Origin of the sequence: Streptomyces sp. NPDC048825 (genome assembly GCF_043198355.1) — a bacterium.
Classification (GTDB): Bacteria; Actinomycetota; Actinomycetes; order Streptomycetales; family Streptomycetaceae; genus Streptomyces; species Streptomyces xiangluensis.
On record NZ_JBICUR010000014.1, the window covers coordinates 93,774 to 149,852 of the forward strand.

At 69.8% G+C, this 56,079-nt stretch carries 51 protein-coding genes (2 of these 51 running past the window's edge); 22 read left to right on the forward strand and 29 right to left on the reverse strand.

The window, feature by feature from the left end:
- From ACGFNK_RS30400 to ACGFNK_RS30410, 3 genes are all read right to left on the reverse strand, one after another.
- A protein-coding gene (locus tag ACGFNK_RS30400; protein WP_344387801.1) for a glycosyltransferase family 2 protein crosses the window boundary here: on the reverse strand, positions 1-165 show its beginning. It extends 651 nt beyond the left edge of the window; 165 of the gene's 816 nt are visible here — the first part of the coding sequence; its start codon is at positions 163-165; its stop codon lies beyond the left edge, outside the window.
- Between the two features lie 356 nt (positions 166-521).
- Positions 522-1,643 (reverse strand): GNAT family N-acetyltransferase, encoded by a 1,122-nt coding sequence (locus ACGFNK_RS30405; RefSeq protein ID WP_393421006.1) that lies wholly within the window; start codon positions 1,641-1,643, stop codon positions 522-524.
- A 1-nt stretch (position 1,644) separates the two neighbouring features.
- Positions 1,645-1,995 (reverse strand): hypothetical protein, encoded by a 351-nt coding sequence (locus tag ACGFNK_RS30410; RefSeq protein ID WP_393421008.1) that lies wholly within the window; start codon positions 1,993-1,995, stop codon positions 1,645-1,647.
- A 379-nt stretch (positions 1,996-2,374) separates the two neighbouring features.
- Here ACGFNK_RS30410 and ACGFNK_RS30415 point away from each other — a divergent pair, with 379 nt between their 5' ends.
- The gene (locus ACGFNK_RS30415; RefSeq protein WP_386344267.1) at positions 2,375-3,184 is read left to right on the forward strand and encodes an SGNH/GDSL hydrolase family protein; all 810 of its coding nucleotides are present in this window, start codon (positions 2,375-2,377) and stop codon (positions 3,182-3,184) included.
- Positions 3,185-3,208: 24 nt separating this feature from the next.
- Here the strand turns inward: ACGFNK_RS30415 and ACGFNK_RS30420 are convergent, their stop codons facing one another.
- From ACGFNK_RS30420 to ACGFNK_RS30435, 4 genes are all read right to left on the reverse strand, one after another.
- The gene (locus tag ACGFNK_RS30420; RefSeq protein WP_393421010.1) at positions 3,209-4,849 is read right to left on the reverse strand and encodes a serine/threonine-protein kinase; all 1,641 of its coding nucleotides are present in this window, start codon (positions 4,847-4,849) and stop codon (positions 3,209-3,211) included.
- A 44-nt stretch (positions 4,850-4,893) separates the two neighbouring features.
- Positions 4,894-6,651, reverse strand: coding sequence for a sulfite exporter TauE/SafE family protein (locus ACGFNK_RS30425; RefSeq protein WP_393421264.1), 1,758 nt, complete (start codon positions 6,649-6,651; stop codon positions 4,894-4,896).
- Positions 6,652-6,734: 83 nt separating this feature from the next.
- Complete coding sequence (locus ACGFNK_RS30430) at positions 6,735-8,222, reverse strand: tetratricopeptide repeat protein (protein WP_393421012.1); 1,488 nt, start codon at positions 8,220-8,222, stop codon at positions 6,735-6,737.
- 115 nt (positions 8,223-8,337) lie between these two features.
- Positions 8,338-9,891: a DUF4331 domain-containing protein gene (locus ACGFNK_RS30435; RefSeq protein WP_393421014.1), complete on the reverse strand. Its 1,554-nt coding sequence runs from the start codon at positions 9,889-9,891 to the stop codon at positions 8,338-8,340.
- A gap of 262 nt (positions 9,892-10,153) precedes the next feature.
- Between ACGFNK_RS30435 and ACGFNK_RS30440 the strand changes: the two genes are divergently transcribed.
- The 3 genes from ACGFNK_RS30440 to ACGFNK_RS30450 all read left to right on the forward strand — a co-directional run bounded on the left by ACGFNK_RS30440 (position 10,154) and on the right by ACGFNK_RS30450 (position 11,878).
- Positions 10,154-10,696: a sigma-70 family RNA polymerase sigma factor gene (locus ACGFNK_RS30440; protein ID WP_386344277.1), complete on the forward strand. Its 543-nt coding sequence runs from the start codon at positions 10,154-10,156 to the stop codon at positions 10,694-10,696.
- Entirely contained in the window at positions 10,693-11,493 is an 801-nt protein-coding gene (locus ACGFNK_RS30445; RefSeq protein ID WP_393421016.1) for an anti-sigma factor domain-containing protein, read from the forward strand. The genes ACGFNK_RS30440 and ACGFNK_RS30445 overlap by 4 nt, the downstream gene beginning before the upstream one ends.
- Before the next feature lie 115 nt (positions 11,494-11,608).
- Positions 11,609-11,878, forward strand: coding sequence for a hypothetical protein (locus tag ACGFNK_RS30450; RefSeq protein WP_033324109.1), 270 nt, complete (start codon positions 11,609-11,611; stop codon positions 11,876-11,878).
- Positions 11,879-11,983: 105 nt separating this feature from the next.
- Here ACGFNK_RS30450 and ACGFNK_RS30455 read toward each other — a convergent pair whose 3' ends face one another.
- Positions 11,984-12,766: an ABC transporter permease gene (locus ACGFNK_RS30455; protein WP_393421018.1), complete on the reverse strand. Its 783-nt coding sequence runs from the start codon at positions 12,764-12,766 to the stop codon at positions 11,984-11,986.
- Entirely contained in the window at positions 12,763-13,719 is a 957-nt protein-coding gene (locus ACGFNK_RS30460; RefSeq protein WP_393421020.1) for an ATP-binding cassette domain-containing protein, read from the reverse strand. The genes ACGFNK_RS30455 and ACGFNK_RS30460 overlap by 4 nt, the downstream gene beginning before the upstream one ends.
- A 63-nt stretch (positions 13,720-13,782) precedes the next feature.
- Here ACGFNK_RS30460 and ACGFNK_RS30465 point away from each other — a divergent pair, with 63 nt between their 5' ends.
- On the forward strand, positions 13,783-14,496 hold the full coding sequence (locus tag ACGFNK_RS30465; RefSeq protein WP_393421022.1) for a TetR/AcrR family transcriptional regulator C-terminal domain-containing protein: 714 nt from the start codon (positions 13,783-13,785) through the stop codon (positions 14,494-14,496).
- Between the two features lie 15 nt (positions 14,497-14,511).
- Here ACGFNK_RS30465 and ACGFNK_RS30470 read toward each other — a convergent pair whose 3' ends face one another.
- The 3 genes from ACGFNK_RS30470 to hmgA all read right to left on the reverse strand — a co-directional run bounded on the left by ACGFNK_RS30470 (position 14,512) and on the right by hmgA (position 18,268).
- Positions 14,512-15,720: a type ISP restriction/modification enzyme gene (locus ACGFNK_RS30470; protein WP_393421024.1), complete on the reverse strand. Its 1,209-nt coding sequence runs from the start codon at positions 15,718-15,720 to the stop codon at positions 14,512-14,514.
- Between the two features lie 456 nt (positions 15,721-16,176).
- Entirely contained in the window at positions 16,177-16,923 is a 747-nt protein-coding gene (locus ACGFNK_RS30475; RefSeq protein ID WP_393421026.1) for a GntR family transcriptional regulator, read from the reverse strand.
- Positions 16,924-16,951: 28 nt separating this feature from the next.
- Positions 16,952-18,268, reverse strand: coding sequence for a homogentisate 1,2-dioxygenase (gene hmgA / locus ACGFNK_RS30480; protein WP_393421028.1), 1,317 nt, complete (start codon positions 18,266-18,268; stop codon positions 16,952-16,954).
- 215 nt (positions 18,269-18,483) lie between these two features.
- Here hmgA and ACGFNK_RS30485 point away from each other — a divergent pair, with 215 nt between their 5' ends.
- The 5 genes from ACGFNK_RS30485 (at position 18,484) to ACGFNK_RS30505 (ending at position 24,998) form a co-directional block, all read left to right on the forward strand.
- A complete protein-coding gene (locus ACGFNK_RS30485; RefSeq protein WP_393421030.1) occupies positions 18,484-19,095 on the forward strand; it encodes a hypothetical protein in 612 nt (203 codons plus the stop codon).
- Complete coding sequence (locus tag ACGFNK_RS30490) at positions 19,095-19,715, forward strand: TetR family transcriptional regulator (RefSeq protein WP_393421266.1); 621 nt, start codon at positions 19,095-19,097, stop codon at positions 19,713-19,715. Before ACGFNK_RS30485 ends, ACGFNK_RS30490 begins: the two co-directional genes overlap by 1 nt.
- Positions 19,716-19,844: 129 nt before the next feature.
- Entirely contained in the window at positions 19,845-22,100 is a 2,256-nt protein-coding gene (locus ACGFNK_RS30495; protein ID WP_393421032.1) for a molybdopterin oxidoreductase family protein, read from the forward strand.
- Positions 22,101-22,222: 122 nt separating this feature from the next.
- Positions 22,223-23,707, forward strand: coding sequence for a CitMHS family transporter (locus ACGFNK_RS30500; protein ID WP_393421034.1), 1,485 nt, complete (start codon positions 22,223-22,225; stop codon positions 23,705-23,707).
- 55 nt (positions 23,708-23,762) lie between these two features.
- Positions 23,763-24,998, forward strand: coding sequence for an MFS transporter (locus ACGFNK_RS30505; protein ID WP_393421036.1), 1,236 nt, complete (start codon positions 23,763-23,765; stop codon positions 24,996-24,998).
- Positions 24,999-25,034: 36 nt separating this feature from the next.
- Here ACGFNK_RS30505 and soxR read toward each other — a convergent pair whose 3' ends face one another.
- Positions 25,035-25,562, reverse strand: coding sequence for a redox-sensitive transcriptional activator SoxR (gene soxR, locus ACGFNK_RS30510; protein WP_393421038.1), 528 nt, complete (start codon positions 25,560-25,562; stop codon positions 25,035-25,037).
- A gap of 131 nt (positions 25,563-25,693) precedes the next feature.
- Here soxR and ACGFNK_RS30515 point away from each other — a divergent pair, with 131 nt between their 5' ends.
- On the forward strand, positions 25,694-26,155 hold the full coding sequence (locus ACGFNK_RS30515) for a MaoC family dehydratase (RefSeq protein ID WP_393421039.1): 462 nt from the start codon (positions 25,694-25,696) through the stop codon (positions 26,153-26,155).
- 35 nt (positions 26,156-26,190) lie between these two features.
- On the opposite strand, the gene ACGFNK_RS30520 is transcribed toward ACGFNK_RS30515, so the two are convergent.
- Both ACGFNK_RS30520 and ACGFNK_RS30525 read right to left on the reverse strand, forming a co-directional pair.
- Entirely contained in the window at positions 26,191-26,817 is a 627-nt protein-coding gene (locus ACGFNK_RS30520) for a TetR/AcrR family transcriptional regulator (RefSeq protein WP_393421041.1), read from the reverse strand.
- A gap of 139 nt (positions 26,818-26,956) precedes the next feature.
- The gene (locus tag ACGFNK_RS30525; protein WP_386344313.1) at positions 26,957-27,244 is read right to left on the reverse strand and encodes a YiaA/YiaB family inner membrane protein; all 288 of its coding nucleotides are present in this window, start codon (positions 27,242-27,244) and stop codon (positions 26,957-26,959) included.
- 178 nt (positions 27,245-27,422) lie between these two features.
- On the opposite strand from ACGFNK_RS30525, the gene ACGFNK_RS30530 reads away from it, so the two are divergent.
- The gene (locus tag ACGFNK_RS30530) at positions 27,423-28,763 is read left to right on the forward strand and encodes an MFS transporter (RefSeq protein WP_393421044.1); all 1,341 of its coding nucleotides are present in this window, start codon (positions 27,423-27,425) and stop codon (positions 28,761-28,763) included.
- Here the strand turns inward: ACGFNK_RS30530 and ACGFNK_RS30535 are convergent.
- From ACGFNK_RS30535 to ACGFNK_RS30545, 3 genes are all read right to left on the reverse strand, one after another.
- Positions 28,752-29,708, reverse strand: a complete 957-nt coding sequence (locus ACGFNK_RS30535; protein WP_386344610.1) for a DMT family transporter — start codon at positions 29,706-29,708, stop codon at positions 28,752-28,754. The two genes, ACGFNK_RS30530 and ACGFNK_RS30535, sit on opposite strands and share 12 nt — an antisense overlap.
- Before the next feature lie 108 nt (positions 29,709-29,816).
- Positions 29,817-30,536, reverse strand: coding sequence for an ArsR/SmtB family transcription factor (locus ACGFNK_RS30540; RefSeq protein ID WP_393421046.1), 720 nt, complete (start codon positions 30,534-30,536; stop codon positions 29,817-29,819).
- Positions 30,537-30,571: 35 nt separating this feature from the next.
- On the reverse strand, positions 30,572-31,213 hold the full coding sequence (locus ACGFNK_RS30545; protein WP_386344321.1) for a TetR/AcrR family transcriptional regulator: 642 nt from the start codon (positions 31,211-31,213) through the stop codon (positions 30,572-30,574).
- Between the two features lie 456 nt (positions 31,214-31,669).
- On the opposite strand from ACGFNK_RS30545, the gene ACGFNK_RS30550 reads away from it, so the two are divergent.
- Positions 31,670-32,188 carry a hypothetical protein gene (locus ACGFNK_RS30550; RefSeq protein WP_393421048.1) on the forward strand — a complete coding sequence of 173 codons (519 nt, stop codon included), beginning with the start codon at positions 31,670-31,672 and terminating at the stop codon, positions 32,186-32,188.
- Between the two features lie 114 nt (positions 32,189-32,302).
- On the opposite strand, the gene ACGFNK_RS30555 is transcribed toward ACGFNK_RS30550, so the two are convergent.
- Complete coding sequence (locus tag ACGFNK_RS30555; RefSeq protein WP_386344327.1) at positions 32,303-32,905, reverse strand: hypothetical protein; 603 nt, start codon at positions 32,903-32,905, stop codon at positions 32,303-32,305.
- Positions 32,906-33,189: 284 nt separating this feature from the next.
- On the opposite strand from ACGFNK_RS30555, the gene ACGFNK_RS30560 reads away from it, so the two are divergent.
- Positions 33,190-36,051, forward strand: a complete 2,862-nt coding sequence (locus ACGFNK_RS30560; RefSeq protein ID WP_393421050.1) for a penicillin acylase family protein — start codon at positions 33,190-33,192, stop codon at positions 36,049-36,051.
- Positions 36,052-36,153: 102 nt separating this feature from the next.
- On the opposite strand, the gene ACGFNK_RS30565 is transcribed toward ACGFNK_RS30560, so the two are convergent.
- A complete protein-coding gene (locus ACGFNK_RS30565; protein WP_393421052.1) occupies positions 36,154-37,392 on the reverse strand; it encodes an exo-beta-N-acetylmuramidase NamZ domain-containing protein in 1,239 nt (412 codons plus the stop codon).
- A gap of 245 nt (positions 37,393-37,637) precedes the next feature.
- Between ACGFNK_RS30565 and ACGFNK_RS30570 the strand changes: the two genes are divergently transcribed.
- Complete coding sequence (locus ACGFNK_RS30570) at positions 37,638-38,402, forward strand: SDR family oxidoreductase (protein ID WP_393421054.1); 765 nt, start codon at positions 37,638-37,640, stop codon at positions 38,400-38,402.
- A 217-nt stretch (positions 38,403-38,619) separates the two neighbouring features.
- Positions 38,620-39,213, forward strand: coding sequence for a TetR/AcrR family transcriptional regulator (locus ACGFNK_RS30575; RefSeq protein ID WP_393421056.1), 594 nt, complete (start codon positions 38,620-38,622; stop codon positions 39,211-39,213).
- Positions 39,214-39,218: 5 nt separating this feature from the next.
- Here ACGFNK_RS30575 and ACGFNK_RS30580 read toward each other — a convergent pair whose 3' ends face one another.
- The 4 genes from ACGFNK_RS30580 to ACGFNK_RS30595 all read right to left on the reverse strand — a co-directional run bounded on the left by ACGFNK_RS30580 (position 39,219) and on the right by ACGFNK_RS30595 (position 42,373).
- Positions 39,219-40,433, reverse strand: coding sequence for an acyl-CoA dehydrogenase family protein (locus tag ACGFNK_RS30580; RefSeq protein ID WP_393421058.1), 1,215 nt, complete (start codon positions 40,431-40,433; stop codon positions 39,219-39,221).
- Between the two features lie 6 nt (positions 40,434-40,439).
- Positions 40,440-41,462 (reverse strand): phosphotransferase family protein, encoded by a 1,023-nt coding sequence (locus tag ACGFNK_RS30585; protein WP_393421060.1) that lies wholly within the window; start codon positions 41,460-41,462, stop codon positions 40,440-40,442.
- A 172-nt stretch (positions 41,463-41,634) separates the two neighbouring features.
- Complete coding sequence (locus ACGFNK_RS30590; protein WP_386344343.1) at positions 41,635-41,973, reverse strand: DUF202 domain-containing protein; 339 nt, start codon at positions 41,971-41,973, stop codon at positions 41,635-41,637.
- Between the two features lie 7 nt (positions 41,974-41,980).
- Positions 41,981-42,373, reverse strand: a complete 393-nt coding sequence (locus ACGFNK_RS30595) for a DUF202 domain-containing protein (protein ID WP_344393427.1) — start codon at positions 42,371-42,373, stop codon at positions 41,981-41,983.
- A 317-nt stretch (positions 42,374-42,690) separates the two neighbouring features.
- Here ACGFNK_RS30595 and ACGFNK_RS30600 point away from each other — a divergent pair, with 317 nt between their 5' ends.
- From ACGFNK_RS30600 to ACGFNK_RS30620, 5 genes are all read left to right on the forward strand, one after another.
- Positions 42,691-44,346: an FAD-binding dehydrogenase gene (locus tag ACGFNK_RS30600; protein WP_393421062.1), complete on the forward strand. Its 1,656-nt coding sequence runs from the start codon at positions 42,691-42,693 to the stop codon at positions 44,344-44,346.
- 174 nt (positions 44,347-44,520) lie between these two features.
- A complete protein-coding gene (locus ACGFNK_RS30605) occupies positions 44,521-45,474 on the forward strand; it encodes a hypothetical protein (RefSeq protein WP_393421064.1) in 954 nt (317 codons plus the stop codon).
- Positions 45,475-45,561: 87 nt separating this feature from the next.
- Complete coding sequence (locus ACGFNK_RS30610) at positions 45,562-47,127, forward strand: APC family permease (protein WP_393421066.1); 1,566 nt, start codon at positions 45,562-45,564, stop codon at positions 47,125-47,127.
- A gap of 94 nt (positions 47,128-47,221) precedes the next feature.
- Positions 47,222-47,941: a molybdopterin-dependent oxidoreductase gene (locus ACGFNK_RS30615; RefSeq protein WP_393421068.1), complete on the forward strand. Its 720-nt coding sequence runs from the start codon at positions 47,222-47,224 to the stop codon at positions 47,939-47,941.
- On the forward strand, positions 47,928-48,590 hold the full coding sequence (locus ACGFNK_RS30620) for a cytochrome b/b6 domain-containing protein (RefSeq protein ID WP_393421070.1): 663 nt from the start codon (positions 47,928-47,930) through the stop codon (positions 48,588-48,590). Before ACGFNK_RS30615 ends, ACGFNK_RS30620 begins: the two co-directional genes overlap by 14 nt.
- A gap of 258 nt (positions 48,591-48,848) precedes the next feature.
- Here ACGFNK_RS30620 and ACGFNK_RS30625 read toward each other — a convergent pair whose 3' ends face one another.
- Positions 48,849-50,243: a GntP family permease gene (locus tag ACGFNK_RS30625; RefSeq protein WP_393421072.1), complete on the reverse strand. Its 1,395-nt coding sequence runs from the start codon at positions 50,241-50,243 to the stop codon at positions 48,849-48,851.
- A 79-nt stretch (positions 50,244-50,322) separates the two neighbouring features.
- Entirely contained in the window at positions 50,323-50,841 is a 519-nt protein-coding gene (locus tag ACGFNK_RS30630; RefSeq protein ID WP_393421074.1) for a gluconokinase, read from the reverse strand.
- A gap of 197 nt (positions 50,842-51,038) precedes the next feature.
- Between ACGFNK_RS30630 and ACGFNK_RS30635 the strand changes: the two genes are divergently transcribed.
- Entirely contained in the window at positions 51,039-51,740 is a 702-nt protein-coding gene (locus ACGFNK_RS30635) for a FadR/GntR family transcriptional regulator (RefSeq protein WP_393421076.1), read from the forward strand.
- Positions 51,741-51,746: 6 nt separating this feature from the next.
- Here the strand turns inward: ACGFNK_RS30635 and ACGFNK_RS30640 are convergent, their stop codons facing one another.
- From ACGFNK_RS30640 to ACGFNK_RS30650, 3 genes are all read right to left on the reverse strand, one after another.
- A complete protein-coding gene (locus ACGFNK_RS30640) occupies positions 51,747-52,163 on the reverse strand; it encodes a YchJ family protein (protein WP_393421078.1) in 417 nt (138 codons plus the stop codon).
- Between the two features lie 475 nt (positions 52,164-52,638).
- Positions 52,639-53,991: a M1 family metallopeptidase gene (locus ACGFNK_RS30645; protein WP_393421268.1), complete on the reverse strand. Its 1,353-nt coding sequence runs from the start codon at positions 53,989-53,991 to the stop codon at positions 52,639-52,641.
- A gap of 89 nt (positions 53,992-54,080) precedes the next feature.
- On the reverse strand, positions 54,081-56,079 hold the 3' portion of the coding sequence (locus ACGFNK_RS30650) for a Pls/PosA family non-ribosomal peptide synthetase (RefSeq protein WP_393421080.1). Its footprint extends 1,877 nt past the window's final position; 1,999 of the gene's 3,876 nt are visible here — the last part of the coding sequence; the start codon falls outside the window, past its right edge; it ends in the stop codon at positions 54,081-54,083.

Consider the following 56,079-nt stretch of genomic DNA (forward strand, 5'->3'; position numbering starts at 1 on the left):
CGCCGGCAGTGTCTTGAATACGTAGGGAAGATTCTCCGCCTCGTTCATGGCGGGAATCACCACACTCACCGGTGGCGTGATCGCCAGGTGAGAAGAGATGGGCCGGTACTGACCGGCCTTGGACGGTTCCTGTCCCGAAACCGCCGGCTGCACAAAAGAACTCATGAGTCTGATCCCTCTCGTCCGGTGGACCGCCCGCCCCTGGGCGGTCCGGCTCTTAAGTCCGGTTCGAAAGGGGGGTTCTCACTTACGGCATGCCGAAATGTATCTCCGTACATGCCGGGTGAGCTGGCAAAGCTGGCCGACTGGATAAGCCGGTCGCGCGGCACGCGCCCCGGAACCACTTGTGGACAGAGCCACTTGTGGACACCGGGCACGGCACCCCCCTACCGCGCCCCGCGCCGGAACCATCGCGGTCCTTGAGCCCTCCCCTAGAGCCGCTTGGTGATGGACCGATGCGGGATTAAGACGTATGACTTTATTGACGATTGTGACGTTGTGGCAAGACCTGCAACGAGACCTCACATTTTATTTGGTTTGGTCGTTACCCGGCTCCCCGAACGGATTTTGCCTATCCGTTTGAGGAGCTTGTCGGCCGGCTCGAACAACTCCGGCCGTGCCAGCACCGCATTCCGCAGCGCCCGGACCGGAGCGCGTCGCGCCCGGTGCCCGAGCGCCACCGGATGGCGGCGCGTCACCAGCCCTTCGGACACGGAGATTTCCCGTGTCTTCAGGGAGTCCTTGTATTCCTTCTGCCCCCGGCCCAGATCCAGATAGGCGATACCGTCGGCGGCTGCCGCCTCGGCCATCCGCAGATGCAGGACAAGCCCGGGGGAGTATTTGGAGAATTCCGGATCGTACGCAGGGAACCAGCACGCCAGTACGCGCTCGGAACGAAGCCCGAAGTGCGCGGCGATCGGCTTGCCGTCGACGTAGAGCACCGACAGGATCCCGGCGAACGACTCGGAGCGGCTGTGGAACAGCTGCGACACCAGCCGGGTGATCCAGTCATGCGCGAAGCGGTCACTGCGTCCGGTCCTGCGGTACTGCGCCGACTTCCACGCCATCAGCGTGCGCAGCGCCTTGGGATCGCGCTCGTCGTGCACATAGCGCACCTCGCCGTGGTCCCGGCCGAGCTTGCGCTCCTTGGCGAGCGTCGACTTCGTGAACTTCGGTGACTGGGCGCGCAGTTGGCTCAGATACGCCTCGTATCCCTGGTCGACGTCCATGACCGGGGACGGGAAGCTGCCGGTGGCCGCCGCCTCGAACGGCGTCTGGCCCTCGGCCAGATGATCGAACTCCCACACCGCGAGCCCGCACGCCCGCAGCAACTCCCGCGCGTCCCAGCTGAAGCCGGGCCGGTGGACCACGCCCTGGCAGTCCGAGACGCCGAGACCTATCGCCCGGCCGACGCCACTCGCGCCCCGCTGGAACGGGAAGAAGGCCGCGGGCTCCCCACCCTCCCGGACGACCGCTATCCGTACGCCCCGCCGGCATCGCCCCACCGCGAGCGCGAACTCCGGTGACAGGAACGGGTTCGCCAGCTCGGGCGAGCCGTTGAGGTGGGCCTTCGACTGCAGGGCCGACCACGCCACCCTGTCGGCGGCGCTCAGTTCGCCGGGGCGGTACACGCGTATGTCCACGTCAGGAAGCCTGTCTACTCACCGTACGGCCGCGCAGGCGCCGTACCAGGACCAGCAGGAGCATGAAGGAGCTGAGCGCGGCAACGACCACGATTCCACCCCGGACCGACCACCGGTGCACCGCCAGCATGCCCTGGGCGACCAGGATGTTGACCGCTACCGCTGCGGACAAAGACGCCACGATGCGGCCGAACGGTTCCAGTCCGCGCAAAGCGGCTGCGACCGCGGTACCCGGCGCGGCGAGCAGGAAGAACAGCGTGAACGGCGCACGCAAAGGTGAGTCCCCGTCGGTGAGTGCCAGCACCGCACCGACCCCCGCGATCGCCGCGGCGGCCCCCGCGAGCAGCGGCAACAGGTCCCTCCCCGGATCCTGCCGCAACAGCTCGTCTCTGCCTGTGGCAGATGCTTCTGATGAAGATGACTTGTTGCGCAAGGTCTGCATTGGCGTCTTTGCCCCCCGAAGCGCCGGATGCCGGGCTTCAATGTCGCTCAGCGGGCAGCCGGACGTCAAGATGCGGAAGCGCCAAGTGCGAGTTCCACAGACGGAAGCGCATCCTCCGTTAACTGCCGGTCATCCGGGGCGAGTTGGGGGCTGCCGAATGGAGTCTCTGCAGGTTGCCCGCATGGTGTGACTCCCAGTAAGTCCGGGAAAGTATTGGCATGGACACTTCCCGTCAACTGTGTGCGGTGGTACGCAAGTTATGGCAGAGATCCTGCTAAAGGGAGGTTCCATGCGACGTTCCCGACTTACGACATACGCGACCTCACTCCTCCTCGCCGCCGCTTTCGCCCTCACCGGGGCCACGGCGGCGCAGGCGTCGGAACAGGCCGTGGCGACCGGCTATGTGGCCCTCGGCGACTCCTACTCCTCCGGAGTCGGCGCGGGCAGCTACATCGGCTCCAGCGGCGACTGCAAGCGCAGCACGAAGGCGTACCCGCACCTCTGGGCCGCCGCCAATTCACCCTCGTCGTTCCACTTCACGGCTTGCTCGGGCGCTCGTACGGGTGATGTTGTGGCGGGCCAGCTGGGCCCGCTCGGCTCCGGTACCGGTCTCGTCTCGATCACCATCGGCGGCAACGACGCCGGTTTCGCCGATGTCATGACGACCTGTGTGCTCCAGTCCGAGAGCGCATGCATCGCCCGCATCAACACGGCGAAGGCGTACGTCGACTCGACGCTGCCCGGCAGACTCGACTCCGTCTACTCGGCGATCAGCGCGAAGGCTCCGGCGGCCCATGTGGTCGTCCTGGGCTACCCCCGCTTCTACAAACTCAGCGGCAGCTGCGTGGCCGGCATGACCGAAGGCGAACGGTCCGCCATCAACAACGCCGCCGACTATCTGAACAGCGCCATCGCCAAGCGTGCCGCCGACCACGGCTTCACCTTCGGCGACGTCCGGCCCACCTTCACCGGACACGAGATCTGCTCCGGCAGCTCCTGGCTGCACAGCGTCAACTGGCTGAACATCGGCGAGTCGTACCACCCGAACGCAGCCGGACAGGTCGGCGGTTATCTGCCCGTGCTCAAGAGCGTGGCCTGACCGCCCAGTAGTGAGACGCGCCGCTCACGGCGTAGGGGAGGCCCCGCCCGTTGTCGGGGTCTCCGTCTCACACGTCACCGAGAACGCCACCGGGTCGGATGTCTTGTGCACGGGGCTACGGACCTCGATGCTCATCTCGTTCTCGTACGTCCCGGCGTCGTTAGACGTCGTCTCGACATGGTTGACCTGCTGGGACTTGTCGCCGCCGGAGAACGACAGCGTCTTCCAGCCCGGATCCGAGGGTTGGCCGCTCCGCGTCACCCAGCGGTAGTCGACCTCTGCCGGGACGCGGCCCACCGTGATCGTGGCGGTGAACGTGGGCGCCTCGGCCTCCGGCGGCGGACAGGCGCCGCTGTACTGCGTGTTGGAGCCCGACACCGACACCTCGACGGTCTGGGGAGGCGGAGAGCTCGTCCGGCCGCCGTCCGTCGAGCCACCGTTCGTGCCGTTCGTGCCGTTCGTGCCCGAAGTCTCGCTGGTGGTCGTACCGCCGTCGTCGCCTCCTCCGCTCGTACCGCCGTTGTCACCGCCGCCGTTGGTGGAGCCGCCATCGCCGGTTCCGCCCGTGGTGCCACCGGTGCTGCTGCTCTCTTCGCCCCCTCCGTTGTCATTGAGCAGGGCGTACGTCAGTCCCGCGAAGGCGAGCGCGAGGGCGACCAGGCCCGCGATCAGGACGACCATGGCGCGCCGGGGGTGCCCGGGCTCCGCTGTGGTGGTCGTGGCGGTCGGGGCGCGGGGCGCGATGGGGGCGGCGGGCGGGGTGTGTGGTGCGGGAGAGGCCGGCTGAGGCAGGGCCGCGACCGTCGGCGTGTAGGCGGCGGCTGTCGTACGAGGCGTGCCGCCCGCGGCGATCAGGCGCAGGTCCTCTTCGGCCGCCGCCCCGGAGAGCCGCTCGGCCGGATCCTTGCGCAACAGGCCCTCGATGACCGGGGTCAGCGGGCCCGCACGGTGCGGCGGCGGCAGCTCCTCGTCGACGACCGCACGCAGAGTGCTGAGCGGGGTGTCCTGGCGGAACGGCGAGTTGCCCTCGACCGCGGCGTACAGCATCACGCCCAGCGACCACAGGTCGGACTCGGGACCCGGCGTGCGCCCCAGCGCCCGCTCCGGGGCCAGGAACTCCGGCGAGCCGATCACCTCGCCCGTCATGGTGAGCGCGGAGCTTCCCTCGACCATGGCGATGCCGAAGTCGGTGAGGACGACCCGGCCGTCGTTCGACATCAGTACGTTGCCGGGCTTCACGTCCCGGTGCAGAACCCCGGCCTCGTGCGCGGCGCGCAGGGCGGCCAGCACCTCGGCGCCGATGTGCGCGGTGCGCTGCGGCGTCAACGGGCCCTCAGCGTCCAGGAGATCGTAGAGAGAGATGCCGCGGACCAGTTCCATCACGATCCAGGGGCGGCCCTCCTCCATGGCCACGTCGTACACCGTCACCACGTTCCGGTTCGCGACCCGGGCCGCGGCCCAGGCCTCGCGTTCCAGGCGCGCGTACATCCGCTCCACCTCGGGAGCGGGCAGGCCGGCCGGGGCGCGTACCTCCTTGACGGCGACCTCGCGGTGCAGCACTTCGTCACGGGCGCGCCAGACGGTCCCCATCCCGCCCTCGCCGAGCGGGGACAGCAGACGGTAGCGCCCCGCGATCACCCGTTCACTGCGTGCGTCTTCCGACACGGACGCCCCCCATTCGCAACCGCACCTTTCTGAACAAAAGTAGCTCAACCGAGCGCGGTTGCCGCCCCCTGGAGCACCAATCCAGCCCCAAGGGCCACGACGACGAACGCAGATCCGAGGGCGATGTTCCTGCGCACCAGTGCGGCCACCGGACCGCCGGTCCAGCGGGGGCCGTTTTCCAGCAGACGGCTGACCCCGCTGCCCAGCTTGACCACGGCGACCCCGGCCGCCGTCAGCGTCAGGGCGAGCCCGACGCCGTACGCGAGGACGAGCAGGAATCCGAACCAGGCCTTGCCGAGCGCCGCGGCGCCCACCAGGACGACGACGGCAGAGGGGCTCGGCACCAGCCCGCCGGCGAAGCCGAGCAGGATCGTGCCGCGCACGGTGGGCGCGATCTCGTGGGTGTGGGTGAAGCCGCCGTGGGTGTGCGTGTGGGTGTGGTCGGCGTGGCTGTGCTCGTGTCCGTGTGCGTGTCCGTGCTTGTGCCCGTGGGTGTGGCCGTGGCTATGGGCCTGATCATGCTGATCGGCGTGCGAGTGCTGGTGTCCGGTCGGGTGGGGTTCGCTGGGGGCGGGGGCTTCCAGGAGCGCCGACGCTCGGCCGTGCGCAGAGGTGCGGGCTTCGGCGTCCGCGTGGGCATGTGCGAGCACGAGAGGGCGCTCGTGCTGCTCGGCGTGTTCGTGGGCGTGCCCGTGGTGGCCGGCCTCGCCGTGCTCGTGCTCGTGCGCGTCGTGGTCGTGAGTGTGGCCGTCCTCGTGCCCATGGCTGTGCTCATGGTCAGGCCCGGGAGGATGCTCGTGCCTGTGGGCCCGGGCACGCCAGGCCTTTCGTACGAGTGTCAGGCCCGCCGCCGTCACCAGGACACCGCTCGCTATGCCCAGCCACGTCACCACCGAGGGCGCCGCCGCCGAGCCGGCCGCGACCAGCAGGCCCAGCGCCACCACGCCCAGGGTGTGGGTGACCGTGACCGACGCGGCCAGGGGCAGGACGTCGCGCAGGCCGGCCCGGCCGCCGCGTGCCGCGGCTGTCGCGGCCATCAGTGTCTTGCCGTGACCGGGCGCGAGCGCGTGCATGGCGCCGAGGCCCACCGCGATGACCAGAGCCAGCGCCGCGAAGCCCGTGCTCAGGTCGTGGCGGGCCACCAGGTCGTCCAGGGCGCGGGTGAACCGGTCGGCGCCGCGGGGCAGCACGGAGGAGGCGGGGGCGTCAGCGTTCTCCTCGTTCGCCTCGTCGAGGGCGGGGCCGCCGGGGCGGGCCGTCAGGGACGCGGCCGCCGTGTTCTCCGGCGACTGGAGCAACTCCTCGGGGTAGCTGGTCAGTTCGCGGGACACGGACTTCGTGGGGACGTCCGAGGAGGCGAGGGTCATGCGGTCGCCTCGAGCGGTGATCTCGCGCCAGCCGGGTCCGCTGTCGACCGAGGCACGGAAGCCGAGGGAGAACTCCCCCTCCGGCAGCGGCGCCGTCCAGCGGCACTCCACCCGGAGCGTATCGAGCCCGGCCTGCCCGGGCCGCACGCGTACACGGCTCTCGCCCGCCTTCAGCGCGACCTCGCGCCCGTCCACGGTCACCCGGCTCTTCCCGGCCGCCGTCGCGCACCGCTCCCGGACCCAGCCCTCCTTGCCCGCCTCCTTGATCTGAGGCTTGGCCTGGGTCGCCGGGATCTCCGCGAGGTCCTCCACATGGTCGATCCGCAGCTTCTCGGGACCGATGACGAGTCCGTCGTACCGGTTGACGGTGAAGTTCCCGAGCGGGTGCGCGGCCGCGGTCCCCGTGGGGACGAGCAGCAGTGCGAGGGTGCCCATGAGAACGGCCACACAGGCGGCGAACCGGCGACGGGTAAGGGAGTTGTTCCGGTTCTTGAGACTCTTCAGGCCTGCGGCTGTGCTCACTTGGCACCGCCCAGCTCGTTCAGGGCCGTGCGGGCCGCTTTCGCTCCCACCGGGGAGAAGCCCGGGTTGAGTTCGAGTGCCGACGACAGGCTGTCGCGGGCCTCCTTCTCGTTGCCGTTGGCGTGTTCGATCATGCCGCGGTGGTAGAGGAAGGTGGCGTCGCGGTAGCCGGTGGCTGTGGCGCGGCGGGCGTAGGGGAGGGCTTCCTCGTCGCGGCCGTTGACGTGGAGGGCCCAGGCGAGGGCGTCCGCGGTGTGCACGGTCTCGCGGCGGTCCCACTCCGCCTTCGCGGCGCGCAGGGCGGACTTGCGGTCGCCGTGGTCCGCTGCCGCGAGGGCCGTGTCGAGGTCGGCGTTGACGCCGTTCGCGCGGGCCAGCGCGGTCCACGCGTCGACCAGGGCGTACTGGTCGCGGGCCTTCGCCTTGTCGCCCTCGGCGCCGCGGGCCTCGTACAACTCGCCCAACGCGACCAGCGGGCCGGGCAGCGGAAAGCCGGCCACGACCTCCTCCATGCCGCGGATCGCCGCCGCCCGGTCGCCGTTCGCGGCCTGGGCGCGGGCGCGGCCCTCCAGGGCGGGGAGGTAGGTGCGGTCTGCTTGCAGCGCCCGCGCGTAGTGCTTCAGCGCGGTCTCGTACTCGCCCTCGCGCCAGGCGAGTTGGCCGAGGGAGGTCGCCACGTATGCCACGTCTCCGGGTGCCGTGGCACTGCTGAGCGCCTGCTCCAGGACGCGTCGCGCGGTGGGCACGTCGCCGCGCAGCTCGCGTACGTAGGCGTACCGGGTGAAGACGGGGACCCCCGGGCGACGGGCGTCGGCCTCGTCGGAGGCCTTCAACGCCTCGTCGTAGCGGCCGAGTTCGACCAGGGCGTCGATCCGCGACGACAACGCCCGCTCGTTGTACGGGTTCTGCTCCAGTGCGTCTTGCGCGTACCGCAGCGCCCCAGGGAAGTCGTGCCGCGCGGCGGCCAGCGCGGCCCGGCCCGCGAGCGCCGGGTCGTTGTCGGGCCGCAGCTTCAGCGAACGGCCGAGCGCGCGCTGCGCCTGCGGATAACGCGACGGGTCGCCGTTGGTGCGCGCCTGCTCGACGTACGCGACGCCGAGCGTGGCCCACCCGTTGAAGTCCTTGGGCTGCGCCTTCAGATGCCCCTGGAGCGCGGAGATGCTGTCATTCAGATTGCCCCCCGCCAACAACTCGGGCGCGGTCCCGGGGACGGAGGCCACGGCCCCCACCCCACCGTCATCCCGGGACCCCATCACCACGGCCCCCGCGGTCATCGCAACGGCGAGGGCAACAGCACAAGCGGCCAGCCGCAACACCCGAGCCCGCCGCGACTCCGGCGCCGCCTCGGGGCGGCCCGGGGCGGACCCCGGTGTGGGCTCGGTTGCTCGGGGCGTGTCCTCGCCCTCGGTGGGCGCCGGGGCGTCCGTGTGGGCCGTCTGCTGCTCGGCCTCGGTGGCGCCGTCCTCGTTCTCGCGCGGGGACATGCCCTCTCCTCAATGTCCTGAAGGTGCGGTGGTGCAGGTGCGGTTGTGTGACGTGAAAGGCGCGGCCCGCGCCGTGGGGGATGGGTGGTTACGGGCCGCGCCAGTTGGGGGGCGGCTAGTAGTAGCCGCGGATCCGGCGGCGGCTGCGCCACCACATGAGGCCGGTGCCGATCAGCAGGAAGCCGGCCGCGCCCGACACCGCCGAGACGGCGATCAGCGTGGTGTCCTCCATGCCGGTGGTGCCGCTCGTGCCGGCGGGCGTCAGCGCGTCGCCGAGCTGGTTGCGAACGTCACCCTTGGTGCCGTCCGTGCCCTTGGCCAGCGGACCGCGCGAGCCCGCCGTCGGCTGGGCCACGTACGGGAACGCCTTCTCGAACTCCTGGTCGTTCTTGTCGACCGCGTCGCCCAAGTCGTTCTTGGCGCCGAGCAGTTCACCCTCGACGACCTGAAGCGAGGCGTCGATCACGTCGTCGGTGAGACGGCGCCCGTTCGGGAAGCCCGCGTTGTCGCCGTCCAGCACACCCAGCCGCTTCGGCTTGGCCGCCGGCTTGATGGAGGTGTTGAGCCGCAGCATCTCCGAAGCCCGTACGTGCGGCGGCTGGTTGAGGTCGGGTACGCCCTTCAGGAAGACGTCCACGAGATCGTTCCTGGGCTCGTCCGGCGCCGGGATCTTGTAGATCGCCTCGATGAGTTTCGGCAGCTCCGGTTCGGTCACGTTCTTCAGGAACTGGGCGTCGTCCCACGGCGCGGACGCGTTGAACGTGTCCTTGTCCTTGATCGGGTTGACGACCTCGTTCACCAGCGGGTTCCCGAGCCGCGAGACCTGCCTGAACTTCCCGTCCGCGCCCTTGCGGTTCGTCGTCGACCAGATCCCGACGACCGGCTGCTCGGCCGACTCCTGGATCAGCTCGTTCGGCAGCTGCAGGGCGATGGAGTTGACGTTGTATTCCTTGAGGGTGTCGTTGCCGACCTCCGACAGGTTCCCGCCGTACAGCAGGTCGAAGACCCGCAGGTCCGCGAAGAACGGATCGTCCGCCTGACCCGCGAACGTCTTGGCCTCGTAATTCCCGAGCTCCTTGACCGCCTGGTCGCGCAGCTTGGCGTAGTCCGGCATCGATGCCTTGCCGACGTTCGACGGCGCGACCGGCACGTCGTCCGCGACGTACGTCCGCTTCACGAGCTTCTGGTCCTTCAGCTGCAGCAGCTGAAGGTCGTAGGTCTGCGTGATGTTCAGGTCGGGGTCGTCCAGGCTCTCGACCGGCCCCGTGTTGTACAGGAAGCTCTTGTCGTTCTTGACGTGCGTGTCGAACGTGTACCGGAACAGCAGATCGCCCTGCGCGTCCCCGTCCTTGTCGATGTGGATGTCGTACTGGGCGTCCTCCGCGAACGTGTAGAAGTTCGGTCCGCCCGCCGGCTCCTCGAACGGGATCACGTTCGCCACGATCGTCGTCGTGTCCGGGGTGTCGGGGCTCGCGAACGCGTACAGGTCCGTGTTGTCGAACTGCGGCGTCCCCGAGATCAGTGGGGCCTCCCGGTGGCTGGAGGCGCTCGCCGCTCCCGGTTCGAGCGCGGTCACGCCGGCGGCTGCTAGCCCCCCGGCAGCCAGCGCACCACAGACGAGGGTCGTGAGGCTCCTGCGTCCCACGATCCTGCGGGTGTTAGGTGTCATGCCGTCCGTCCTCTGTTACAAGCTGCGTTCCCGCGGTTCTGGCGAGAGACGACGGACGGTGTGGTCCGCTCGGCCCTGGCGCTCGTTGCCGCGTGTTTTGTTGCCTGACACACGCCATTCGGCGCCGTCGGGCGGGCGGATTGGTTCGAGTTTTCCCCGCGTTTTTCGACGAGTTGATCCGTAACCCCATCCGAAGGGGCGCCGGCGCCGAATGCTTGACTGTCGGCACAGGCCGATACGCGGCCAGGAGAGGGGGTTACGGGTGCAGGCGGACGAACTTCTGGTGCTCGTGGCCAAAGGCGACCAGAAGGCTTTCGAGGATCTGTACGGACTGGTGTCCGGACCGGTCTTCGGTCTGGTGCGCCGCGTGGTGCGGGACCCGGCCCAGTCGGAGGAGGTGGCCCAGGAGGTGCTGCTCGAACTCTGGCGCTCCGCCGCCCGCTACGACCCCGGCCGAGGCAGCGCGCTGTCCTGGGTCCTCACCCTCGCGCACCGCCGCGCCGTCGACCGGGTGCGCAGCGCCCGCGCGGCCGGCGAACGCGAGATGCGCGAGGCCCAGCGCGCGAACGGACCCGCCTTCGACCAGGTCGCCGAGGAAGTCGAGGCCGGCCTGGAACGCGAATGGGTACGCCGCTGCCTGGACCGGCTCACCGCACTGCAACGCCAGTCCGTCACCCTCGCCTACTACGACGGCTACACGTACCGTGAAGTGGCCGAGCGGCTCTCATTGCCGCTCGGCACGGTCAAGACGCGCATGCGCGACGGACTCACGCGGTTGCGCGAATGCCTGGGAGGTGCCGTATGACCGTCCTCTTCAGGCGCAGCGAACTGCACTCGCTGGCCGCCCCGTACGCCCTCGACGCCCTGGAGCCGCGCGAACACCAGCGTTTCGAGAAGCACTTGAAGCGCTGCGACCGCTGCGCCGCCGAGGTGCGCCTCCTGCGCGAGGACGCGGTCCGCCTCGCCTGGAACACGGCCGCACCGCCACCGGCCGCGATGCGCAACCGGGTCCTCATGGCCGTACGGACAACACCCCAGGAGACCGCCCCGGGCCCACAGCCGCACCCGCGCGCGGCACAGCAGCCGCTGCCCGGGATGCGTGCCGTGCGGCCGCGCCCCTCGCGTCTGCACGGCCTGCTGTCCCCGCTCGCCGCCACCACCGCCGCGGCGGCACTCGTCGTCGCCGCGCTGTTCGGCGTCCAGGCGTCCCGCACCCAGGACCAGCTCGACCAGGAGCGGACCCAGGCACGTGAGATCGCCAACATTCTCGCGGCTCCGGATGCCGCCGCGAGCGCCGGACGCATCTCAGGCGGACAGAGCATCAACGTCGTCGCGTCCGCCTCGGAGCGCGCCGCCGTGGTCACTCCAGCGGGCCTCGGCGCACCCACGAACGGAAGGGTTCACCAACTGTGGCTCATGCGACCAGAGGTCCAACCGCGCCCCCTGGGCCTGTTCGAGGGCGACACGCCCTTGCTCGCCACCGACTTGAATCCCGACGCGACCTCACTCGCCGTCACCGTCGAGCCGCAGGGCGGCTCTCCACAGCCCACATCCGCGCCAGTTGTCCAACTTGCCCTGAAATCGGTTGGATTCGGAGAGTGATCGTCAACTGCCTTACGGAGAAGGTGAATCCTGCGCCCGGGATACACGAGTGTCATGAGGGAGCGATAGGGTTAACCTGCCCGGGCCGGGTGCCCTCGTATGGGTGGGGAGTGACATGGAACAGATAACAGTGCGTGGCAGGGCGCGAGTCCCTGCGATCACCTGCGGGAGCAGCGCGACCAGTTCGCGCCTCGACCGCCATCTCTCGGTGTTGGGTGGCCCCGCCATCCCGCAGGGAGAGACGACCGAGGCGACCTCGCTGATGCGTGAACTCACCGCACGTGACCACACGCAGGAGCGCAACAGCAGGCGCGCACGAGTGCGGCGGGTCTCGCTCTTCGCGCCCCTGCGCCGACTGCGCCGGTCCCTGTTCGGCGGCCGCTGACCGGCGACCCCGGTCGCTGAGCTGACCGGCAACCGCCCCGAACACGTTCGCATCCCGCCTTCCCACCCGCGGTGCGAACTCGTCCGCAGGCACAGGAGTTGACGCTCAGCGTCCGCCGGTCGTGTACCGGCGGACGGCGAGCGGCAAGAACACCGCGATCAGCACCGCGCACCAGGCCAGCGACCCCGCCACCGGATGCGCCACGGGCCAGGCGGCACCCTCCGGCACCGGCGCATTCCCGAACAGGTCCCGCACCGCCGTCGTCACCGCACTGATGGGATTCCACTCGGCCACCGTGCGCAGCCAGCCCGGCAGATTGTCCGTCGGGATGTACGCATTGGACAGCAGCGGCAGGATGAAGGTCGCCCCGCCCAACTGCCCTGCTGCCTCCTCGCTGCGGGACGCGAGCCCGAGCAGGATCCCTAGCCACGTCATCGCGAACCGGAAGAGCATCAGCAACGCGACGGCCGCCAGAGCCTCAACCGCTGACCCCTCGATCCGCCAGCCCACCGCGAGCCCGACCAGCAGCAGCGGCACCATCCCCGCGGCGGTCAGTACCAGATCGGACGCCGCCTGGCCGAGCGGCACCGCGGCCCGGCTCATCGGCAGCGTACGGAAGCGGTCCATCACACCCCGGTGCGAGTCCCCGGCCGCCTGGAACATCCCCGTCATGATCCCGTTGGCCGCGGTCGCCACCAGCAGCCCCGGCACCAGGAACGAGCGGTACTCGGCGCCCGGCATGGCGAGCGCGCTGCCGAAGACATAGCCGAAGAACAGCAGCATCGTGATCGGCATCGTCTGAGTGAGGATCAGCAACCCGGGATTGTGCCGGACCCGCTGAAGCTGCCGGCCGAGCATGGCCGTCGTGTCGTACGCGAGGGCACTCATGCCACCAAGTCCTTACGGTCGGTCGGGCTGTCGGTCAGGCGCAGGAACACGTCGTCGAGGCTCGGCGGACGCAGGCTCGCGTCGAGCAACGGCACGCCCGCGGCGTCGAGTTCGCGTACGAGACGGGGGAGCGTGAGTGTCGGATCGGTGGTGACGGCGCCGACGGTGTGCCGCTCGCGGTCGAAGTGTGGTTCGGTGCCGGTGAGTTGGTCGAGCACGACCGCCGCCTGGGGCATGGCGTCCGCGTGGGCGACGACAACTTCCGCGTACGAGCCGATGAGTGCTTTGAGCGTGGCGGGCGAGCCGCTGTGGGCGACCCTGCCCTCGTCCACCAGCGCGATGTCGTCGGCCAGTTGATCGGCCTCCTCCAGGTACTGAGTGGTCAGCAGCACCGTCGTTCCGTCCGCGGCGAGGTCACGTACCGCTTGCCAGATCTGGTTGCGGCTGGCGGGGTCGAGCCCGGTCGTCGGCTCGTCGAGGAAGAGCACGGCGGGCCGCGTGATCAGGCTTGCGGCCAGGTCGAGGCGGCGCCGCATGCCGCCCGAGTAGGTGGACGTGGGCCGGTCCGCGGCTTCGGTGAGCTCGAAGCGGTCGAGGAGGTCGTCGGCGCGGGCGTGCGCCTTCGGGGCGCGGCGCAGCTTCGCGAAGAGCCGCAGGTTCTCCCGCCCCGTGAGGTCGCCGTCGACCGAGGCGTACTGGCCCGTCACGCCGATGGCGCGGCGGACCGCGTCCGGCTCCCGTACGAGGTCGTGCCCCGCGATCCGCGCGGACCCCGCGTCGGGTCGCAGCAGCGTGGTCAGGACCCGTACGGCTGTGGTCTTGCCCGCGCCGTTCGGCCCGAGCATCCCGCAGACCGTGCCCTCGGCGACCGCCAGATCGAGCCCGCGCAGGGCCTGTACCTCACGGAAACGCTTTTCGAGACCTTCACTAAGTACGGTGTACGTAGAAGTCATGGGTCGACCATAGCGCATTACGTACGCTGTACGTAACTAGGATGGTCACGAGGTGATCGACTCATGGCAGGGCGCAAGGCCGTACCCGAAGTGATCTGGACCCGCCCCGAGCGCACGGGGCGCGGCCCGCGGCCCGCGTACACCCGCGCGGACATCGCGGCGGCAGCGGTGCGGATCGCGGACGCTCAGGGGCTGGAGGCGGTGTCGATGCGGCATGTGGCGGCCGAGCTGGGCTGCGGCACGATGTCGCTCTACAACTACGTGCCGCGCAAGGAGGACCTGTACGAGCTGATGCTCGACGCCGTCGGCGCCGAGCACAACTTCGAGGATCCCTCGGGCGACTGGCGCGCCGACATGCTCCGCAACGCCCATCAGACCCGCGTCATCATGCACCGCCACCCCTGGGTGCCGCGCCTGATGGCGGGGGTCTACGGCTTCAGCCCCAACACCCTGCGCTACCTGGAGCACTGCCTGGCCTGCCTCGAACCGCTCGACCTCCCGTACAGCACGAAGATGGAGATGGTCGCGTTGCTCAACGGCGTCGTGACGACGTACACCGCGAACGAGCTGGCCACCGCCGAGCGCACTCGCTCCATGCCCTGGTCCGAGGAGGAGGAGAACGCGGTCCGTATCGCCTACCTCGGCAGTCAGGTGGCCACCGGCGCGTATCCACGGCTGGCCGAGGCCTTCATGGAGGACTCCGGGCCGATCGACCTGGAGGCGGTGTTCGAGCGGGCGCTCGGCAGGGTCCTGGACGGGTTCGACCCGAAGCGCTGAGCGCCAAGTGCCCGGTCAAAGCAGGGCGAACTGTCCTTCAGGACCCTCTTCGTGGTGGTCGAGTACGGAGGCGGGCCTGCGTGCCGCGTCCGGCACCGGCAGTACGCCGGCCTTGCGCAGCTCGCCCGCGGTCACCGGGGCCTGCAGGGTCAACTCCTCCTGCTGAGGACCCAGTTCCGCCAGCAATGCCAACACCGTTATCAGCTCGAGCAGTTCGGATGTCCAGGTCTGGGGCCACGTGGCAGGGCGGATCGCCTCAAGCGTGCCGGGCTCCGGGGGAGTGGTCCGGGCAGTGAACCACTGCTCCAGGACCCGGGCGCCGCCCACCTCGAAGTCCCAGGCGGCGGGCGGTACGGGGGAGATGCGGCCCTCGTCGAGGTGGAGAGTCTCCTCGTCGCGGTCGTAGTGGAGTTCAAGAGGGCGCGCGGGGAGCGGGGCGCGTACGTACGGGCGTCGCCCGCCGGGGAGTTTGGGGCGGTCGCCGTCGCGGCGCATCAGCCAGAGCATGCGGTGGCCCAACTCGGTGCCGTACGCCCAGAGTTCGGGAGCAGCGGTGAGCGGGACGGCGCAACCGTCCGGACCCGGGCGCGCCACAGCCACCGCCCAGGCGAGGACGTCGAGAGGGGCGGGGGAGTGGCCCAGGCGTTTGGCCAGGTGGTCCACGAGGCCGGGCGCGAGGTTCGGTTCGAGGCCGTCGGGGCGGCGGTACAGGGGGCGGATGCGGCCGGGGCGGGCCGTGGGGGCGTTCTTCGTCTGCCGCGGCTGCGGCGGGAGAACGGGCAGCACGGACGCGACGAGCAGCGCGGGCCCGTCCGGAGCAGGCGCCTGCTCGACGGCGAACACCTGCCGCTCGTCCGCCACCCGCCACAACTCCGGGCGGGCCGCGTCGATCAACCGGTGGTCCGGGATCAGCCACTGCTCGTCGAACGGCCCATGCAGCACGCGTACGGGCTCCGTGCAGGGCCCCGACGCACGGGCCAGCCGCCCCGTTCCGCCGGCCTGGCCCGGCAGCGCGGCGACCGCCGAGTGCAGGTTCCGCGCACGCGTGACGCCGAACAAGGCCTCCCGGTCGGCCCCTTCGGCCTTCACAAAAGCGTCCCAGCGCGCTTTCAGGGACGCCGCGTCGGGCGCCGTCGGCCACCCCCGGCCCAGCCGAGGCGGTGCGACGGACCACGGCATAAGGTCCGCGAGCAGCGGAGCGTCGTCGTGCGTCACGCTCGGCATCGTACGACGACGCTCCGCTGCTTGCGGGGGGCGCCTACCGGGAGGGTGGGTTCGTTCGTTGGCGACTGCGGGTCCGTCGTGGCTGGTCGCGCAGTTCCCCGCGCCCCTAAAAAGCCTGCGACTGCCCGCGGCCCGAAAAAGCAGGCGACCCGGAAGAGCCCGCGCCCGGGAAAGCCCGCACCCCCAACTACCCGCACTTTCCCACCGGCGGGAGGGGACGTGGGCCGGTGCGTCGTATGCCCGTCGCTTAGGTTCTGTCTCAGGTCACCCGCACTGTGTACCGACACCGGGTCGTATGCCCGGCCTGCGACGGGCTGACGCACCGGCCCACGGCCCCGACCCATCACGCACCCCAGGGGCGCGGGGCTGTGACATCAGCGGCTCCGCCGCGGGGCGCGAGCAACCACAACGCACCCGCACCCAAAACGAACCCCACCGCCCAACCCAGCGGAGCGCCTACGCCTCGAGCGTGACCGTGAACGAAAACCGGTCCCCCCGGTACTGGATAACCGCCACATCCAGTACCTGACCCGAGTCACCGCAGGCAACACCCGTGTACCGCAGAATCGGACTCAGCAACGGCACCTCGAGCAGCCGAGCCGTCTCCGGATCGGCCAGCCGAGCCTCGACCGTGTCGGTGATACGGCTGATCCGCATGCCAACGACATCCCGCAGCACCTTCGTCATAGGCCAGCGGGCCAGGTCGTCCAGGGAGATGCGCTCGGCCAGTTCGGGCCGCACGTAGTTGCGGGCGTGGTTCGTCGGCTCACCGGTCTTCTCGTCGCTGCGCAGCCGGTGATACATCGTCACCTCGGTCAGCTCCGGGAAGTACTCGGCGAGTTCGGCCGACACAGGCACCGTGCCATGGTTGAGCAGCTCCGTCGTCATGCCCGACTGCTGAGCCACGATCGCGTCCACCGAGCCCAGCAGCCGCACCGGCGCGCCCCGTTGCGCACTCGGCTCGATGAACGTGCCGCGCCGGCGATGGCGGGTGATCAGCCCCTCGTCCTCCAGTTCCTTGAGCGCCTGTCGCATGGTCAGCACGCTCACCCCGTAGTGCCCGGCCAGCTGTTCCTCGGTGGGCAGGCGCAGTGAGTCCTCCGGCGAACGCCCGAGTATCGAGGCACGCAGGGACTGCGACACCTGATACCAGAGCGGCAGTTTGCGGTTCAGGACGATCGAGTCCGGAGCGAATGAGGTCACGAAGGTATCCGTACCGGTCAACGGGTGTTCAGTGCAACGGGCCGAAGTGACGTTCGAGGCCCTGCCACACATCGTCGTATGCCCGTTGCAGGTGTTCCGCCCGTGTCGCCTGCGCCGTGAGAGCCACCGGCCAGCGCGTCTCGAACATGAAGGCCAGGCCGTCGTCGACCTTCTGCGGACGCAGCTCGGCGGCGCTCGCCCGGTCGAAGGTCTCCCTGTCGGGCCCGTGCGCCGACATCATGTTGTGCAGCGAACCCCCGCCCGGAACAAAACCTTCCGCCTTCGCGTCGTACGCGCCCTCGATGAGCCCCATGTACTCGCTCATCACGTTCCGGTGGAAGTACGGCGGCCGGAACGTGTCCTCGCCCACGAGCCAGCGCGGCGCGAAGACGACGAAGTCGACGCCCGCGAGGCCCGGGGTGTCCGTCGGCGAGGTCAGGACGGTGAAGATCGACGGGTCCGGGTGGTCGTAGCTGATGGAGCCGAGCACGTTGAATCGGCGCAGGTCGTAGACGTACGGCAGATGGCTGCCGTGCCAGGCGACGACATCCAGCGGCGAGTGGTCGTACGTCGCGGTCCACAGGTTCCCGCAGAACTTGTTCACCACCTCCACGGGGCCCTCGACGTCCTCGTACGCGGCGCCCGGCGCCCGGAAGTCCCGTGCGTTGGCGAGGCCGTTGGCGCCGATCGGGCCGAGCTCGGGGAGCTGGAAGGGCGCTCCGTAGTTCTCGCAGACGTAGCCACGTACTGACTCATCGAGCAGCTCCACACGGAAGCGCACCCCACGAGGAATCAGCGCCACGTCCCCGGGCTCCGCGTGCAGCAGTCCGAACTCGGTGCGCAGCAGAAGCCCGCCGCGTTCCGGCACGATCAGCAGCTCGCCGTCGGCGTCGCTGAACACGCGCCGCATCGAGGAGTTGGCGTGATAGAGGTGCACGGCCGTGCCGGTGCGCTGCGTGGCGTCGCCGTTGCCCCCGAGGGTCCACAGGCCCCGCACGAAATCCGTGTCCGGTTCGGGCTCCGGCAGGGGGTTCCAGCGCAGCCGGTTCGGGTCGGGCGCCGTCTCCGTGAAGGGCGCCGTGCGGAGGGTGCCGTTGTCGGTGCGGGCGAAGGCCGGGTGGGCGGCGGACGGGCGGATCCGGTACAGCCACGAGCGTCGGTTGAGCGCCCTCGGCTCCGTGAACGCCGAACCGCTCAGCTGCTCCGCGTACAGCCCGAGCGGTGCGCGCTGCGGCGAGTTGCGGCCGATCGGCAGCGCGCCCGGCACCGCTTCCGAACTGTGCTGATTGCCGAATCCCGAGAGGTACGTCAATGCCTCAGCGGTCTTCCGCGCATCCCCGTTCATGATCGCTCCCTCGCCCGTGACTCAAGGTCTCTGAGTCCTGATTCTTATTCCTATGCAGCACCATAGGATTCGGGATTTCCGTTCGCAAGACATGGGAGAGGTACGCGAGACGTGGGTGAGGGGCGAACGGCGTGATCGCGCCAAGACCCGTGTAGTACCCAGAACCAGACTTCAGGGGGATTCGCCTGTCAGAGCGGTGCCCTAATCTCGCCCACATGTCGTGGACGCGCGGATTCCTCGTTGCGCTCGCGGTCTGTGCCCTCTTCGGTGCCTTGCTCGCCGGAATCACAGCCTGCGATGCGGGCGCCGGCGAGGGCGACGGGGCCGAGCCGTCGCCGGTGGGCAAGGTGCTGGACGACACGGACGAAGAGGGGCGGAACTATCGCGAGGTCGACAAGAAGCGCGCACCCGAGGTCGGGATAGAAGTGCTGCCCGATGCCCGCGACGGCTGGAACGTCCGACTGACCCTCGGCGACTTCCGCTTCTCACCGGCCGGTACGAAGAAGTCGGCCGTTCAGGGGCGCGGCTACGCCCTCCTGCGGCTGGACGGCCGCCCCCTCGCCGAACTCCGCGACCCCACCCACCACTTGAGCGGCAGCCTCGTCGCCCGGGGCACGCACAAGATCACCGTGCGCCTCCACGCCGACGACGACACCGTGTGGGCCGTCGACGGCGAACCCGTCGAGAGCACCGCGGACATCACCGTCTCCGACCCCGTGCCGTCAGCACCCACGACCGCCCCCACGTCGACCCCGCAGGTGAGCGGGCGGGATCCCGGCCGGAGGACTGGGGGGCGCGGTTCCCCGAACCCCGGCGGAAAGGCATGATGATGCCCGTGCCCCAAGCGACCTCGCTGCGCCGCGCGCCCGTCCAGCGCCGGAGCGCGGAACGACTGACCAGGATCCTCGACGCCTGCGCCGACCTCCTCGACGAAGTCGGCTACGACGCCCTCAGCACCCGAGCCGTCGCCGTGCGCGCCGGCGTCCCCATCGGCTCCGTGTACCGCTTCTTCGGCAACAAGCGCGCCATGGCCGACGCGCTCGCCCAGCGCAACCTCGACCGCTACGCCGAACGCGTCACCCGCAGTCTCGAAGCCGCGGACGGGGAGGGTGGCTGGCGCTCGGCCATGGACGCCGTCCTCGACGAGTACCTCGTCATGAAGCGCACCGCGCCCGGCTTCGCCCTCGTCGACTTCGGCAACCAGATCCCCGTAGGCACCCGCGACGCCGAACCCAACACCCGCGTCGCCGACCGCCTGACCGACATGCTCTCCGCCTACCTCGACCGAAAGCCCGACGACGACCTCCGCCGCACCTTCCTGGTCGCCGTCGAGGCCGCCGACACCCTCGTCCAACTCGCCTTCCGTCTCGACCCGTCGGGCGACGAACGGATCATCCAGGAGACGCGGGAGCTGCTGCGGTCGTACCTGGCGCGAGTGCTCGACTGAAGCGTGATCGGCGGCAGGGTGGTGCGGAAGTGTCCGACCTGACCCTCGCCAGGCCTCCCCACCGTGCATACCGGTCGGTATGCTCGGCGGTAGTTCGTGTGCCGACGTCGCCACCCTTCCGGAGGACCCGTGTCCACCACCACCGACTCCCGCACCGCCCTGCGCATCTGCCCCCTGTGCGAAGCGACCTGCGGTCTGACGCTCACCATCGAGGGCACCCGGGTGACCGGCGCCCGAGGCGACCGCGCCGATGTGTTCAGCCAGGGGTTCATCTGCCCGAAGGGTGCCTCCTTCGGAGCCGTGGACGCGGACCCGGACCGGCTGCGCACCCCACTGGTGCGCAAGGACGGTGAGCTGCGCGAGGCCACCTGGGAGGAGGCGTTCGACGCGGTGGCGGCAGGGCTGCGGCCGGTCGTCGAGACGTACGGACCGCATGCCGTCGGTGTCGTCCTCGGCAACCCGAACGTTCACACCATGGCCGGTGCCCTCTATCCGCCCGTACTGCTCGGCGCCCTCGGCACGCGCAGCCTCTTCACGGCCTCCACGGTCGACCAGATGCCCAAGCACGTCTCCAGCGGTCTGCTCTACGGCGACGCCCACACCATCCCCGTACCCGACCTCGACCGCACCGACCACTTGCTGCTGATCGGCGCCAACCCTCTGGAGTCCAACGGCAGCCTGTGCACGGCACCCGACTTCCCCGGCAAGCTCAGGGCCCTCAAGGCGCGCGGCGGCACCCTCACCGTGATCGACCCACGGCGCACCCGCACCGCCAAACTCGCCGACCGGCACGTCGCCATCCGACCCGGCACCGATGCCCTGCTGCTCGCGGCCATGGCATACGTCCTCTTCGAGGAGAAGCTGACCGACCTCGGTGAACTCGCCGAGCTGGTCCAGGGGCTCGACGAACTCTCCCATGCCGTACGGGACTTCACTCCCGAAGCCGCCGCCGAGGCGTGCGACGTGGACGCCGGTACCATCCGTACGCTCGCCCGCGAACTCGCCGCCGCGTCCACCGCAGCCGTCTACGGCCGCATCGGCAGCTGCACCGTTCCGCACGGCACCCTGGCCAGCTGGCTCGTCGACGTGCTCAACATCCTCACCGGGAACCTCGACCGGCCCGGCGGCGCACTCTTCCCGCTGGCCGCCACCGACAAGACGCCCCGGCCCGCCGGACCCGGCCGCGGCTTCGCCCTCGGACGCTGGCACAGCAGGGTCGGCCGCCACCCGGAAGCCAAGGGCGAACTGCCCATCGCCGCGCTCGCCGAGGAGATCGACACGGCCACCGCCGAGGGCGAACCCGTCCGCGCCCTCATCGCCGTCGCCGCGAACCCCGTCCTGTCCGCACCCGACGGCGACCGCCTCGACAAGGCCCTCGACTCGCTCGACTTCATGGTCAGCGTCGACCCGTACCTGAACGAGACCTCACGTCACGCCGACGTCGTGCTGCCGCCGCCCCCGCCCTCGCAGAGCCCGCACCACGACTTCGCCTTCAACACCCTCGCCGTACGCAACCAGGTCCGCTACACCCGCGCCGCCGTCCCCCTCGAACCCGGCCGCATGGCCGAGACCGAGATCCTCGCCCGGCTCGTCCTCGCGGCCACCGGCATGCACGGCGCCGACCCCTCCGCCGTCGACGCCATGGTCATCGACCAGACCCTCGGCAAAGCCGTCAAGGAACCGCACTCGCCGGTGCACGGTCGTGACCCTCGCGAGCTCGCCGCCGCTCTCACCGGCGACAACGGCCCCGAGCGACGGCTCGACATGATGCTGCGCCTCGGCCCGTACGGCGACGGTTTCGGCGCCCGACGGGAAGGGCTGAACCTGGACAAGCTGCTGGACCAGCCGCACGGCATCGACCTCGGACCCCTCCAGCCGCGCCTGCCGCAGCCCCTCAAGACCCGCAGCGGACGCGTGGAACTGCTGCCGCAGCCGATCGCCGACGACCTGCCACGCCTCAGGGACGCCCTGCGCCGCCGCCCTGACGGCCTCGTCCTCATCGGTCGCCGTCATCTGCGCTCCAACAACAGCTGGATGCACAACATCCCCGCCCTCACCGGCGGCACCAACCGCTGCACCCTGCACCTCCACCCCGACGACGCCGAACGCCTCGGGATCGCGGACGGGGATGCCGTACGGATCAAGGGCGCCGGGGGAGAGGTGACGGCTCCTGCCGAGGTCACCGACGGCATCCGGCGCGGAGTCGTGAGCCTCCCGCACGGCTGGGGCCATGACCGGCCGGGCACCCGTATGAGCCACGCCGCCACCGACCCCGGAGTCAACGTCAACCAGCTTCTCGACGGCTCGCTGCTCGACCCGCTGTCGGGCAATGCGGTCCTCAATGGCGTACCCGTCGAGGTCGCGCCAACAGGGACAACGCTGTGACCAGGAGTTTTGCGCTTATTGCTCGCGTGTCAACATCTTGTTAACCCTTGTGGGCCCGCCCTAACGTCACTCGAACCGCCGGCCCTGGTGGCTGTTCAAAGGCGAACGTTAGGTATCCACTCATGCTGACCATCCTCGGCTTCGCCATGATCGCGACCTTCCTGGTCCTGATCATGATGAAGAAGATGTCGCCGATCGCGGCGCTCGTGCTGATCCCGGCACTCTTCTGCGTATTCGTCGGAAAGGGAGCCAAGCTCGGCGACTACGTCATCGAGGGGGTGGGTCAACTCGCGCCCACCGCCGCGATGCTGATGTTCGCCATCGTCTACTTCGGCGTCATGATCGACGTCGGCCTCTTCGACCCGATCGTTCGGGGCATCCTCAAGTTCTGCAAGGCCGACCCGCTGCGGATCGTCGTCGGTACGGCCGTCCTCGCCGCGATCGTCTCGCTCGACGGCGACGGCTCGACCACCTTCATGATCACTGTCTCGGCGATGTACCCGCTGTACAAGCGCCTGAAGATGAGCCTCGTGGTGATGACCGGTGTCGCCGCCACAGCCAACGGCGTCATGAACACCCTCCCCTGGGGCGGCCCCACCGCCCGCGCCGCCACCGCGCTCAAGCTCGACGCCGGCGACATCTTCGTCCCGATGATCCCGGCCCTCGGCGTCGGCCTGCTCTTCGTCTTCGCGCTCTCGTACGTCCTCGGCCGCCGCGAGCGCAAGCGGCTCGGCGTGCTGAGCCTCGCCGAGGTGCTGGAGGAGGAGAAGAAGCAGGAGACCGAGAAGACCGAGACCGAGACCGAGACCGAGACGGTGACCGAGACGGTGCTGGTCGGCGCCGGCGCTGGTGCCTCCGGCGGCTCCGGTGACGCGAAGGGGCGTACCACCAAGGCCACGGGCGGCGCGGGCTCCGGCACGGACGCCTCCGACGACGCGGCCGACGACGACGATGACGACGTACGCCTCCAGGGCCTGGACCCCAACCGCCCGACGCTGCGTCCCAAGCTGTACTGGTTCAACGCGCTGCTCACGGTGGCCCTCCTCACCGCGATGATCATGGAGTGGCTGCCGATTCCGGTCCTGTTCATCCTGGGTGCCGCGCTCGCCCTGACCGTGAACTTCCCGCACATGCCCGACCAGAAGGCCCGCCTGGGCGCCCACGCCGAGAACGTGCTCAACGTCTCCGGGATGGTCTTCGCCGCCGCCGTCTTCACGGGCGTCCTCCAGGGCACCGGCATGGTCGACTCCATGGCGAAGTGGCTCGTCGACAGCATCCCCGAGGGCATGGGCCCGCACATGGCGATCGTCACCGGCTTCCTGAGCCTGCCGCTCACGTACTTCATGTCGAACGACGGCTTCTACTTCGGAGTCCTGCCGGTGCTCGCCGAGGCCGGCGCCGCGCACGGAGTATCGCCGCTGGAGATCGCCCGCGCCTCGCTCGTCGGCCAGCCGCTGCACATGTCCAGCCCGCTGGTCCCGGCCGTATACGTCCTCGTGGGTATGGCGAAGGTGGAGTTCGGCGACCACACCAAGTTCGTGGTCAAGTGGGCTGCACTGACTTCCCTCGTGGTACTCGGTGCGGGGATCCTGTTCGGCATCATCTGATCCCTGCCGGTGATCTGTTCCTGGAGTCTGTGAACCCTTCTTGGAGGAGGACAACGTGAGGCCCGGTGGGAACCGCGGCTGGCTGCTCCGCCTCGTCATCGCCTTCAGCTTCGCGCAGGGGGCGGTGTCGATGGCCCGGCCTGCCGTCTCCTACCGGGCCCTCGCGCTGGGTGCGGACGAGCGTGCGGTCGGTGTGATCGCGGGCGTGTACGCGCTGCTGCCGCTGTTCGTCGCCGTGCCCCTGGGCCGCAGGACCGACCATGGCCGGTGCGCGCCCCTGCTGCCCATCGGCGTCGTACTGATCGCCGGCGGCTGCGCCCTCAGCGGTATCGCGGACTCCCTGCTCGCGATGGCGGCGTGGAGCGGAGTGATGGGCCTCGGTCACCTCTGCTTCGTGATCGGCGCCCAGTCGATCGTGGCCCGCCAGTCCGCCCCGCACGAACAGGACCGCAACTTCGGCCACTTCACCATCGGCGCCTCCCTCGGCCAGCTGGTCGGACCGATCGCCGCGGGCGTCCTGATCGGCGGCCCCGACATGGCGGGCACCAGCGCGCTGGCGCTGCTCGTCGCGGGCGCCGGAGCCGCGGTCGCGTTCACCTCACTGTGGCGCATCGAGCACCGTACGCCCGCCAAGTCCCGTACGCCCCAAGGGGAACGCGTCCCGGTACACCGCATCCTGCGCAGCCGGGGCGTACCCGCGGGCATCTTCATCAGCCTCGCCGTGCTCTCGGCGACGGACATCCTCACCGCGTACCTGCCGGTGGTCGGCGAGCACCGCGGCATCCCGCCGTCCGTCATCGGCCTGCTGCTGAGCCTGCGCGCGGCGGCGACGATCGCATGCCGCCTGGTGATCACGCCGATGCTGCGTCTGCTCGGCCGGGCCGCCCTGCTCACCTCGACCTGCCTGCTGGCAGCCGCCCTGTGCGCGGGCATCGCAGTGCCGGTCCCGGTCTGGGCGCTTGCCGTGATCCTCGCGGCACTCGGTTTCTGCCTGGGCGTCGGCCAGCCCCTCTCCATGACCACGGTCGTCCAGGCCGCCCCACCTGACGCCCGCTCCACCGCTCTCGCACTGCGCCTGACCGGCAACCGCCTGGGCCAGGTCGCGGCACCGGCCGCGGCGGGGCTGGTGGCGGGAGTCGCGGGGGTGGCGGCGCCGTTCGTGATGCTCGGCGCGCTGCTGGTGATCGCTTCGGGGCTGGGGCTGCGGCAGGGTCGTCCGGCCGTCGAGGACGAACCTGGGGAGCAGGCGGGGCGTACGTCCTCGGCGCCGCCGCAACGCGAGAGCCGCTGAGCCCGAAACCCCGACGGCCGGTGCCCGGCCACCACTTCAGCAGCTGCCCTCGGGCTCCCTCTCCCGTTGGTGCTTTCCGGAGTGCTTACGCTGCTGCTTCGCGGCGGGGCGACGCTCCACCATGAGGCGCGAACCGCTCTGCTCCTCACCGAACACGTCGTCCGGGTTGGAGAGCACGCAGGTCTCCAGGGACAGGCAGCCGCAGCCGATGCAGTCCGTGAGATGGTCGCGCAGGCGGCTCAACTGCTTGATGCGCTCGTCGAGTTCGGAACGCCAGGCCTCCGACAGGTGGGCCCAGTCCTCCCGCGTCGGTGTGCGCCCCTCGGGGAGCTCGGCGAGTGCGTCGCGGATCGTGGCCAGCGGGATGCCGACGCGCTGCGCGGCCCGTACGAAGGCGACGCGGCGCAGCGTGTCACGGGAGTAGCGGCGCTGGTTGCCCGCGGTGCGGCGGCTGCCGATGAGGCCCTTGGACTCGTAGAAGTGCAGGGCGGACACGGCGGCGCCGCTGCGGGCCGACAGCTGGCCCACCGTGAGTTCGTGGATCTTCTCTGGAATCTGGGGCATCCCTCGAAGCCTACCCACTCGTCACAGCCCGGTTACCTACGCTCCCGGTCCGTTGACACGGGCTCCGCACCCAAGGATGCTAAGCAGTCGCTTAGAGATGCGGTACGGAGTAACACGGGAGGCCAGGACACATGGCAGAGCCGAAGATCTTCACGTCCGCCGACGAACTGAAGGCGGCGGTGGGCGAGCAGTTGGGGTACAGCGACTGGCTGGAGGTCGACCAGAAGCGGATCGACCTGTTCGCGGACGCCACCGGCGACCACCAGTGGATCCACGTGGACCCTGAGAAGGCCGCCACAGGGCCGTTCGGTACGACCATCGCGCACGGCTATCTGACGCTGTCGCTGCTGCCCGCGCTCGTCCCGCAGGTCATGCGCGTCGAGGGCATGAAGATGGGCGTCAACTACGGCACCAACAAGGTGCGCTTCCCGTCCCCCGTCCCCGTGGGCTCGCGCCTGCGCGCCACGGCGGTGCTCAAGGAGGTCGCGGAGGCGGGCGGCGGAGTCCAGATCACGGCCGCGGTGACCGTGGAACGCGAGGGCGGCGACAAGCCGGTGTGCGTGGCGGAGTCGGTGTCGCGCTACTACTTCTAGACACTTCAGGGCGTACGAAGCTGCCTACGGCGGAGCTACTTGCCTGCCCCCACCATCCGCAACACGAGGTCGGCGTAGAGTGCGCCGACCTCGTCCGGCGTCCGAGGGCCGTTCAGGTTGAACCAGCGGGCGACGTCGATGCACAGCGAGAGCACGGCGAGCGTGGTGCCGCGCACGTCGGGCACATCGAACTCGCCGCCCGCGACGCCGTCCTCGATGATCCCGCGCACCTCGGCGTCGACCTGGCGGCGCAGTGCGAGGATCTCGGCGCGGGCGGCAGGGCCGAGCGAGTCCAGTTCGTACTGCACGACCCGCGCGGTGGTGCGCCCCCCGGCGTGCCAGCGCACGAAGGAGCTCACGGCATCCGCGAGCCGCTCGGTCGCGCTGCCCTCACCCTGAGCGGCCGTCCGCAGGATGTCGAGGGCCTTCTCGTGGCCGATCCTGCTGATCCGGTGGAGCAGCTCTTCCTTGGTCTTGTAGTGGATGTAGAGCGCGGCCGGGCTCATACCGGCGCGGCCCGCGATGTCCCGGGTCGTCGTCGCGTGGTACCCGCGCTCGGCGAAGGCCTCCACCGCGGCGACGAGCAGCCGCCGCGCCGCGTCCGGGGTGACCTCGGCCCAGGGCGGCATCTCGCCGCCGGCCGTCTCCTCCGCCGTACTCATCGCTGTTCGCCCCTTCTCGGCTGTCAGTTCTCCACTGGCAGGTCTTCACTGGCAGGACGAACCACGATACCTCGCAGCCTGAGCGAGCGCTTAGCGTGCGTGCTGCCCGCGGGCGCACGGATCGGGCGGCCGGCAGCGATCACAGCTTCTCGAAGGGGTCGTGTTCGGCGAGCAGTTTCTCCAGGCGGGCCTGGTCGACCCGGCTGACGATCTGCCCGGCCTCCTGCCGGTCCCGGATCACCTTGGCCAGCGTGAAGGCCGAGGTGACGAGATACAGGACGGCGATGGCCAGGAAGGCGCGCACCCATGCGTCGGCCTCGAGCCGGAAGATGCCGACGGTGGTCGCGGCCATGGCGACGCCGAACGAAGCGACCGCCTGGCCGTAGAAGGCGGCGGTGTTCTGCTGCTTGACAGGTGTCTCACTCATGCGGACAAGAGTCTGCGAGTGTGGCCGGGACCACATCCGCCGTGATACTCAGCCGGATCTCGGCCGGATACTCAGAAGACTCCTGTGTCAGACCCATGCGTGCACGACCGTTGACCTACATACCGTCCGGTCAGTACGTTCCCCCGAACGTCCCCGCACCCACCGGAGTGTGCACGCCATGGACACCGCACCTTCCGCGCTCCCCAGCGCGACCACCAGCCCCGACACCAGACACCGCCGCAAGGTGGCGACCGCCGCCGCCCTCGCCTCCGCCGTCGAGTGGTACGACTACTTCGTCTTCGGGATCGCCGCAGCCCTCGTGCTCGGAGACCTGTACTTCCCCGCGGGCAGCTCCTCCGCAGGAGTCCTCGCCGCGTTCGCCACCTTCGCCGTGGGCTTCCTCGCCCGTCCGCTCGGCGGAGTCATAGCGGGCCACCTCGGCGACAAACGAGGCCGCAAGCCCATGCTCGTCCTGGCCCTGACCCTGATGGGCGTGGCCACCACGGGCATCGGCCTCCTCCCCACATACGCCACGATCGGCATCGCCGCCCCCGTCCTCCTCGTCGTCCTGCGCGTGATGCAGGGCATCGCGATCGGCGCGCAGTGGGGCGGCGCGATGCTGCTCGCCACGGAGTACGCCCCCGAGGGCAAGCGCGGCCTCTACGGCAGTGTCGTCCAACTCGGCGTCCCCATCGGTGTGGTGACCGCCAACTCCGTCTTCCTGCTCGCCGGCGCCCTCACCAGCGATAGCGCGTTCGCCGCCTGGGGCTGGCGGGTGCCGTTCCTGGTCGGGCTGCTCGTCCTCGGGCTCGCCTGGTACATCCACACACGCGTCGAGGAGACCCCGGAGTTCCGCCAGGCCGAACGGGCCCTGGCCGAGAAGGAGAAGGGCGAGAAGAGCTCCCCGCTGCGCACGATCCTGCGCGGCCACCTCGGCACGGTGCTCCTCGCGGGCGGCTCGTTCGCCGTGAACACCGCCACCTTCTACATCCTCATCACCGGCGTCCTCGACTACACGACCCGCGAACTGGACATGGAACGCAGCGCCGTCCTCACCGTCTCGCTCTGCGTCAGCCTCACCCAGCTCGTCCTGATCCCCGCCTCGGCCGCGCTCTCCGACCGCGTCGGCCGCATCCGGATCTACGGGTTCGGTGCGGCCGGGATCGCCCTGTGGGCCGTACCGATGTTCCTGCTGATCGACACGGGTTCGCTGCTGTGGCTGGCCGTCGGCACATTCGTCGCCAGTTGCTTCCTCAGCATCATGTACGGGCCTCAAGCCGCCCTGTTCGCCGAGCTGTTCACACCCGAGATGCGCTACACGGGCGCCTCACTCGGCTACCAGATCGCGGCCGTGTTCGGCGGCGGGCTCGCACCCTTCGTGATGGTCCTCCTGCTGGAGGCCACGGACACGTCGATGTCGGTGTCCGCGTACATCATCGGGCTCGCCGTGATCGCGCTCATGTCCATCAAGGTCCTTGCGGACAGGGCGCGTTCGGCCTCGGACGAGTCAGAGGGCTGAGTCCGGGGCCCGCTCGGGTCGTGGCTCCGGAACCGCTCCCGGGGCCGCGACCCGGGCGGCCCGTGGCCGGGACCGCGACACGGCGACGCCCGCCAGACACACCAGCCCGCCGACGAGGGTGATCCAGCCCGGCACCTCGTCGAGCGCGAGCCACGACATCAGCACCACCAGGGCGGGCACCGCGTACGTCGTCGCGCCCATCCTCCCGGCCGTCGTACGAGCCAGCGCGAACGCCCAGGTCGTGAACGCGAGAGCGGTCGGGAAGACGCCCAGATACAGCATGTTGAGCGTCGCGGACAGCGGGGCGTCACCGGCCTCGGACACCAGCTGACCGGCGAACGGCAGACAGGCCACCGCGCCGATCACACAGCCGTACGTCGTCACCTGGAGCACCGAACCGTGCCGCAGGGCGGGCTTCTGGGCGACGACCCCGCCCGCGTACGCCACCGCCGCGAGCAGACAGAGCAGGACGCCGAGAACCGACGCGCTGCCCTCGCCCGACATCGACAGACCGACCACCGCCGCGCCCGCGAACGACACCGCCATCCCCGCCAGCAGCCGCGGCGGCAGCCCCTCCTTCAGCAGCCACCCCGCGAGCAGAGCCATGACCAGCGGCCCGACGTTCACCACCAGAGCGGCCGTGCCGGCGTCGACCTTCTGCTCACCCCAGTTGAGCACCACCATGTAGAGCCCGAACCAGAGCAGCCCGGAGACCACGATCCCCGGCCAGGCGGCACGCGGCGGCAGTCCCTCCCCGCGTACGAGACAGATGACCCCGAGCACCAGCGCCCCGGCCACGAGCCGCCCGAGCGCCAGGGCCCCGGGCGAGTACGCGGCTCCCGCACTACGGATCGACACGAACGCGGACGCCCACAACACAACGGTCACCGCGGCCGCACCGGCGGCCAGCAGGTCCGTACGACGGGCGGACAGGGGAGGCTTCATCACGCTCCAGAGGTTAGGTGGGGAAGGGGAGAAGGGCTCGCGAATTTCGGACGGGACGTCGGCGTGCTGAGCGAACAAGGTGCTGAGCGAACAAGGGGGAGCCGGGAGTCAGTGGAGCGTCGCGGGCTCGATCCCCAGCACCTCCGCGAAGGCCCGCTCGCCGTTGTCCGTGACCTTCACGGCCCGTACCGAGCCGATACGCACGCACCAGCCCGCGTCCAGCGCATGCCGGCACAGGGCGGCGCCCGCGACGCCGGCGAGGTGCGGACGCCGTTCGGTCCAGTCGAGACAGGCCCGGGCGAGGGGCCGCCGACCGGTGCGCACGAGGGGAATGCCCTGCTCGTCAAACCAGGCCAGCCCATCGTCCGTGAGCGCGAACCCCGTATCCGCCCGCAGCAGTTGGAGCCCGGTCAGGGCGTCGGTGACGGCGATGCCCAGGCGCCCGGCGAGGTGGTCGTAACAGGTACGTCCGCGCGCCATCGCGGAACCGGCGCCGGCCTCCCGCAGACTGCGTGGCCGCTCGCTGCCCGGCGCGACCTGCGCTGCGAGGTCCTCCACGAGCTGGGCGACCCGTGCGTCGGCCAGTCGTACATACCGGTGCCGGCCCTGCCGTTCCTCGGTGAGCAGCCCGCCCGCGACGAGCTTGCCGAGGTGTTCGCTCAGCGTGGACGCGGCGACACCGGCGTGCCGCGCCAGCTCACCCGCGGTCCACGCCCGCCCGTCGAGCAGGGCGAGCAGACAAGCGGCACGCGTCTCGTCGGCGATCAGCCGGGCGAAACGTGCCAGCCCCGGCGCCTGTGGGTCCCTCGTGCTCATGCCTCCCAGCATCGGGCACGGACACTTCGGCGACCACCGAAGTGTCGCTACGCAGTCCTCTGCACCTGCTCGTACTGCCGCGTCAGCCCGTCCAGCAGCGCAGTGAGCCCCGTTTCGAAGGCCCGCTCGTCGATCTTCTCCTGCTGCTCGGCGAGGAGGTGGGCCTGCCCGAGGTGGGGATAGTCGGCGGGGTCGTACGCGCTCTCGTCGTCCAGGAAGCCCCCGGCGAAGGAGCCGAGCGCGGAGCCCATGACGAAGTACCGCATCAGCGCGCCGATGGACGTGGCCTGCGCGGGCGGCCACCCCGCCTCGACCATCGCACCGAAGACCGCGTCCGCCAGGCGGAGACCGGCCGGCCGACGGCCGGGACCGCGCGCGAGGACGGGCACGATGTTCGGGTGGTCGCGCAGGGCCGCCCGATAGGAGACGGCCCAGTCGTGCAGCGCGGTCCGCCAGTCCCGCCCATCCTCGAACATCGACAGATCGACCTGCGCGCTCACCGAGTCGGCGACCGCCTCCAGAATCTGGTCCTTCGTACGAAAGTGGTTGTAGAGCGAGGGCCCACTCACCCCCAGCTCAGCAGCAAGCCGACGCGTGGAGACGGCGGCCAGCCCCTCCGCATCCACGAGCCCTCGCGCCGCCGCGACGATGCGGTCGGTGCTGAGGAGGGGCTTACGGGGGCGGGCCATGGCGCACATCGTAGGGCCGTGCCCTCACGCCCCGGGCTCCGGCGGGGGCCGCCTACCGGGCGGGTGGGTTCGGTTCGCAGGCGAGTGCGGGTTCGTCGGGGCTGGTCGCGCAGTTCCCCGCGCCCCTAAAAGACCGAAGCCTGCGACTCCCGGCGCCCCGGGAAAGCCCGTACCCCCAACTGCCCGCAGCCTTCCACCGGGGGAGGGGACGTGGGCCGGTGCGTCGTATGCCCGTCGCTTAGGTTCTGTCTCAGGTCACCCGCACTGTGTACCGACACCGGGTCGTATGCCCGGCCTGCGACGGGCTGACGCACCGGCCCGCGGCTCCGACCCACCACGCACCTAAGGGGCGCGGGGCTGTGACATTAGCGGCTCCGCCGCGGGGCGCGACCAGCCACACTAAACCCGCACCCAAAAACAAACCCACCCGCTCAACCGCCGGAGGCGAGAGCGCCCATGAGCGTCGCCGTCTGTTCCCTGATGTGGCAAGCCGCCCGCTCGGGGCCCCAGAGGATCACATACGACCCGGACGGCTACCACTTAGTGCGCTTCCCGTACGTGACCGGCGAGGAGCAGTACGACCCCTGGAACATGCACGACCCGGCGCACGGCGGAGACACCGCATCGAAGTTCCCCGACCCGCGCTCAGCACTGATCTGGCCCAGCCACGACGGCTGGGGTGTGCTGTCCGCGATGGTGTTCTGGCAGCCGGACGCCCGCGCGCACGAGTACCGGGCGCGCTTCGTCCGCGACCCGCTGAACGCCACGACGGGCTACAACTCCACGGCCACCACCGACATCCAGGCCACTCGCGGCGGCCAGTACCGCACCTACGTCTGGCAGATGTTCGTCCATCGGGAAACGCCGCTCGGCCTGAAGGTGTCCGCGCGCGGAACCGGCGACACGAAGGTCGCCGTGCCGATGTTCCTCGCAGAGTTCAAGCTCGCGATTCACACAGACGTCGTGCGGCCGTAGACCTCACCCGCACGAGCCGTCACCCGCAGGAGCCGTCACTTGAACGAGGGTTCAGTTGCACGAGGGTTCAGTTGCACGGGGGTGCGGTTCCACGGCGGCGCACCCCCGTCGTGCTCACACCGACACCAACAACCGCCCCCGCCTGGACCCCGCCAGGGCCTCGGGCGTCAGAACGGGACGCGGGACCACGATCCCGCAGTCCGTGCAGACCGGGCCCGAGGACGGTTCATGGGCCAGGTCGTACTTCCAGGTGAGGCGGTCGCCCGAGCACACCGGGCAGACCGAGCCGGGCTCGCGCTCCAGGGCCGCGATGAGCCGGCGCAGTACTTCCGCCAGGGGCTCATGGGGATGGACCCGGGGGTTGTCGCACCATGCGACGCCGCAACCGCCCCAGGTCAGCCGGTGCCAGTCGTCGACACTGCCCGGCCTGCGGAGCCCGTCGTGCTTCTCCTTCCTACGGCGCTCGGCGAACGCGTCCTCGTAGGCGAGCCACACCGAGCGCGCCTCTTCGAGTTCGTCGAGCGCGGCCACCAGCCGGGCCGGATCGGGGGAGCGGTCCTCGGGACCGAATCCGGCCCGGGAGCACAAATGATCCCAGGTGGCCCGATGTCCGTAAGGGGCAAACCTTTCAAGGCACTTGCGCAGTGAATAGCGCCGCAGTGCCAGATCGCACCTCGGATCGCGCACCTGTCTCGCCAGACTCCGGAAACCGGCCATCGCCCTGCACCTCCGTCACACCTGCACCTGAACTTCGGTCACTTCGGCGTCGTCGTACGAACGTTGCCGAATAGACGTATCGACAGCCGATTCGGCTCCATCCGATTTCCGATGACCGCCATCGACCCTCTGAGGAACGGCATTTCAGCCGCACACCGGACTCCTTTCAGCCAATGCCCCTCAGTTGCCCGGCCGCTGCGAAGCCAAAAGGTGACTCCTACTCATCTTCAACTTCTGTGCTACCGGCGGTAACCTCCAGCGCATCAATGTCGGGAGGAGCACTAATGCGACGGCGCACCCCACGCACCACCCCCCACGGCCTGAGAACTCCCCGCAGATTCGCGGGGTTCCTGAAGGCCGCATCAGTGTTCGTTCTCACCGTCGGCCTGCTGTCACCGCTGCAACAGTCGGCTGCCGCCGATCCGGAGCCGAAGGCGACCGACTACTGCGAGGGGCAGTGCGCGGACATCCTGCCGCCGGGTACCAACGGCAGTGCCACGCTCGCCGAGGTCCTCGGCAATCAGCTGTTCGGTACGCAGCCGCCGCACGCGGACGATCAACTCGGCCCGTACGACGCGCTGTCGTCCGGGTACCCGTCCCTGACCAACGACACCCTCAAGAATTTCTACGCCGACGCCTCCTTCGGAGTCGCCTCCGACCAGGTCGCCTCTGTCACGAATCCCCGTGACGACGTGACGATCACGCGCGACAAGAAGTACGGCATCCCTCACATCAAGGGCAGCACGCGCTACGGCACCGAGTTCGGCGCGGGCTACGCGGCCGGCCAGGACCGGATGTGGCTCATCGACCTCTTCCGGCACATCGGACGTGGCGAGTTGACCCCGTTCGCGGGCGGCGCGGAGTCCAACCAGGGCCTGGAGCAGCAGTTCTGGCCGCAGGCCCCGTACACGGAGGCGGACTTCCAGAAGCAGGTCGACTGGCTGCTCAACAACTCCGGAGAGCGCGGCAAGCAGGCCATGGAGGACGCGCAGGCCTATGTCGACGGCCTCAACGCCTACCGGGTGGCCGCCAAGAACGGCCGCTACTTCCCCGGCGAGTACGTCCTCACCGGCAAGATCGACTCGGTCACCAACGTGGGCGAGATCCAGCCCTTCAAGGTGACCGACATGATCGCGCTCGCCTCCGTCGTGGGCGCCCTCTTCGGCACCGGCGGCGGTGGAGAGGTCGAGTCCGCGATCTCCCTCCTCGAGGCCCAGCAGAAGTACGGCGTCGAGGAAGGCAGCAAGGTCTGGGAGTCGTTCCGCGGACGCAACGACCCCGAGACCGTACTGACCCTCCACGACGGCAGCAGCTTCCCGTACGGGACGAAGCCCGAGAACCCGAAGGGCACCGCCCTGCCGGATCCGGGCTCCGTCGAGAAGGAGCAGCTGATCCACGACCGCACGGGCGCCGCCCGCTCGGGCGCGCAGGCGACCACCACCTCGGTGAAGACGCCGAGCAAACTGAAGCCCCTGAAGGGAGCCTTCAACGAAGGAGTCCTCCCCGAGGACCTCTTCAGCGGCGGCGCGACCAAGAAGGGCATGTCCAACGCCCTGATGGTCTCCGGGAAGCACACGGCCAGCGGCAACCCGATCGCCGTCTTCGGTCCCCAGACCGGCTATTTCGCCCCGCAGTTGCTGATGATGCAGGAACTCCAGGGCCCCGGCATCAGCGCACGCGGCGTGTCCTTCGCGGGCGTCGGCATGTACGTACAGCTCGGTCGCGGCCAGGACTACTCCTGGTCGGCCACCTCGTCCCACCAGGACATCACCGATTCGTACGCCCTTCAGCTGTGCGAGCCGGGCGGCGGCACGCCGACCAAGCAGTCCACGTCGTACCTCTACCGCGGCGTCTGCACCCCCATGGAGAAGATGGAGAAGACCAACGCCTGGAAGCCGTCGGTCGCCGACTCCACAGCCGCCGGCTCATACCGGATGCAGGTCTTCAGAACGAACTACGGCGTCGTCACTCACCGCGCGACCATCGACGGCAAGCCCTACGCGTACACCTCACTGCGCTCCACCTACCGCCACGAGGCCGACTCCGTCATCGGCTTCCAGATGATGAACGACCCCTCGTACGTGAAGGACGCGAAGTCCTTCCAGAAGGCGGCACAGAACATCTCGTACGCCTTCAACTGGTTCTACGCGGACTCCCGTGACACCGCCTACTACATGAGCGGCAGTCACCCGGTGCGCGCGAAGGACGTCGACGGGTCCTTCCCGGTGAAGGCCGAGAAGGCGTACGAGTGGCGGGACTTCGACCCGGAGAACAACACCGCCGCGCTCGCGCCACCCGCCGAGCATCCGCAGTCGGTCAACCAGGACTACTACATCTCCTGGAACAACAAGCAGGTCAAGGACTTCAGCTCCGCCAACTTCAGCATGGGCGCGGTCCATCGTGGTGATCTCCTCGACGACCGGGTGAAGAAGCTCGTCGACAAGGGGGGCGTCACCAGGGTGTCCCTGACCAAGGCGATGGCTGAGGCCGCGGTCGTCGATCTGCGCGGCGAGCAGGTGCTGCCGGAACTCCTCAAGGTCCTGCGCAGCAAGCCGATCAGTGATCCGGCACAGGCCAAGGCGGTCGACCAGCTGGAGGCCTGGCTGAAGGCGGGTGCTCAGCGCAACCAGACGTCCGCGAACTCCAAGAAGTACGCGCACGCGGACGCGATCCGGGTCATGGACGCATGGTGGCCACTGCTCGTCGAGGCCGAGTTTAAGCCGGGGCTCGGACAGGAACTGTGGGACGCGCTGACCGCGCAGTTCACGGTCGACGAGTCACCGTCCGCCGGCCACGGCGCGACCGGCGCGCACGCGGGCTCGGCCTTCCAGTACGGCTGGTGGGGCTACGTCGACAAGGATCTCCGTACGGTCCTCGGTGACCCGGTGGAGGGCAAGCTGGGCCGCACCTACTGCGGCGACGGAGACCTCGACGCGTGCCGGACGGCTCTGCTGAACAGCCTGGGCCAGGCTGCGGCCAAGCCCGCCAAGGATGTCTACCCGGGCGACGACATCTGCTCGGCCGGCGACCAGTGGTGCTCGGACGCCATCGTCCAGCGAGCGGTGGGTGGCATCAAGCACCGGCCGATCCAGTGGCAGAACCGGCCTACGTATCAGCAGGTCGTGGAGTTCCCCGGGCATCGGTAGGCATCGGTAACCGTCCCTGCGGGGGCGTAATGGTTCCCTCCGGCGGCGGGGGCGGGGTTTCCTCGCCCCCGCCGCCGCTGTCCGATGCGTCGTCCTGTGCGGTCAGCGGTACAGCAGGTACTTCCGGCGCAAGCGCCGGAACGCCGTCAGTTCGTCCTGCCAGGCCGCCACGACCTCGTCGGCGCCTGCCCCTGCGTCGATCATCGTGCGCACCCGCGTGGAGCCCGTGAGCTTGTCGATCCAGTTGTCGGAGCGCCAACTGAAGCCGTCCCAGACCTTCTTGGCCGTGACGAGGAGCGCGATTCCGGTGCGTACGGGATCGTAGGCCGCCCGGTCGTGGACATGGATCTGCACGCCCCCGACCGTCTTGCCCTGGAACTTGGAGAACGTGGGGGCGAAGTACGCCTCCCTGAAGTGCACACCGGGCAGACCGAGTCGATCGGCTTCCAAGGCCCAACGCCGGTCGATGCCCTCCGCGCCGAGCAGTTCGAACGGGCGAGTCGTGCCGCGTCCCTCCGAGAGATTCGTGCCCTCGAAGAGACACGTGCCGGAGTAGACCAGGGCGGTGTCGGGTGTCGGCATGTTCGGACTCGGCGGGACCCAGGGCAGCCCCGAGGCGTCGTAGAACTCCGAGCGCCGCCACCCGCTCATCAGGACCGTGTCGAGTGGCACCGGGTCGGTCAGGAACTCCCCGTTGAACAGCCGCGCCAGCTCCGCGACCGTCATGCCGTGCGCCTGCGAGATCGGCTGCCGGCCGACGAACGTCGCGAATTCCTTGTGCAGCACGGGCCCTTGGGCCGCCCGCCCGGTCACCGGGTTCGGGCGGTCGAGCACCACGAAACGCTTGCCTGCGAGTGCCGCCGCCTCCATGCAGTCGTACAGGGTCCAGATGTACGTGTAGAAGCGTGCGCCCACGTCCTGGATGTCGAAGAGAATCGTGTCCACGCCGGAGGCCGTGAAGATGTCGGCCAGCGGGCGGCCGCTCTTCAAGTACGTGTCGTGGACGGGCAGTCCGGTTGCCGGGTCGTCGTACCGGCCCTCCGAGCCGCCTGCCTGGGCGGTGCCGCGGAAGCCGTGCTCGGGGCCGAAGACGGCGGTCAGGTTCACGCGGTCGTCGGCGTGCATGACGTCCACGATGTGGCTTGCGTCTCTGGTGATGCCTGTGGGGTTGGTGACGATGCCGATGCGCTGGCCGCTGAGCTGGGCGTAGGCGTTTGCGGTGAGGTTCTCGAATCCTGTGCGTAGGTGCTTGCGGCGCTCGGCGGCGGGGGCCTGGGAGGCCGTGGTGAGTGATGCCGCTGCCGTCGTCGCTGCGAGGAGAGCTCGTCTGGATAGGCGCATGGGGCGCACGGTATTGCTCCCGCAGGTTGTGGGGAAGGCGCGGATGGTCTGTGGCTCGGCGCGCCGTTCCCCGCGCCCCTGGGGTCCGTGGCGGGCAAGCGCGGGCACGTCGTGGCTGGTGGCTTGGGGGTCGCATCTTGCGAGGCTTCCGTTCCCTTCCCTCGTAACATACCGACCGGTTAGTCTGACCGCGTCAGCGTTGGTGCTGAGCCGATTCTCGTCGTGTCGTGGTGAGGAGACCGAGGGTGGAAGCCTTGCAGGATGCCGGAGTGGTCGTCACCGGGGCGGGGGGTGGCATCGGGGCGGCGTTGGCTCGGCGGTTCGCTGCTGAGGGGGCTCGGGTTGTCGTCAATGATCTCGACGGGGTGAAGGCCCAGGCCGTCGCCGAGGAGATCGGTGGTATCGCGGTGGCGGGGGATGCCTCCGCGATCGTGGCCGAGGCTCGGGACGTGCTCGGTGGCACGGTTGATGTCTACTGCGCCAACGCGGGGCTCGCTTCCGCGGGTACGGAAGCGGCTGATGAGAAGGTCTGGGCCCTGGCCTGGGATGTGAATGTCATGGCGCACGTGCGTGCGGCGCATGAGTTGATCCCCGGGTGGCTGGAGCGCGGCAGTGGCCGGTTCGTCTCGACGGTCTCGGCGGCCGGGCTGCTCACCATGGTCGGCGCCGCGCCCTACAGCGTCACCAAGCACGGTGCGTACGCCTTCGCCGAGTGGCTGTCGCTCACGTACCGCCATCGTGGGCTCAAGGTGCACGCGATCTGCCCTCAGGGCGTACGGACGGACATGCTCGCCAGCACGGGCAGCGCGGGCGATCTTGTGCTTCAGCCGACCGCTATCGAGCCCGACGAGGTCGCTGACGCGCTCTTCGTGGGCATGGAGGACGACCGTTTCCTGATTCTGCCGCACCCCGAAGTCGCCGGGTACTACCAGGCGCGGGCCGGCGACCCGGACCGGTGGCTGACGAATATGAACCACATTCAGCAGAAATGGGAGACGGACAGCGGGTGACGACTCGCTTGTACGCGGTCAAGTCGGACCCCGGCGCACCCTCTGAGAAGCGGAGGGAGAGACTGACCCCGTACAACGCCCTCGTCAGGTCGTGAACCTGCCCTCCTCGCCGAAATCGGGCAGTGGGAAGATCCTCCGGCGGGAGCTGCTGCCCGTAAGGTCATCGCGGGCAGCACGGAACAACGGTTGGTGACCTTCGGAAAGGCAGGTGGCGGCGGTGCCCAAGACGATGGACGGGGACGGTACGCCCGTCCCGAGGCGGCTCCTGGCGGCCGCCACCAGACTCTTCGCCGAGCAGGGATACGACCGCACCTCGGTGCAGGAGATCGTCGAGGCGGCGGGAGTCACCAAAGGCGCGCTGTACCACTACTTCGGCTCCAAGGACGATCTGCTGCACGAGGTGTACGCGCGCGTGCTGCGCCTGCAGCAGGAGCGACTGGACTCCTTCGCGGAGGCCGACGCACCCGTGGAGGAACGGCTGCGGGGTGCCGCGGCCGACGTGGTCGTCACGACGATCGACAACCTCGACGACGCGTCGATCTTCTGGCGCTCCATGCACCACCTCAGCCCCGAGAAGAACAAACAGGTGCGCGCCGAGCGCCGCCGCTACCACGAACGTTTCCGCGCCCTGATCGAGGAGGGCCAGGAGTCGGGCGTCTTCTCCAAGACGACGCCCGCCGACTTGGTGGTGGACTACCACTTCGGCTCAGTCCACCACCTGTCGACGTGGTACCGCCCCGACGGCCCGCTGAGCCCGCAGCAGGTGGCCGACCATCTCGCCGACCTGCTGCTGCGGGCTCTGCGCCCCTGAGGGACTCAGAGGTACTGCTTGATCTCCCGGCGCGCCAGCGACCGCTGGTGCACCTCGTCCGGACCGTCGGCGAGCTTCAGCGTGCGGGCGCTCGCCCACAGTTCGGCCAGCGGGAAGTCCTGGCTGACGCCGCCCGCGCCGTGCAGCTGAACGGCCTTGTCGAGGATGTCGACGACCGTCCGCGGAGTCGCGATCTTGATCGCCTGGATCTCGGTGTGCGCACCGCGATTGCCGACGGTGTCCATCATCCAGGCCGTCTTCAGGACCAGCAGCCGCAGCTGCTCGACGGCCACACGCGCGTCCGCGATCCAGTTCTGTACGACGCCCTGCTGGGCGAGCGGCTTGCCGAAGGCGGTGCGTGAGACGGCTCGCCGGCACATCAGCTCGATGGCCCGTTCCGCCATGCCGATCAGCCGCATGCAGTGGTGGATACGGCCCGGACCGAGCCTCGCCTGGGCGATGGCGAAGCCGCCGCCCTCCTCGCCGATCAGATTGCTCACGGGGACCCGCGCCTGGTCGAAGACGACCTCCGCGTGCCCGCCGTGTGAGTGGTCCTCGTATCCGTAGACCTGCATCGCGCGGCGGATCACGACGCCCGGGGTGTCGCGGGGCACCAGCACCATGGACTGCTGACGGCGGATGTCGGTCCCGTCCGGGTCCGTCTTGCCCATCACGATGAAGATCTTGCAGTCCGGGTTCATCGCCCCGGAGATGTACCACTTGCGGCCGGTGATGACGTACTCGTCACCATCCCGCTCGATGTGCGTGGTGATGTTCGTGGCATCGGAGGAGGCCACGTCGGGTTCCGTCATCGCGAACGCCGAGCGGATCTCGCCGGCCAGCAGCGGCTGAAGCCACTGCTTCTTCTGCTGCTCGTCGCCGAACTGGGCGAGCACCTCCATGTTCCCCGTGTCGGGCGCCGCGCAGTTCGTCGCCGTCGGCGCCAACTGCGGGGAACGGCCGGTGATTTCGGCGAGCGGAGCGTACTGGAGGTTCGTCAGCCCGGCACCGTGCTCGGTGTCCGGCAGGAAGAGATTCCACAGCCCCTGCCGTCGCGCCTCGGCCTTCAACTCCTCTACGACAGCGGGGGTGTCCCACGGCGAGGCGAGCTTGGCCCGCTGTTCATGGGCGACTGTCTCGGCCGGATAGACGTACTCGTCCATGAAGGCGAGCAGCTTGGCGCGCAGCTCCTCGGTGCGCGCGTCGAAAGCGAAGTCCATTGCTGGTCAGCCTTCCTGAAGGGTGGTCAGGCCGTGCTCGATGAACACGGGCACCAGCTCGCCGATGCGGTCGAAGCCCGCGCCGACCGTCTGGCCGAGCGTGTAGCGGTAGTGGATGCCTTCAAGGATCACGGCGAGCTTGAACCAGGCGAACGCCGTGTACCAGGCGACGGCGGACACGTCGCGCCCCGAGCGCGCGGCGTACCGTTCGATCAGTTCGGCGGGTTCCGGATGCCCGGCGGCCTCGGCGGTCGTGGACACGGGAGAGTCGGGCGCGCCGAGCGGCTTGCTGTACATCACCAGCAGCCCGAGATCCGTGAGCGGATCGCCGAGCGTCGACATCTCCCAGTCGAGGATGGCGGTGATCCGGTCGCCTTCCCCGATCAGAACGTTGTCCAGGCGGTAGTCGCCGTGCACGACCGTGGCCGTGGGGGAGTGCGGCAGCTCACGCCCCAGTGCGGCGTGCAGTTCGTCGATCCCGGCCAGCTCCCGATTGCGGGAGGCGTCCAACTGCTTGCCCCAGCGCCGCAGTTGCCGGTCCAGGAAGCCCTCAGGGCGCCCGAAGTCCGCCAGTCCCGCCTCGGCGGGGTCCACCGCGTGCAGTTCGACCAGCGTGTCGACGAGGCTCAGCACCGCGTCGCGGGTGCGCTCCGGGCCGAGCGGGGCGAGCTGCTCGGCCGTCCGGTACGGCGTGCCCTCCACGAAGTCCATGACGTAGAACGGTGCGCCCAGCACCTCCTCGTCCTCGCACAGCAGCACCGGACGCGGCACCGGCACGTCCGTCGGGTGCAGCGCGCTGATCACCCGGTGCTCGCGCTTCATATCGTGTGCGGTGGCCAGCACATGGCCCAGCGGAGGCCGTCGGACGACCCACTTCGCGCTGCCGTCGGTCACGGCGTACGTGAGGTTCGACCGTCCGCCCTCGATCAGCCGGCCCGTCAGCGGGCCGTGGACCAGACCGGGCCGCTCGGCATCGAGCAGGCCGCGCAGTCGGTCAAGATCAAGACCTGGCGGGTGGTCTGGGCTCATCGTGTTCCTCCGTACGCCGGTGTATGGGGTTCTCATCATGATGCCGACCGGTCGGTATGTCGTCCAGTGCGGCGGCGAAACGTGATCGGTCTCTCGTGGGTCTCGATCGCACGGGGTCTGTTGGCTACCCGGCCTGGGCGAATGTACGCGAACGGGTCTGCTCCCCGGCTGTTCACAGGACGAGCGCCGCCGCACAGACGGCCAGGGCCACGGTGTACAGGGCGGCGGCGGTCGCGTGCTTCGGGGTGAGCGCCGCGGGGCCGCTCCGCTCGGTCGTCGTCAGGGCGCGGATGCGGTGATGGGCGACGGTGAGGAAGCCCAGCCAGAGTGCTGCGCACAGGGCGCAGGTGAGGACCCTCGCGGCTGTCGGGCCGCTTTGGAGGGCGGTTCTGGCGGCCAGTACGGCGACGACGGTGCCGGCGAGGGTCGTACGGCGCCATGCCAGCCGCGTGCGTTCCGGTTGCAGGCCGGGGTCCCGGGTGTCCCGGTGGTCCCGGTCGGGGGCGGTCACGTCGCTGTCAGCCTTCCCAGCCGAAGAGCACGACCGCGACCATCGCGACGGCGACGATCGCGATCACGATGCTCAGCAGGGCCGGAAAGCGGGATACGGGCAGGTCCTCGCCCCTGCGCATCGCGCGCTCGCAGCGGACCCAGTGGTTCACCGCGCGCAGCGAGCACAGGACGCCTGCGGCGAGCAGTCCGAGTGCCAGGCCTACGCGCCAGCCCCATCGGAGATCCGGCAGGAACTGATCCACTGCGAAGCCTCCGCCGATCAGGGCGAGGGCGGTGCGCAGCCATGCCAGGAACGTGCGCTCGTTGGCGAGCGAGAACCGGTAGTCCGGCGTGCCGCCGTCCTCTCTGATTCGCTCGGGTGCGAACCACACCCGGACGTTCCGCACGAATTCGATCACGTTGGGACCCTATATGTGTTCGGGGAACCTGCGGGGGGTGGGGCCTCGGCTCTTGGGGCGGCTGCGCGTGCGTCGTGGCTGGTCGCTCCCCCACTCTCGGCTTAGGTCGAGCGGGGGACCCCCATCGCGGCGGAGCCGCATACGTCACAGCCCCGCGCCCCTGAAGAAAAGCCTGCGCCCCGACGAATCCTGAACTTGCCCACGGCCCTGACCCCCAACGAACCCACCCGCCCAACCGCCGGAGGCAACAGGTTGACGCGGTCACGCGCTTGCCCAAAGATCTGACCGACTAGTAACAAGCCGAGGAGGGCCTGCTGATGGCGTACGACGCAGATGTGATCGTGATCGGGGCCGGCCTCGCCGGCCTGGCGGCGACCGCGGAGCTCGTCGACGCGGGCCGCAAGGTGATCCTTCTCGACCAGGAGCCGGAGCAGTCGATCGGCGGTCAGGCGCACTGGTCGTTCGGCGGACTGTTCTTCGTGAACTCGCCTGAACAGCGTCGTATGCGGATCAAGGACAGCCATGCGCTGGCGCTCCAGGACTGGATGGGCACCGCTGCCTTCGACCGTCCCGAGGACCACTGGCCGCGGAAGTGGGCCGAGGCGTACGTCGACTTCGCGGCTGGTGAGAAGCGGTCCTGGCTGCATGGCCAGGGCGTACGGTTCTTCCCGGTCGTGGGCTGGGCCGAGCGCGGCGGCTACGACGCGAACGGGCACGGCAACTCCGTGCCGCGCTTCCACATCACGTGGGGGACCGGGCCGGGGCTCGTCGAGCCCTTCGAGCGGCGGGTGCGGGCAGGGGTGGCCGGCGGGCTCGTCCAGCTGAAGTTCCGGCACCGGGTGACGGGACTGTCGCGAAGCGCGGGAACGGTGGACACGGTCACCGGGGAGGTTCTCGAGCCCTCGGCCATCGAGCGGGGCCAGGAGAGCAGCCGCACGGTCACCGGTGCCTTCGAGTTGCGGGCGCAGGCGGTGATCGTCACCTCGGGGGGTATCGGCGGCAATCACGATCTCGTACGCGCCAACTGGCCGGAGCGGCTGGGCAGTCCACCGGAGCGGATGATCTCCGGCGTGCCCGCGCACGTCGACGGCAAGATGCTCGCCATCACCGAGGACGCGGGCGCGCGCCTCATCAACCGCGACCGCATGTGGCACTACACCGAGGGCATCCAGAACTGGAACCCCATCTGGGACAACCACGGCATCCGCATCCTGCCCGGCCCGTCGTCGTTGTGGCTGGACGCGCGGGGCAAGCGACTGCCCGTGCCGCTCTTCCCGGGCTTCGACACGCTCGGCACGCTGGAGCACATCATGAAGAGCGGGCACGACTACACGTGGTTCGTGCTCAACCAGCGGATCATCGGCAAGGAGTTCGCGCTCTCGGGTTCGGAGCAGAATCCTGATCTGACCGGGAAGTCCGTCAGGGACGTCTTCGTGCGGGCGCGGGCTGACGTACCCGGTCCGGTGAAGGCCTTCATGGACAACGGAGTCGACTTCGTCGTCGAGAAGGACCTGAGCGCGCTCGTCCGCGGCATGAACGCGCTCACGAAGGAGCCGCTCGTCGACGAGACCGTCCTGCGCCGCGAGATCACCGCGCGTGACCGGGAGATCGCGAATCCGTTCACCAAGGACCTCCAGGTGACGGCGATCCGAGGGGCCCGGAAGTTCCTCGGGGACAAGCTGATCCGTACGGCCTCCCCGCACCGCATCCTCGATCCCAAGGCCGGACCGCTGATCGCCGTACGCCTCAACATCCTCACCCGCAAGACCCTCGGCGGCCTGGAGACGGACCTCTCCTCACGTGTGCTGACGGAGGGCGGGGATCCGCTGCCCGGCGTGTACGCGGCGGGGGAGGCGGCCGGGTTCGGCGGCGGAGGAGTGCACGGATACCGGTCCCTGGAGGGCACGTTCCTCGGGGGCTGCCTGTTCTCGGGCCGGACGGCGGGCCGCGCGGCGGCGAAGGCGGTGAACTGAGGGGCGAGTTGAGGGGTGAGGTGAGGCCCGGGCGCCCAACTCCGGGCCCCTGATGCCCCCTTCCGGAGGCTTCGACACAAATAAGTAACCTGTCAGGCTTGACGTAAGCGTTGGGTGGAGGTTGGCTGTGCGTGATCAGTCGCGCATGTGACCGCCGTGTGAGGAAGTCGAGCGGTGTCCCCACCCCCACCCCCACCCCTCGGCCGCGGCCGCAAGCGCGCGGCCCATGCCTTCGACAGTGCTCTCGGTGACACCGAACTCATCACAGCCCGGGCCGCGTTGATGCAGGGCCGATGGACAGCCGTACGCGGGCTGCTCGTGGCGACCGGCGACGACTGGGACCGCCGCGCGCATCGCGTCACCGTGCTCGCGCAGGAGTCCAGTACGCAGGCCTGGGCCCGCGACTGGCTGCTCGCCGAACCCGAGTCCGCCGACGCCGCCGTGCTGCTCGCCGTCGCCTCCGTGCAACGCGCCCTGAACGGCAAGGAGAAGCCGGACCGGGCGCGCAAGGCCTGCCACAGCGCGGTGGCGCTCGCGCCCGCCGACCCTACGCCCTGGCTCGGCCTGCTGATGCTGGAGCGCACCCTGGGCAGCGACGAGGACGTGGTCCGGCTCTTCGACGAGGTACGCCACCGCCACCCCGACCACCACCACGCCCACCACCTGATGACCGCCCGGCTCGCCGAGCGCCGGCCGGGAGTGGGCCAGGATCCGCTGCACGAGGTGTACGACTTCGCCGGCTGGTCCGCGGAACAGGCGCCCGCCGACTCTCCGTTGGCGATCCTGCCGGTTGTCGCGCACGCCGAGCGCTATCGCGTGCTGGCCGCCGCCGGCTGGGAGCCCGCCGACCCGGTGGCCTCCGGGCACTGGGTCGGCCGCCGGGCCCGCCAGGTGATGAAGGCCGCCTTCGACTGGTGGCTCGAATGGGAGCGCGACGACCATCCGCGCAGCAACGTCGACCTCAACTTCCTTGCCCACGCCAAGTTCTGCGAGGGCCGGGGCGCCGAGGCCGCCGCCCTGTTCCACCGCATCGGACCGCACGCGACCCCTGCCCCGTGGGCGTACCCCGACCGAGATCCGTACACCGCCTTCCGTGCCGCACGCGGCAGCGTGCTCGGCGCGGCGTGAAAACCAGTGACAAGCGACCAATAACAAGCGACCTGTAAACGACCGCACTTGATATCCGAACTTGATATTCGAAAGGACAATCCCGCGATGACGACGGGCAGTTCGAACCCCTCGAGCACCTCGAGCGCGAGCAGACCGGCAGCCGACGGCAGTGGTATCAGCACCTTCAAGGGGCAGGAGCGCGCGCTGCGCGCCGACCGGCTCGGCACGGCGGGCCTGCTTCTGTCCATTCTCGCGGCCACCGCCCCGCTCATGGTGGTCGCGGGTGTCATGCCCACGGCATTCGCGGTGATGGGCATCGTCGGCCAGCCGCTGCTCTTCGTCATCCTCGGAGTGGTGCTCGTTCTCTTCAGCGTCGGATACGCGGAGATGAGCCGCCACGTCCACAACGCCGGCGCCTTCTACGCATACGTCGCCCGCGGCCTCGGCGGCACCGCGGGCGCGGGCGCCGCACTTGTCGCGCTCGCCGCCTACAGCGCGCTCCAGGTCGGCATCTACGGCATCTTCGGCTTCGAGGTGTCCGGGCTGTTCGCCACCTATCTCGAAGTCGAAGTCGCCTGGTGGATACCGGCGTTGGCAGCCGCGCTGGTCGTCGGCGTGCTCGGCTGGCTGAAGATCGACGTGAACGCGCTCGTGCTCGGCGTACTGCTGCTCATCGAGGTGGCGCTCGTCGTGATCTTCGACGTCGCGGCCGTCGCCGATCCCGCCGGGGAGGGTCTGTCGCTGCACGCCTTCAACCCCGACACGCTCACCGGGGTGGGCCTCGGCACGGCGCTGTGCTTCTGCATCGCGGCCTTCACCGGATTCGAGCAGGCGCCGGTGTACGCCGAGGAGACCAGCCGTCCGCAGATCCTGGTTCCTCGCGCGATGTTCCTTGCGATCGGCTTCGTCGCCGTCTTCTTCGCGTTCAGTTCCTGGGCGCTGACCGTCGCCGCCGGACCCAAAGCGATTGTGGGCACCGCGCAGGAGCAGAGTGCCGGGCTGCTGTTCTTCCTCACCGAGTCGCGGCTCGGCGGGACGTTCACGGATGTCCTCCATGTCCTGTTCGTGACCGGCATGTTCGCGGCACTGCTCAGCTTCCACAACGTCGTCGCGCGGTACGCCTTCGCCATGGGCCGGGAGGGGCTGCTGCCCGCCACCTTCGGCCGCACGGCGGGCACGAGCGGTGCCCCCGGCACGGGCTCGCTCCTGCAGACCGTCGTCGCCGTGGTCGTCGTGGCCGGCTTCGCGGTGGCCGACGACAAGCCGACCGGTGACCCGACCGCGCCCGTGCTGCAGCTGTTCACCTGGTTCGGCAACATCGGAGCGCTCGGCGTCATCCTGCTCATGGCGACGGCTTCGCTCTCGGTCATCGTGTTCTTCGTCCGCCGCGGCGCCGCCGGTGCGCAGGCCTGGCGGCTGGCCGCATCCGCGGTCGCGGGCATCGCGCTCCTGGTCATCGCGTTCTACACCGTCACGGACTTCGACGTACTCGTAGGCGCGGGCCCCGGTTCCGCGCTGGCCTGGGTGCTGCCGGGCATCATCGTGCTGGCCGCTGTCCTCGGCCTCCTCCAGGGCCTGCTGATGCGCGCCCGCAACCCCGCGGCGCACGCCCGCATCGGGCTCGGGAACGAGGCCTTCCAGCTGGACAAGGCGGCGGAGTCCGGCTCCTGAGGCCAGTGGTTACGGATTACTGACGGGCACCCCTGATCCCTGGCTTTCCGGGGGCCGGGGGTGCTCGAATCAATGGGTGAACTCGGAACAACCGATGGCATCGGAACCAGAGCCGGGCGGCACCCCCATAGGGCGGCGGCTCCTGCTCGGCACGCTCGGACTCGGCGCGCTGGGCGTGGCCGCCGCGCCCACGCTCCAGCGCGGCCTCGAGTCCTTCCTCGGCGGCGCCGCCGACAAGGACCCCACCGGACTGACCGGCCTCCTGCCCAACGGCGGCGGCTTCCGCTACTACTCGGTCACCTCGTCCGTCCCGAAGAAGGGCGAGAACGACTACCGCCTCACCATCGACGGGCTGGTGGACCGTCCCACCACGTACACGCTCGACGAGCTGCGCGCCCTGCCGCAGACCCGGATGGTCCGCGACGTCCAGTGCGTCACGGGCTGGCGGGTGCCGGACACGCCCTTCGAAGGCGTACGGCTGTCGCAGTTGCTGGACGCGGCCGGGGTGCGGTCCTCGGCCGGAGCGGTGCGCTTCACGTGTTTCGACGGTGCGTACTCGGAGAGCCTGACGCTGTCCCAGGCCCGCCGTGACGACGTCCTCGTAGCCCTCCGTATGCAGGACAAGGACCTGTCCCACTCCCACGGCGGCCCCGTCCGCCTTTATGTCGCCCCCATGTACTTCTACAAGTCCGCGAAGTGGCTCTCCGGCATCACCCTCACGTCGGACGTCCGTCCTGGCTACTGGGAGAAGCGCGGTTACGACGTGGACGCGTGGGTGGGACGCTCGAACGGACGTGACGATGAAGTCACCTGAGACTCCGTCGGCGGCTGAGTCGGCTCGCTCCGACGAGCCCGCCGGCTCTGCCGTCTCCGGGCGGGTGCGGCGGTTCAGTCGGGGTGAGCGGTGGGTGCACCGTGTGACGGCTGTGCTGATGGGGCTGTGCGTGGTGACTGCCGCCTGCCTGTACGTGCCTCAGCTGGCGGAACTGGTCGGTCGCCGTGCGCTGGTGGTCGTGGTGCATGAGTGGTCCGGACTGTTGCTGCCGGTTCCGGTGCTGGTGGGGCTCGCGTCCCGTGCGTTCCGCGCGGACCTGCGGTTGCTGAACCGGTTCGGGGCGCATGACCGCGTGTGGCTGCGGTCGGCTCTGCGGCGTGACGCCCGCGCCGCCTCGCGTCCGGCCGGCAAGTTCAACGCGGGTCAGAAGACGTACGCGGCGTGGATCGCCGGGGCGACGCTGGTGATGCTCGGTACGGGGCTGATGATGTGGTTCACGCACCTCACGCCGCTCGTCTGGCGCACGAGCGCGACGTTCGTCCACGACTGGCTGGCCCTGACGATCGGCATCGTCCTGGCCGGCCACATCGGCATGGCACTGGCGGATCCGGAGGCGCGGCGGGGGATGCGGACGGGGTCGGTGAGCGGGGAGTGGGCGAAGCGGGAGCATTCGCTTTGGCGCCCGTAGTGGGTTTCGCACTTCGGTGCGGGGCCGCGGTCCGGTGCGTCAGCCCGTCGCAGGCCGGGCTTTCCCGGGGCCAGGAAAGTCGCAGGCTGTTGCTTTTAGGGGCGCGGGGAACTGCGCGACCAGCCACGACGCACCCGGAGCCGCGACACGACGTGTCACCCCCCACCCCTTGGCGGGGGCCTGGGGCGCAGCCCCAGTTTCGGGAAGGGGCGGGATTGGGGAAAGAAAACCCTCCCCCACCCGAGGTGTCGAACCCCGCTAAATAACCAGCGACAGCAGCAGCACCACACCCCCGGCGACCACCGAGATGATGGTCTCCATCACTGACCACGTTTTGATCGTCTGGCCGACGTCGAGGCCGAAGTACTCCTTCACCAGCCAGAACCCGGCATCGTTCACATGGCTGAAGAACAGCGAACCCGCCCCGATGGCCAGCACCAGCAAAGACGCGTGCGCAGTCGACATGTCGGCCGCAAGCGGCGCGACAAGTCCGGCGGCCGAGATCGTGGCGACGGTGGCGGACCCGGTCGCCAGCCGAATCGCCACCGCGATCAGCCAGGCGAGGAGCAGGGCGGGTATCGACCAGTCCTCCGAGATGTCCAGGATCATCTGACCCACACCGGAGTCGATCAGCGTCTGCTTGAAACCGCCACCCGCGCCGACAATGAGCAGGATGCCCGCGATCGGGCCGAGGGACTTCTCGACCGTCGTGGATATCCGGTCCTTGGTGAAGCCGGCCGCCCGGCCAAGGGTGAAGATGCCGACGATCACGGCCGCGAGCAACGCGATCAGCGGGGAGCCGATCACGTCGAAGACGCGCTGCACCGTGTTCTCGGGATCGTCGATGACGATGTCCACCAGCGCCTTGGCCAGCATCAGCACGACCGGCAGCAGCACGGTGGCGATGGTGACGCCGAAGCCGGGACGCTTCTCCAGGTCGTCGGAGGTGCGCTGGGGGATCATCTTCTCGGGGGCGGGGACGTCCACCCAGCGGGCCGCGTACTTCGAGAACATCGGGCCCGCGATGACCACGGTCGGTATGGCGACGAGCAGGCCGAGTGCGAGGGTGACACCGAGGTCCGCCTTGACCGTGTCGATCGCGACCAGCGGGCCGGGGTGCGGCGGGATCAGACCGTGCATCACGGACAGACCCGCGAGAGCCGGGATGCCGATCCGCATCAGCGAGTAGTTGCCGCGCTTCGCCACCATCAGGACGACCGGAATCAGCAGCACGATGCCGACCTCGAAGAACAGCGGCAGCCCGATCACCGAGGCGATCAGCACCATCGCCCACGGCATCGAACGCCCTCCCGCCTTCGCGAGGATCGTGTCGACTATCTGGTCCGCGCCGCCGGAGTCCGCGAGCAGCTTGCCGAGGATGGCACCGAGGGCGATGAGGACACCGACGCCGGCGACGGTCGAGCCGAGGCCGGCGCTGAAGCTCTCGATGGCCTTGTCGAGCGGCGCCCCGGCGATGGCGCCCAGCGCCAGCGTCCCGATGGTCAGCGCGAGAAATGCGTGCAGCTTGAACTTGGTGATGAGCAGGACGATGACGGCGATGCCCGCCAGAACGGCGATGCCCAGCTGCGCATGACCCGCCGAGGTGATCGGCTCGGGGTCCGCTGCCAGCATCTCGACGCTGAGACTGGTCACGGTGCTATTCCTTGAGTGGCTTGGGGGGAGGGGGAGTTACTGCTGGGAGGAGTTCCCGGAGCGTTACTGGGCGAGGGAGTTACCGGTCGAGGCCCTGCAGAGCGGTCACAGCCCGCTCGGCGATCTCCTCCGGACTGCCGGCGACGTCCACGGCGACACCCGCCTCGTCCGCCTCGAGCGGCTGAAGCGTGGCGAACTGGGAGTCCAGCAGCGCCGTCGGCATGAAATGCCCCTTGCGGTGCGCCATCCGGTCCTCGATGAGCTTGCGGTCACCTGTGAGGTGGACGAAGACGACGCCGGGCGCGGAGGCCCGCAGGCGGTCGCGGTAACTCCGTTTCAGCGCCGAGCAGCTGACCACCCCGCCGAGACCGGCCCGCTCGTGCGCCCACCGGCCGATGGCGTCCAGCCAGGGCCGGCGGTCCTCGTCGGTGAGCGGCGTACCGGCCGACATCTTGGCGATGTTGGCCTCGGGGTGGAAGTCGTCGCCCTCGGCGTACGGCACGCCGAGCCGGTCGGCGATGGGGGGCCCGACGGTGGTCTTGCCGGTGCCTGCGACGCCCATGACCACGACGACATGGGGGAACCGCGGTTGATTCATCGTGTTCTCGCTGTCTTCTTCTTCGTCATCGGATGGCTGACATCGAGCAGTCGACATCGACGGGTGGACATCGAGGTTCGATGTCGGGTGCCGCATCCGTGCACGACACTGAAACCCATTGGTCATACGAATTCAAGAGCTGGCGGCATAAAAGTCTGACTTTTTCTCCGCGTGGGCCGCCTCGTAGGCTGAACCCCATGAGCACACCGGGCCGGGGGCTGCACGGCCATGTACTGGAGAGCCTCGGTCCTGCCATCACCGCGGGTGAGTACCCGCCAGGCAGCGTGCTGCGCACCGACGAACTGGCGCAGCGCTTCGAGGTGTCGCGGTCGGTTATGCGGGAGGCCGTACGGGTCCTGGAGTCGATGCACCTGGTCGAGTCCCGTCGCCGGGTCGGCGTGACGGTGCTCCCCACCTCCGAGTGGAACGTCTACGATCCGCAGGTCATCCGGTGGCGTCTCGCGGGCGCCGACCGCCCGCGCCAGCTGCGCTCGCTCACCGTGCTGCGCTCCGCCGTCGAACCGGTCGCCGCCGGCCTGGCCGCCCAGCACGCCACGGCCGAAGAGTGCGCGGAACTCACCGAGTGCGCCCTGGGCATGGTCGCCACCTCACGCGGCCACCAGCTCGAGAAGTACCTCTTCCACGACATCGCCTTCCACCGGGTCATCCTCAACGCGTCCCGCAACGAGATGTTCGCCCGTCTCGGCGACGTCGTCGCAGAGGTCCTGACGGGCCGCACCCACCACGAGGTCATGTTCTGGGATCCCGACCCGGCCGCCGTCACCCTGCACGTCAAGCTCGCCGAGGCGGTACGGGAGCGCGACGCGGCCCGCGCGGAGGAGTTGACCCGCGAGATCGCGGTGGGCGCCCTCCAGGAGCTGGACATACTGGCGCCCTGAGCCCGCCTATTCGAGGAACTCCCCGTCGACGTACACCCACGCCCCGTCGACCCGCTCGAACCGGCTCCGCTCGTGCAGCGAGCCACCGGCGTACGAGGCCCGGAAGGTCACGGTCCCGGTGCTGTGGAACGCCGACCCCTCACCCGTACCGAGAATCTCCAGCCCGGTCCACCGCATCCCAGGGTCGAACTCCACGCGCGCCGGCCGGGTCCGCGGATGCCAGGTCCGCAGCAGATACGCCTCGTCGCGTCGCACGAACGCGCAGTACCGCGACCGCATCAGCACCTCGGCGGTCGCCGCACCCTGAGCCCCCGAGTGGAAGCGACCACAACACTCCTCGTACGCCTCGCCAAGGCCGCAGGGGCACGCACCGGCATCCGCCGCACGAGCACGCGCCCGCTGCCGAGAACCACGTCGGGACATGGCCCCATTGTGCCGCGACCCCGCCGATCGTCCGGCGGGACCTCACCCCAGCCCCGCCCCTTCCCGAAACTGGGGGCTGCGCCCCCAGGCCCCCGCCAGGGCGTGGGGGGTGACAGTCATGTCGCGGCTGCGGGTGCGTCGTGGCTTGTCGCGTAGTTCCCCGCGCCCCTGACGGGGCGCTCCCGGAACCGTCAGCCATCATGTTCACCAGCCACGACGAAACCGGCTCCCTCCCACCGGCGGGAGGGGACGTGGGCCGGTGCGTCGTATGCCCGTCGCGTAGGTTCTGTCTCGGCCCACCCGCGCCCTGTATCAGCAAAGGGCCGTATGCCCTGTTGGCGACGGGCTGACGCACCGGCCCACGGCCCCGACCCACCACGAACCCAAGGGGCGCGGGGAACTGCGCGACCAGCCACAACGAACCCGCGGTCGACAACGAACCCAACCGTCCAACCGCCGGAGGCAACCGGTGCGCTCACGTAGTGGGCGGATAAGGCGGCCGAGCCGGAATCGCCACGCCGGAGGCGGACGGCAGCGGCGGCAGCGCCGTCTCGTGCAGCCAGGCGGAGAACAGATCGTCCAGCGAATCGGACGCATACCGCGCAACGTGCCGCGTGAACGCCTCCGTCGTCACCGCACCGCCCCGATGCAGCGCCGCCCACGCGCGCAGCATCCGGAAGAACGCCTCGTCACCCAGCGCGCAGCGCACCGCATGCAGCACCAGCCCGCCCCGCTCGTAAAGCCGGTCGTCGAACATCAACTTGCGCCCCGGGTCCGCCAGTTGAAGATCCTGCGGCAGAGAGGCCAGCTTCCGGTGCGCCAAAGCGGCCAGCGCCTGCGCACTGCGCCCGCCCGACCGCTCCGACCAGAGCCACTCCGCGTACTTCGCGAACCCTTCGTTCAGCCAGATGTGCCGCCAGTCGGCGATGCTCACACTGTTGCCGAACCACTGGTGGGCCAGCTCGTGCGCGACAAGACGCTCCGAACCCCGTGCCCCGTCCACGTGGTTGGCGCCGAACAGGGACAACCCCTGCGCCTCCACGGGGACGTCCAGTTCCTCCTCGGTGACGACGACCGCGTACTCACCGAACGGATACGGGCCGAAGACCTCCTCGAACAGCTCCATCATCGCGGGCTGCCGTGCGAAGTCCCGGGAGAACGGGGTGAGCAGATGAGCCGGGATGTGCCCGGCCTGCGGCACACCGCCGAGGCCGGGGTCGCCGAGCAGCACCGTCTGGTACTTGCCGATGGACAGCCCGACCAGGTAGCTGGAGGTGGGCGCCGACTGCTCGTAGACCCAGGTGGTCGTCGAGGCCTTGGTCGTCCGGGTCAGCAGCCGGCCGCCCGCCACGACCGAGTACGCGGACGGCGTGGTGATCGACAGCTGGTACGAGGCCTTGTCGGCGGGCCGGTCGTTGCACGGGTACCAGGACGGCGCCCCGACCGGCTGGCTGGCCACCAGCGCCCCGTCCTCCAGCTCCTCCCAGCCGAGCCCGCCCCAGGGGCTGCGTACCGGCTTGGGATTGCCCGACCAGTGCACCTCCACCGTGAAGGCGGCCCCGGCCCGGATCGGCTTCGCCGGGCGGATGCGGAGCCGGCCGCCGCGGTGCGTGTAGTGAGGCGCCCGGCCGTCGACCCGGACCCGGCCCACCTTGAAGTCGGCGAGGTTCAGCAGGAACTCGGCGAGCGGTGCCCGGCCGGCTATGGCGTTGAGCCGGGCGGTGCCGGACAGCCGGTTGGGGCCGGGTCGGTAGTCCAGGGCGAGTTCGTACCGGTGCACCCGGTAGCGGACGTCCCCGTTCGCCGGGAAGTACGGGTCCGCTCCCACTGTCCGCTGAACCACTGCTGTGTCCGCTCCCTGCCCTGTGCTCGTACGACATGCCGGTGCCCCCGCCCCGGGCGCCGTACGGGCCGCGCCTAGGAACGCCATGCTTCGATCGGGTTGCCCAGCCAACGGGTGTCGTCGGGAACGGATTCCGCCGCCATGACGAGGGATGCGGGTCCCAGTGTGCTGCGCGCCCCGACGGTGCTGCCGGGCAGAACGATTCCGCCCGGGCCCAGGGTGGCGCCCTCACGGAGGACCACAGTATCCGTCCGCAAGATCCGGTCGTGGAAGAGGTGGGTCTGCAGGACGCAGCCGCGGTTCACGGTGGCGGCGTCCTCAAGGGTCACCAGGTCCGTCTCGGGCAGCCAGTAGCTCTCCACCCACACGCCCTTGCCGATCCGGGCGCCGAGCCCGCGCAGCCACAGCGACATCACCGGCGTACCGGGCACGGAACCGGCCAGCCACGGCACGGCCACCACCTCGACGAAGGTGTCGGCCAGCTCGTTGCGCCACACGAAGCCGCTCCACAGCGGGTGCTCACCGGTCCGGTGCCGGCCCACGAGCAGCCACTTCGCGACGATCGACAGCACCGCGGCAACTGCACCGGCAGCCAGCAGCACCACACCGGCGAGAGCCCAGGCCCATGCCCCCAGCACGCTCAGCGCGGCCACCGTCAGCACGGCCAGCGCGGCCGAGCAGAACACCGGGACGATCCGGCACAGTTCGACGAGCGCGCGCGCCCACAGCAGCCGGGCGGGCGGGTCGTACGTACGGCTCTGATCGCCGTCACTCGTCGCCCGCGGCAGCTTCACCGGGGGCAGCCCCAGATACGAGCTGCCCTTCTTCGCCTTCTTCGGCGTCGCGGAAAGGACGCCGACCAGGCCGCCGTCCGGCACCGAGCGGCCCGGCGCGGTCATCCCGGAGTTGCCGAGGAAGGCGCGGCGGCCGATCTCCGCCCGCCCGATCCGCATCCAGCCGCCCCCGAGCTCGTACGGAGCGGTCAGTGTGTCGTCGGCGAGGAACGCGCCCTCGCCGACGGTCGTGAGGCTGGGCAGCGCGAGGACGGTGGACACTTCGGCGCCCCGCCCGATCTTCATCCCGAGCAGCCGCAGCCACACCGGCGTGACCAGCCCGGCGTACAGCGGGAACAGCGTCTCGCGGGAGCGGTCCATCAGCTGCGTGACCGTCCAGGCCTGCCAGCCGATCCTGCTGTGCGTGGGATGCGTGCCCGGACGCAGGCGCAGACTGAGCAGCCGTACGGAGATCAGCAGGAGCAGCGCGTATGCGAAGCCGAAGGTCAGCGTCGCCGGCACGAGCGCGAGCGCGGCGCCCCGCAGTGCCCCGCCGAGCCCGGCGTCCGGTGAGACGAAGAGGCTCGCCACGAGGAGAGCGGCAAGGCCCGCGACCAGCGGCAGGGCGTTCAGGGCGAATCCGGTCGCGCCGTACATGACGCGCCAGTACGTCCCCTTCTGCGGGCGCTCCTTGGGCCAGTCCCGCTTCGCCTTGCCGAGCTTGACGGCGGGAGCGCCCGCCCAGCGCTGACCGGTGGGGATGTGCCCCGAGACGGCGGAACCGGGGGCCACCTCGGCCCGCTTGCCGACGCGGGCGCCCGGGAAGAGCATGCCGCGGGTGCCGACCACCGCGCCGGCGCCCACCTTGACGGTGCCGATCTCCAGGCGGTCGCCGTCCAGCCAGTGCCCGGACAGGTCCACCTCGGACTCGACGGCGGCACCGCGGCCGAGCTTGAGCATGCCGGTCACCGGCGGCAGCGCGTGCAGATCCACATCGGGGCCGATCTTGGCGCCGAGCGCCCGCGCGTACCGCTCCAGCCAGGATCCGGTCAGCGCGGTCGCACCGCTGAACTCGGCGAGCCGCTCCGCCGTCCACAGCCGCAGATGCACGCTCCCGCCGCGGGGATACCGGCCGGGCTTCACTCCGCGCAGGAGCAGCCGGGCGCCGCCCGCGGCGATCGCGAGGCGCCCGGGCGGACTGAAGAACAGCGCCGCTCCGGCGGCGACGGCCCACCACGAAGTCTGAGGGGCCCAGGGGTACGCGCCGAACCAGTGCAGGACGTTGGCGAGCGCGGCCAGC

What these genes read in the sequence shown, in the direction of transcription:
- hmgA (WP_393421028.1), bottom strand. Translation starts at nt 18,268, where the DNA reads ATGAACGGGGATGCGCGGAAGACCGCTGAGGCATTGACGTACCTCTCG.
- ACGFNK_RS30500 (WP_393421034.1), top strand. Translation starts at nt 22,223, where the DNA reads ATGCTGACCATCCTCGGCTTCGCCATGATCGCGACCTTCCTGGTCCTG.
- ACGFNK_RS30520 (WP_393421041.1), bottom strand. Translation starts at nt 26,817, where the DNA reads ATGAGTACGGCGGAGGAGACGGCCGGCGGCGAGATGCCGCCCTGGGCC.
- ACGFNK_RS30565 (WP_393421052.1), bottom strand. Translation starts at nt 37,392, where the DNA reads ATGCGCCTATCCAGACGAGCTCTCCTCGCAGCGACGACGGCAGCGGCA.
- ACGFNK_RS30490 (WP_393421266.1), top strand. Translation starts at nt 19,095, where the DNA reads ATGATGCCCGTGCCCCAAGCGACCTCGCTGCGCCGCGCGCCCGTCCAG.
- ACGFNK_RS30455 (WP_393421018.1), bottom strand. Translation starts at nt 12,766, where the DNA reads ATGAGTGCCCTCGCGTACGACACGACGGCCATGCTCGGCCGGCAGCTT.
- ACGFNK_RS30550 (WP_393421048.1), top strand. Translation starts at nt 31,670, where the DNA reads ATGAGCGTCGCCGTCTGTTCCCTGATGTGGCAAGCCGCCCGCTCGGGG.
- ACGFNK_RS30610 (WP_393421066.1), top strand. Translation starts at nt 45,562, where the DNA reads ATGACGACGGGCAGTTCGAACCCCTCGAGCACCTCGAGCGCGAGCAGA.
- ACGFNK_RS30585 (WP_393421060.1), bottom strand. Translation starts at nt 41,462, where the DNA reads ATGAGCCCAGACCACCCGCCAGGTCTTGATCTTGACCGACTGCGCGGC.
- ACGFNK_RS30620 (WP_393421070.1), top strand. Translation starts at nt 47,928, where the DNA reads ATGAAGTCACCTGAGACTCCGTCGGCGGCTGAGTCGGCTCGCTCCGAC.
- soxR (WP_393421038.1), bottom strand. Translation starts at nt 25,562, where the DNA reads ATGCCCCAGATTCCAGAGAAGATCCACGAACTCACGGTGGGCCAGCTG.
- ACGFNK_RS30630 (WP_393421074.1), bottom strand. Translation starts at nt 50,841, where the DNA reads ATGAATCAACCGCGGTTCCCCCATGTCGTCGTGGTCATGGGCGTCGCA.
- ACGFNK_RS30435 (WP_393421014.1), bottom strand. Translation starts at nt 9,891, where the DNA reads ATGACACCTAACACCCGCAGGATCGTGGGACGCAGGAGCCTCACGACC.
- ACGFNK_RS30465 (WP_393421022.1), top strand. Translation starts at nt 13,783, where the DNA reads ATGGCAGGGCGCAAGGCCGTACCCGAAGTGATCTGGACCCGCCCCGAG.
- ACGFNK_RS30600 (WP_393421062.1), top strand. Translation starts at nt 42,691, where the DNA reads ATGGCGTACGACGCAGATGTGATCGTGATCGGGGCCGGCCTCGCCGGC.
- ACGFNK_RS30450 (WP_033324109.1), top strand. Translation starts at nt 11,609, where the DNA reads ATGGAACAGATAACAGTGCGTGGCAGGGCGCGAGTCCCTGCGATCACC.
- ACGFNK_RS30555 (WP_386344327.1), bottom strand. Translation starts at nt 32,905, where the DNA reads ATGGCCGGTTTCCGGAGTCTGGCGAGACAGGTGCGCGATCCGAGGTGC.
- ACGFNK_RS30425 (WP_393421264.1), bottom strand. Translation starts at nt 6,651, where the DNA reads ATGGGCACCCTCGCACTGCTGCTCGTCCCCACGGGGACCGCGGCCGCG.
- ACGFNK_RS30535 (WP_386344610.1), bottom strand. Translation starts at nt 29,708, where the DNA reads ATGAAGCCTCCCCTGTCCGCCCGTCGTACGGACCTGCTGGCCGCCGGT.
- ACGFNK_RS30470 (WP_393421024.1), bottom strand. Translation starts at nt 15,720, where the DNA reads ATGCCGAGCGTGACGCACGACGACGCTCCGCTGCTCGCGGACCTTATG.
- ACGFNK_RS30580 (WP_393421058.1), bottom strand. Translation starts at nt 40,433, where the DNA reads ATGGACTTCGCTTTCGACGCGCGCACCGAGGAGCTGCGCGCCAAGCTG.
- ACGFNK_RS30640 (WP_393421078.1), bottom strand. Translation starts at nt 52,163, where the DNA reads ATGTCCCGACGTGGTTCTCGGCAGCGGGCGCGTGCTCGTGCGGCGGAT.
- ACGFNK_RS30560 (WP_393421050.1), top strand. Translation starts at nt 33,190, where the DNA reads ATGCGACGGCGCACCCCACGCACCACCCCCCACGGCCTGAGAACTCCC.
- ACGFNK_RS30460 (WP_393421020.1), bottom strand. Translation starts at nt 13,719, where the DNA reads ATGACTTCTACGTACACCGTACTTAGTGAAGGTCTCGAAAAGCGTTTC.
- ACGFNK_RS30415 (WP_386344267.1), top strand. Translation starts at nt 2,375, where the DNA reads ATGCGACGTTCCCGACTTACGACATACGCGACCTCACTCCTCCTCGCC.
- ACGFNK_RS30545 (WP_386344321.1), bottom strand. Translation starts at nt 31,213, where the DNA reads ATGGCCCGCCCCCGTAAGCCCCTCCTCAGCACCGACCGCATCGTCGCG.
- ACGFNK_RS30525 (WP_386344313.1), bottom strand. Translation starts at nt 27,244, where the DNA reads ATGAGTGAGACACCTGTCAAGCAGCAGAACACCGCCGCCTTCTACGGC.
- ACGFNK_RS30485 (WP_393421030.1), top strand. Translation starts at nt 18,484, where the DNA reads ATGTCGTGGACGCGCGGATTCCTCGTTGCGCTCGCGGTCTGTGCCCTC.
- ACGFNK_RS30615 (WP_393421068.1), top strand. Translation starts at nt 47,222, where the DNA reads ATGGCATCGGAACCAGAGCCGGGCGGCACCCCCATAGGGCGGCGGCTC.
- ACGFNK_RS30530 (WP_393421044.1), top strand. Translation starts at nt 27,423, where the DNA reads ATGGACACCGCACCTTCCGCGCTCCCCAGCGCGACCACCAGCCCCGAC.
- ACGFNK_RS30635 (WP_393421076.1), top strand. Translation starts at nt 51,039, where the DNA reads ATGAGCACACCGGGCCGGGGGCTGCACGGCCATGTACTGGAGAGCCTC.
- ACGFNK_RS30430 (WP_393421012.1), bottom strand. Translation starts at nt 8,222, where the DNA reads ATGTCCCCGCGCGAGAACGAGGACGGCGCCACCGAGGCCGAGCAGCAG.
- ACGFNK_RS30445 (WP_393421016.1), top strand. Translation starts at nt 10,693, where the DNA reads ATGACCGTCCTCTTCAGGCGCAGCGAACTGCACTCGCTGGCCGCCCCG.
- ACGFNK_RS30540 (WP_393421046.1), bottom strand. Translation starts at nt 30,536, where the DNA reads ATGCTGGGAGGCATGAGCACGAGGGACCCACAGGCGCCGGGGCTGGCA.
- ACGFNK_RS30515 (WP_393421039.1), top strand. Translation starts at nt 25,694, where the DNA reads ATGGCAGAGCCGAAGATCTTCACGTCCGCCGACGAACTGAAGGCGGCG.